The organism is Nocardia ignorata NBRC 108230, from assembly GCF_001612905.1.
Lineage (GTDB): Bacteria > Actinomycetota > Actinomycetes > Mycobacteriales > Mycobacteriaceae > Nocardia > Nocardia ignorata.
In genome coordinates this window covers 1-57,369 of record NZ_BDBI01000011.1, presented here as the reverse complement: position 1 = coordinate 57,369, position 57,369 = coordinate 1, and the positions used below count along the sequence as shown (strand labels likewise).

At 67.2% G+C, this 57,369-nt stretch carries 54 protein-coding genes (1 of these 54 only partly in view); 37 read left to right on the top strand and 17 right to left on the bottom strand.

The genetic code is table 11. The features are described from left to right. From NI2_RS09640 to NI2_RS09610, 7 genes are all read right to left on the bottom strand, one after another. On the bottom strand, nt 1-374 hold the 5' portion of the coding sequence (locus tag NI2_RS09640) for an AIM24 family protein (protein WP_084476338.1). 85 nt of this gene lie to the left of the window's left edge; the window shows 374 of its 459 coding nt (coding positions 1-374); the start codon lies at nt 372-374; the stop codon falls past the left edge of the window. A gap of 192 nt (nt 375-566) precedes the next feature. After that, nucleotides 567-2,507: a flavin-containing monooxygenase gene (locus tag NI2_RS09635; protein WP_067488612.1), complete on the bottom strand. Its 1,941-nt coding sequence runs from the start codon at nt 2,505-2,507 to the stop codon at nt 567-569. 43 nt (nt 2,508-2,550) lie between these two features. Next, nucleotides 2,551-3,567 (bottom strand): acyl-CoA dehydrogenase family protein, encoded by a 1,017-nt coding sequence (locus tag NI2_RS09630; RefSeq protein ID WP_067488610.1) that lies wholly within the window; start codon nt 3,565-3,567, stop codon nt 2,551-2,553. Continuing rightward, the gene (locus tag NI2_RS09625) at nt 3,567-4,715 is read right to left on the bottom strand and encodes an acyl-CoA dehydrogenase family protein (RefSeq protein WP_067488608.1); all 1,149 of its coding nucleotides are present in this window, start codon (nt 4,713-4,715) and stop codon (nt 3,567-3,569) included. Before NI2_RS09625 ends, NI2_RS09630 begins: the two co-directional genes overlap by 1 nt. Further along, nucleotides 4,712-5,434, bottom strand: coding sequence for an SDR family oxidoreductase (locus tag NI2_RS09620; RefSeq protein WP_067488607.1), 723 nt, complete (start codon nt 5,432-5,434; stop codon nt 4,712-4,714). Before NI2_RS09620 ends, NI2_RS09625 begins: the two co-directional genes overlap by 4 nt. After that, complete coding sequence (locus NI2_RS09615; RefSeq protein ID WP_067488606.1) at nt 5,431-5,880, bottom strand: hypothetical protein; 450 nt, start codon at nt 5,878-5,880, stop codon at nt 5,431-5,433. Before NI2_RS09615 ends, NI2_RS09620 begins: the two co-directional genes overlap by 4 nt. Continuing rightward, nucleotides 5,877-6,329 (bottom strand): MaoC/PaaZ C-terminal domain-containing protein, encoded by a 453-nt coding sequence (locus NI2_RS09610; protein WP_084476336.1) that lies wholly within the window; start codon nt 6,327-6,329, stop codon nt 5,877-5,879. The genes NI2_RS09615 and NI2_RS09610 overlap by 4 nt, the downstream gene beginning before the upstream one ends. 227 nt (nt 6,330-6,556) lie before the next feature. Between NI2_RS09610 and NI2_RS09605 the strand changes: the two genes are divergently transcribed. The 4 genes from NI2_RS09605 to NI2_RS09595 all read left to right on the top strand — a co-directional run bounded on the left by NI2_RS09605 (nt 6,557) and on the right by NI2_RS09595 (nt 11,322). Then, nucleotides 6,557-7,453 (top strand): MFS transporter, encoded by an 897-nt coding sequence (locus tag NI2_RS09605; RefSeq protein WP_243749950.1) that lies wholly within the window; start codon nt 6,557-6,559, stop codon nt 7,451-7,453. Then, complete coding sequence (locus tag NI2_RS35070; protein WP_243749949.1) at nt 7,450-7,911, top strand: MFS transporter; 462 nt, start codon at nt 7,450-7,452, stop codon at nt 7,909-7,911. The genes NI2_RS09605 and NI2_RS35070 overlap by 4 nt, the downstream gene beginning before the upstream one ends. A gap of 210 nt (nt 7,912-8,121) precedes the next feature. Next, a complete protein-coding gene (locus NI2_RS09600; RefSeq protein WP_243749948.1) occupies nt 8,122-8,928 on the top strand; it encodes a TetR/AcrR family transcriptional regulator in 807 nt (268 codons plus the stop codon). Between the two features lie 51 nt (nt 8,929-8,979). Then, complete coding sequence (locus NI2_RS09595; protein ID WP_067488605.1) at nt 8,980-11,322, top strand: helix-turn-helix transcriptional regulator; 2,343 nt, start codon at nt 8,980-8,982, stop codon at nt 11,320-11,322. Nucleotides 11,323-11,350: 28 nt separating this feature from the next. On the opposite strand, the gene NI2_RS09590 is transcribed toward NI2_RS09595, so the two are convergent. After that, nucleotides 11,351-11,821, bottom strand: a complete 471-nt coding sequence (locus NI2_RS09590; protein ID WP_133734084.1) for a hypothetical protein — start codon at nt 11,819-11,821, stop codon at nt 11,351-11,353. A gap of 342 nt (nt 11,822-12,163) precedes the next feature. On the opposite strand from NI2_RS09590, the gene NI2_RS09585 reads away from it, so the two are divergent. The 14 genes from NI2_RS09585 to NI2_RS09520 all read left to right on the top strand — a co-directional run bounded on the left by NI2_RS09585 (nt 12,164) and on the right by NI2_RS09520 (nt 26,680). After that, nucleotides 12,164-13,012, top strand: coding sequence for an amidohydrolase family protein (locus NI2_RS09585; protein WP_067488602.1), 849 nt, complete (start codon nt 12,164-12,166; stop codon nt 13,010-13,012). Between the two features lie 28 nt (nt 13,013-13,040). After that, entirely contained in the window at nt 13,041-13,436 is a 396-nt protein-coding gene (locus NI2_RS09580) for a RidA family protein (protein WP_067488600.1), read from the top strand. 5 nt (nt 13,437-13,441) lie between these two features. Continuing rightward, nucleotides 13,442-14,242 (top strand): enoyl-CoA hydratase-related protein, encoded by an 801-nt coding sequence (locus tag NI2_RS09575; protein WP_067489103.1) that lies wholly within the window; start codon nt 13,442-13,444, stop codon nt 14,240-14,242. Beyond that, nucleotides 14,239-14,724 (top strand): flavin reductase family protein, encoded by a 486-nt coding sequence (locus NI2_RS09570; protein ID WP_067488597.1) that lies wholly within the window; start codon nt 14,239-14,241, stop codon nt 14,722-14,724. The genes NI2_RS09575 and NI2_RS09570 overlap by 4 nt, the downstream gene beginning before the upstream one ends. Next, on the top strand, nt 14,721-15,236 hold the full coding sequence (locus NI2_RS09565) for an NAD(P)H-dependent oxidoreductase (protein WP_067488595.1): 516 nt from the start codon (nt 14,721-14,723) through the stop codon (nt 15,234-15,236). The genes NI2_RS09570 and NI2_RS09565 overlap by 4 nt, the downstream gene beginning before the upstream one ends. A 353-nt stretch (nt 15,237-15,589) precedes the next feature. Beyond that, nucleotides 15,590-16,762, top strand: coding sequence for an LLM class flavin-dependent oxidoreductase (locus NI2_RS09560; RefSeq protein WP_067488594.1), 1,173 nt, complete (start codon nt 15,590-15,592; stop codon nt 16,760-16,762). Nucleotides 16,763-16,791: 29 nt separating this feature from the next. Continuing rightward, nucleotides 16,792-17,178, top strand: a complete 387-nt coding sequence (locus NI2_RS09555; RefSeq protein ID WP_067488592.1) for a RidA family protein — start codon at nt 16,792-16,794, stop codon at nt 17,176-17,178. A gap of 31 nt (nt 17,179-17,209) precedes the next feature. Further along, the gene (locus tag NI2_RS09550) at nt 17,210-18,292 is read left to right on the top strand and encodes an LLM class flavin-dependent oxidoreductase (protein WP_084476270.1); all 1,083 of its coding nucleotides are present in this window, start codon (nt 17,210-17,212) and stop codon (nt 18,290-18,292) included. Nucleotides 18,293-18,354: 62 nt separating this feature from the next. Continuing rightward, the gene (locus NI2_RS09545) at nt 18,355-19,845 is read left to right on the top strand and encodes an aldehyde dehydrogenase family protein (protein WP_067488590.1); all 1,491 of its coding nucleotides are present in this window, start codon (nt 18,355-18,357) and stop codon (nt 19,843-19,845) included. 19 nt (nt 19,846-19,864) lie between these two features. Further along, nucleotides 19,865-21,373 carry a GMC family oxidoreductase gene (locus tag NI2_RS09540; RefSeq protein ID WP_067488588.1) on the top strand — a complete coding sequence of 503 codons (1,509 nt, stop codon included), beginning with the start codon at nt 19,865-19,867 and terminating at the stop codon, nt 21,371-21,373. A 34-nt stretch (nt 21,374-21,407) separates the two neighbouring features. Continuing rightward, nucleotides 21,408-22,874 carry an aldehyde dehydrogenase family protein gene (locus tag NI2_RS09535; RefSeq protein WP_243749947.1) on the top strand — a complete coding sequence of 489 codons (1,467 nt, stop codon included), beginning with the start codon at nt 21,408-21,410 and terminating at the stop codon, nt 22,872-22,874. After that, entirely contained in the window at nt 22,871-24,055 is a 1,185-nt protein-coding gene (locus NI2_RS09530; protein ID WP_067489098.1) for a thiolase family protein, read from the top strand. Before NI2_RS09535 ends, NI2_RS09530 begins: the two co-directional genes overlap by 4 nt. A 39-nt stretch (nt 24,056-24,094) precedes the next feature. Next, nucleotides 24,095-25,387: a bifunctional 3,4-dihydroxy-2-butanone-4-phosphate synthase/GTP cyclohydrolase II gene (locus NI2_RS09525; protein WP_084476330.1), complete on the top strand. Its 1,293-nt coding sequence runs from the start codon at nt 24,095-24,097 to the stop codon at nt 25,385-25,387. A gap of 267 nt (nt 25,388-25,654) precedes the next feature. Beyond that, nucleotides 25,655-26,680 (top strand): FAD-dependent monooxygenase, encoded by a 1,026-nt coding sequence (locus NI2_RS09520; RefSeq protein WP_133734083.1) that lies wholly within the window; start codon nt 25,655-25,657, stop codon nt 26,678-26,680. Nucleotides 26,681-26,724: 44 nt separating this feature from the next. On the opposite strand, the gene NI2_RS09515 is transcribed toward NI2_RS09520, so the two are convergent. Further along, nucleotides 26,725-27,933: a CaiB/BaiF CoA transferase family protein gene (locus tag NI2_RS09515; protein WP_067488584.1), complete on the bottom strand. Its 1,209-nt coding sequence runs from the start codon at nt 27,931-27,933 to the stop codon at nt 26,725-26,727. 374 nt (nt 27,934-28,307) lie between these two features. On the opposite strand from NI2_RS09515, the gene NI2_RS09510 reads away from it, so the two are divergent. From NI2_RS09510 to NI2_RS09495, 4 genes are all read left to right on the top strand, one after another. Then, complete coding sequence (locus NI2_RS09510; RefSeq protein ID WP_067488581.1) at nt 28,308-29,861, top strand: aldehyde dehydrogenase family protein; 1,554 nt, start codon at nt 28,308-28,310, stop codon at nt 29,859-29,861. Nucleotides 29,862-29,993: 132 nt separating this feature from the next. Then, complete coding sequence (locus tag NI2_RS09505; RefSeq protein ID WP_371851957.1) at nt 29,994-31,472, top strand: aldehyde dehydrogenase family protein; 1,479 nt, start codon at nt 29,994-29,996, stop codon at nt 31,470-31,472. Between the two features lie 46 nt (nt 31,473-31,518). Then, complete coding sequence (locus NI2_RS09500; RefSeq protein WP_067488577.1) at nt 31,519-31,974, top strand: nuclear transport factor 2 family protein; 456 nt, start codon at nt 31,519-31,521, stop codon at nt 31,972-31,974. A 207-nt stretch (nt 31,975-32,181) separates the two neighbouring features. Continuing rightward, the gene (locus tag NI2_RS09495) at nt 32,182-32,547 is read left to right on the top strand and encodes a nuclear transport factor 2 family protein (protein WP_166655784.1); all 366 of its coding nucleotides are present in this window, start codon (nt 32,182-32,184) and stop codon (nt 32,545-32,547) included. Between the two features lie 43 nt (nt 32,548-32,590). On the opposite strand, the gene NI2_RS09490 is transcribed toward NI2_RS09495, so the two are convergent. Next, nucleotides 32,591-33,688, bottom strand: coding sequence for a PucR family transcriptional regulator (locus NI2_RS09490; protein WP_166655783.1), 1,098 nt, complete (start codon nt 33,686-33,688; stop codon nt 32,591-32,593). A gap of 248 nt (nt 33,689-33,936) precedes the next feature. Between NI2_RS09490 and NI2_RS09485 the strand changes: the two genes are divergently transcribed. The 4 genes from NI2_RS09485 (at nt 33,937) to NI2_RS09470 (ending at nt 38,614) form a co-directional block, all read left to right on the top strand. Further along, nucleotides 33,937-34,650 carry a GntR family transcriptional regulator gene (locus tag NI2_RS09485; RefSeq protein ID WP_067488570.1) on the top strand — a complete coding sequence of 238 codons (714 nt, stop codon included), beginning with the start codon at nt 33,937-33,939 and terminating at the stop codon, nt 34,648-34,650. Nucleotides 34,651-34,755: 105 nt separating this feature from the next. Continuing rightward, the gene (locus NI2_RS09480) at nt 34,756-36,255 is read left to right on the top strand and encodes an aldehyde dehydrogenase (RefSeq protein ID WP_067488568.1); all 1,500 of its coding nucleotides are present in this window, start codon (nt 34,756-34,758) and stop codon (nt 36,253-36,255) included. Nucleotides 36,256-36,530: 275 nt separating this feature from the next. Next, nucleotides 36,531-37,667 carry a beta-propeller fold lactonase family protein gene (locus NI2_RS09475; protein ID WP_133734082.1) on the top strand — a complete coding sequence of 379 codons (1,137 nt, stop codon included), beginning with the start codon at nt 36,531-36,533 and terminating at the stop codon, nt 37,665-37,667. A gap of 53 nt (nt 37,668-37,720) precedes the next feature. Further along, nucleotides 37,721-38,614, top strand: a complete 894-nt coding sequence (locus NI2_RS09470; RefSeq protein WP_067488563.1) for an HpcH/HpaI aldolase/citrate lyase family protein — start codon at nt 37,721-37,723, stop codon at nt 38,612-38,614. 59 nt (nt 38,615-38,673) lie between these two features. Here the strand turns inward: NI2_RS09470 and NI2_RS09465 are convergent, their stop codons facing one another. The 5 genes from NI2_RS09465 to NI2_RS09445 are packed head-to-tail and all read right to left on the bottom strand — an operon-like array spanning nt 38,674 to nt 42,801. After that, nucleotides 38,674-39,126, bottom strand: coding sequence for a MaoC family dehydratase (locus tag NI2_RS09465; protein WP_067488561.1), 453 nt, complete (start codon nt 39,124-39,126; stop codon nt 38,674-38,676). A 12-nt stretch (nt 39,127-39,138) separates the two neighbouring features. Continuing rightward, entirely contained in the window at nt 39,139-40,002 is an 864-nt protein-coding gene (locus tag NI2_RS09460) for an HTD2 family dehydratase (protein ID WP_067488559.1), read from the bottom strand. Beyond that, a complete protein-coding gene (gene fabG, locus NI2_RS09455) occupies nt 39,999-40,745 on the bottom strand; it encodes a 3-oxoacyl-ACP reductase FabG (RefSeq protein WP_067488557.1) in 747 nt (248 codons plus the stop codon). The genes NI2_RS09460 and fabG overlap by 4 nt, the downstream gene beginning before the upstream one ends. Beyond that, nucleotides 40,742-41,641, bottom strand: coding sequence for an HpcH/HpaI aldolase/citrate lyase family protein (locus NI2_RS09450; protein WP_243749944.1), 900 nt, complete (start codon nt 41,639-41,641; stop codon nt 40,742-40,744). The genes fabG and NI2_RS09450 overlap by 4 nt, the downstream gene beginning before the upstream one ends. Beyond that, nucleotides 41,638-42,801 carry an acyl-CoA dehydrogenase family protein gene (locus tag NI2_RS09445; protein ID WP_067488555.1) on the bottom strand — a complete coding sequence of 388 codons (1,164 nt, stop codon included), beginning with the start codon at nt 42,799-42,801 and terminating at the stop codon, nt 41,638-41,640. Before NI2_RS09445 ends, NI2_RS09450 begins: the two co-directional genes overlap by 4 nt. Before the next feature lie 130 nt (nt 42,802-42,931). Here NI2_RS09445 and NI2_RS09440 point away from each other — a divergent pair, with 130 nt between their 5' ends. The 10 genes from NI2_RS09440 to NI2_RS33720 all read left to right on the top strand — a co-directional run bounded on the left by NI2_RS09440 (nt 42,932) and on the right by NI2_RS33720 (nt 53,093). Then, nucleotides 42,932-43,393, top strand: coding sequence for a MaoC family dehydratase (locus NI2_RS09440; RefSeq protein WP_067488553.1), 462 nt, complete (start codon nt 42,932-42,934; stop codon nt 43,391-43,393). A gap of 38 nt (nt 43,394-43,431) precedes the next feature. Continuing rightward, nucleotides 43,432-45,390, top strand: coding sequence for an AMP-binding protein (locus NI2_RS09435; RefSeq protein ID WP_067488550.1), 1,959 nt, complete (start codon nt 43,432-43,434; stop codon nt 45,388-45,390). 2 nt (nt 45,391-45,392) lie between these two features. Continuing rightward, a complete protein-coding gene (locus tag NI2_RS09430; protein WP_067488548.1) occupies nt 45,393-46,562 on the top strand; it encodes an acyl-CoA dehydrogenase family protein in 1,170 nt (389 codons plus the stop codon). A 13-nt stretch (nt 46,563-46,575) separates the two neighbouring features. Then, the gene (locus NI2_RS09425; RefSeq protein WP_067488547.1) at nt 46,576-47,733 is read left to right on the top strand and encodes a CaiB/BaiF CoA transferase family protein; all 1,158 of its coding nucleotides are present in this window, start codon (nt 46,576-46,578) and stop codon (nt 47,731-47,733) included. Between the two features lie 11 nt (nt 47,734-47,744). Beyond that, nucleotides 47,745-48,536 (top strand): enoyl-CoA hydratase/isomerase family protein, encoded by a 792-nt coding sequence (locus tag NI2_RS09420; RefSeq protein ID WP_133734102.1) that lies wholly within the window; start codon nt 47,745-47,747, stop codon nt 48,534-48,536. Next, nucleotides 48,533-49,708, top strand: a complete 1,176-nt coding sequence (locus NI2_RS09415; RefSeq protein ID WP_371851952.1) for a CaiB/BaiF CoA transferase family protein — start codon at nt 48,533-48,535, stop codon at nt 49,706-49,708. The genes NI2_RS09420 and NI2_RS09415 overlap by 4 nt, the downstream gene beginning before the upstream one ends. Continuing rightward, nucleotides 49,708-50,364, top strand: coding sequence for a GntR family transcriptional regulator (locus NI2_RS09410; RefSeq protein WP_067488546.1), 657 nt, complete (start codon nt 49,708-49,710; stop codon nt 50,362-50,364). Before NI2_RS09415 ends, NI2_RS09410 begins: the two co-directional genes overlap by 1 nt. A gap of 36 nt (nt 50,365-50,400) precedes the next feature. Next, nucleotides 50,401-51,549, top strand: a complete 1,149-nt coding sequence (locus NI2_RS09405) for an acyl-CoA dehydrogenase family protein (protein WP_067488544.1) — start codon at nt 50,401-50,403, stop codon at nt 51,547-51,549. Between the two features lie 13 nt (nt 51,550-51,562). Then, nucleotides 51,563-52,780, top strand: coding sequence for an acetyl-CoA C-acetyltransferase (locus tag NI2_RS09400; protein WP_174552193.1), 1,218 nt, complete (start codon nt 51,563-51,565; stop codon nt 52,778-52,780). Nucleotides 52,781-52,874: 94 nt separating this feature from the next. Then, on the top strand, nt 52,875-53,093 hold the full coding sequence (locus NI2_RS33720; RefSeq protein ID WP_157104660.1) for a hypothetical protein: 219 nt from the start codon (nt 52,875-52,877) through the stop codon (nt 53,091-53,093). 57 nt (nt 53,094-53,150) lie between these two features. Here NI2_RS33720 and NI2_RS09395 read toward each other — a convergent pair whose 3' ends face one another. Beyond that, the gene (locus tag NI2_RS09395) at nt 53,151-54,545 is read right to left on the bottom strand and encodes an MmgE/PrpD family protein (protein WP_067488542.1); all 1,395 of its coding nucleotides are present in this window, start codon (nt 54,543-54,545) and stop codon (nt 53,151-53,153) included. Between the two features lie 27 nt (nt 54,546-54,572). Further along, complete coding sequence (locus NI2_RS09390) at nt 54,573-56,054, bottom strand: aldehyde dehydrogenase (RefSeq protein WP_067488540.1); 1,482 nt, start codon at nt 56,052-56,054, stop codon at nt 54,573-54,575. Between the two features lie 280 nt (nt 56,055-56,334). Between NI2_RS09390 and NI2_RS09385 the strand changes: the two genes are divergently transcribed. Beyond that, the coding region (locus NI2_RS09385; protein WP_067488538.1) for a CaiB/BaiF CoA transferase family protein at nt 56,335-57,369 on the top strand (1,035 nt) is incomplete at its 3' end.

Genomic DNA, 57,369 nt, shown 5'->3' with positions numbered 1-57,369 from the left:
TCGCCGGAGCCGCCACGCAACATCGATCCGAAGCTCTGGGTGCGCACGAGGGATGTCTGCAGGCCCGAGGACCAGCCGATCAGTGCATCGGAATCGGCGAACACCGGCTGCTGAGGGCTGACAGGAATGACAAGCGGCTGACCGTGGCTTGTGATCGCCAGTCGGCCCTGTCCCTGGAAAACGCAGTTGAACAGACCACCGCCGACGAAAGCACCTGCGCCGGAGACCATCTGGATGTCATAGCCGAGGCTGGGCTCGTAGACGAGAATGTGTTTGCCGTTGATCGAGAGCGAATCTTCGGGATCGAGGTCGATGAGAAAGCAATTCGACGCATGGTGGGCGAACCAGACCTCGCCCCGCCCTCGGCAGGTCATCAGCGGCACCTCGGTGCTCCTGAGCTCTCGCGGTCGGCGCCTGTTCGAACCCTCGGGGCCGAGCGCCTGCCTCACGATACCGAGCCTGCGGATCGGCGCCGAGATATCCGTCGTGGGTCCGTCCGACTACGGCGGTCCGAACGAAGGGGCTGGGCGGATTTCCGCCCAGCCCCTTCGTTTTCGGCACGGGGTTCAGTGGCGAGCCTCGACTACCGCGCCCTCGGTGTGGAAATCGGCCAGCTCCACCTGATGTGTCATCCGCCAGTAGTCGGCGACCCGCCAGGGCATATTGGTGACCACACGGCCCGCCGCGTTGCGGTACCAGCTGCGCATGCCGCCGTAGCTCCAGATCATCCTGGCGTGGGCCTCGTCGAGTTCCCGGTTGTAGCGGTCGTGCACCTCCTGCTTGCACTCGACGGTGGCCAGGTCGCGTTCGATCATGGTGCACACCAGATCGGCGATATACCGCACCTGGCATTCCGCGATCGTGATGAAGCTGCCGCCGTGACCGATATTGCTGTTCGGGCCGTAGGTCAAGAAGAGATTCGGGAATCCCGGCGTAGTGACGCCGAGGTAGGCTCGCGCATCTTCCTCGCCCCAGATCTCGTGCAGGAGGCGACCGTCGCGGCCGCGTACGGTGATCGGGTACAGCGGGCGCCGCGCTTCGAAACCTGTTGCCATGACGACGATGTCGGCGGGACGTTCTGTCCCGTCACCCGCCCGTACCCCGGTGGCGGTCAGCTCGGCGACACCATCGGTGACGAGCTCCACGTGCGGTTCACGTAGTGCGGCGAACCAGCCGTTGTCCAGCAGCATCCGCTTCCCGTAGGGCGGGTAGTCGGGCAGCGTCTTGGCGATGAGATCCGGTCGGCCGTCGAGTTGTTCGGTGAGGTATCGGGTGAAGTACTGCCGATGCCGGTCGTTCGTCCGGTTGATCGAGCGTCCGCCGCCGTCCCACTCGGGGTCGACGTGCAGTGAGGGGTGAACGCGGTCGTTGAAGGTCCAGGCCAGCCGGAAGCGGTTCCAGCGGCGATAGAACGGCAGATGGCGGTTGAGCCAGTGGATGTCGCCGTCGATGGTCCGGAAGTAGTCGTTGCTCGGTGCGATCCAGTGCGGCGAACGTTGGTACACCGTCAGTGATTCGACGTCGCCGACGATGGCCGGCACGATCTGCATGGCGGTGGCACCGGATCCGACGACGCTGACCCGCCGCCCGGTCAGGTCGAGGCCTTCCGGCCAGCGTGCCGAATGGAACAGCAGCCCACCGAAGTTCTCGGCGCCCGCCACCTTGGGCATCTTCGGCCGATTCAGCTGCCCGGTCGCGGTGATCACCACATCGGCGACGGCGGTGACGCTGTCGCCACCGGGCTCGGTGACCCGCAACTGCCAGAGCCGTTCGAGCTCGTCCCATTCGGCGGCGGTCACCTCGTGCCCGAATCGGATCACCGAACGGTCGACGCACTCGGCTGCCATCTCCCGCAGGTAGGCCTCCACCTCGTCGCGCTTGCCGAAATGCTGGGACCAGTCGCGTGGATAGAACGAGAAGGAGTACAGCTGGCTCGGCGTATCGACGCCGCAACCGGGGTAGTGGTTTTCCAGCCAGGTGCCGCCGACGTCGTCGTTCTTCTCGAACACGACGTGCTCGACCCCGGCGAGGTCCATCGCGCGGGCGGCCAGCAGACCGGACACGCCCGCGCCGATGATCGCCACCCGCATCGGCCGCTTCACCGTGTGTGGGGAGCGTGGCGCGTGCGGGCGGAAGCCGAGTTCGTCGGCCATCATCGGTTCGAAGTCGGCATGGACGGGCTCGCCCGCGACCAGCGACATCAGTCGCAGCAGTAGGTCTCCCGTGGGGGCGGGCACGGCGGGAGGCTGTCCCGCCGCCCACGCCCGGACCGCGGTCGCGGCCGCCGCGTAGATCTGCGCGCGGATCTCGGGCGCGAGTCCGCCGTCGTCGTTGTTGTCGATCTGGGGTGCGCGACGCGGGCGGTAGGGGTCGGCGAGCCAGCGGTCGTCGCCGGTCAGCTGGTAGAGCATCGCGACCAGGCTCGGGATATTGCCCGAGGCGAGTTTCTGCTCGAGCCGATCGTCGAGATCTTCGGTACGTAGGTCGAGCGGGTTCGGTTCGGTCATCGGAATGTCCTTCGTGAGTGGGTGAGTGCGGCGCCGGGGCGGATCAGGTGGTGATCAGCGGCCAGAGTCCGTCGCGGGCCGCCGCCATCGCGGCCGTGGTGAGCTTGTCGTCCCAGGAGCGGACCGAGCCGAATTCCGAGCGCCACGCCAGCGCAGCGCCGGTGAACTCGTGCAGCCGGTGTTCGAGCGTCGCACCCATCGCACCGTGGACCTGATGGGCGTTGCGCACCACCACCGAGGTGGCATGTCCGGCGCACGAACGAGCCACCGCGACAAGGAAATCCAATTCCTCCCCGGACCAATCTGTCCGGACGGCTGCGGCGACGGCGGCTTCGGTCGCGGCCCGGGCCAGCGACGCCTGCGCGGCGATATCGGCCACAAGGGTCTGCACGGCTTGGAACTTCGCGAGCGGGCGGCCGAATTGGACACGTTCGACGGCGTGGGTGACCGACATATCGAGGATGCGGTCGAGCGCCGCGCACACCTGCACCCCGCGGGCGAGCGCGCCGCGCAACCACAGCCGCTCGATCGCGGTGCCGGGCACGGTGATGCCGGTCAGAAGGTGCGGATCGGCCGTCACTGTGTCACGTGGTTCACCCGCGCTGTTGACGCCGTGGGTGATACGCAGTTCCGCGGTGGGCACATCGGCGACGAGGCAAGCGCCGCCGTGGTGCCACACGGTCACGACCCGGTCGACTTCCTCGGCCCAGGGCACCCCGCGGGCTGTGCCGGTGTGATCGAGCAGGCACACGGTGCGCCGTTCGTCGTCGACGGGCAGCCCGGCGTCCTCGAGCAACCGGCAGGCGAGCAGATCGTGTTCGGCGAGGGGAACCCGCACGCCGTGCGTCGCCGCCGCACGCAACAGTTCCGCCGCCTCGGCCCATCCCGCACCGCTGCCGCCGAGGTCCGCACTGCCGGTCAATCTGGTCAGGCCGAGTTCGGAGAGCTGGGCCCACAGGCCGTCGTCCCAGGTGGCAATCTTTTCCGGTGGGTGCTGCTCGCGGTGGCGGGCGAAGACGGCCGCCATCATGTCGGTGAGCTCGCGGTCGACGGCATTCATCAGCGCATCCCCAATCCCCGCGCGATCACACCGCGCAGAATTTCGTTGGTGCCGCCTCGGAGTGTGAAACCGGGACGCTGGACGACGGCATCGCCGGTGAGTGCGCGGTAGTGCGCGGGCGATTCGGCATCGGACAGGAGATCGGCGAAATCGGCGATGTCGCCTTCGGTGGATGTGCCGAGCACCTTCACCACCGCCGCCGCGATATCAGCGCCCGGTTCCGCGCGTTCGAGGGCGCCGGCGACCGCGCTCGACATCTGATGCAGCGCTACCACCCGCGCGGTGAGCCGCCCGAGGTCGCCGTGGCGTGGCAGCGCGCCTGCCGCCATCTGTTCGGCGGTTTCGGCGAGCAGTGCGAAGGTCGACAGGAAGCGTTCGGGACCACTGCGTTCGAAGCCGAGTTCGGAAGTGACCTGCTGCCAACCGTTTCCGATGGTGCCGAAGACCATGTCGTCGGCGACGAACACCGTGTCGAGCAGCACCTCGTTGAAATGGTGTTCGCCGTTCATCGAGATGATCGGCCGAATGTCGACACCGGGTGCGCGCAGGTCGACGAGGAACTGGCTCAGACCGTCGTGCCGGTGAGCGGGGTCGACGGGGGCTGTGCGGGCCAGGCAGATGAACGCGTCGGCCCGGTGTGCCCCGGAGGTCCACACCTTCGTTCCGGTGATCGACCAACCGCCTTCCACCCGAACAGCTCTCGTCGACACACTGGCCAGGTCCGAGCCGGAATCCGGTTCGCTCATCCCGATCGCGAAGAAGCACTCGCCCCGGGCGATCGCGGGCAGGAACCGGTGCTTCTGGGGTTCGGTGCCGTATTTCAGCAAGGAGGGCACGATCTGCCGGTCGGCGATCCAATGCGCGGCGACGGGGGCGCCCGCGGCGAGCAATTCCTCGGTGACGGCGAAGCGTTCGACGAAACTGCGTCCGTGGCCGCCGTATTCGGTGGGCACGGTCATGCCGAGCCAGCCGCGGGCAGCCAGTGCGCGGGTGAAGTCCTCGTCCCAGCCGGTCAACCACGTGTCGACCGCGGGGTGAAAGGTGTTCTGCGCGCGCTGCTCGGTGAGGAAGGCGCGGACCTCGGCACGGAGTTCGTCGGTGGCGTGCGGATCGTCGACGACTGCCGGTACCAGTCGGGTGATGGTCATGTGCGGGTTCCTTCCGTCGACCCGTAGCTGCGTCCGCCGCAGCTGTAGAGGAGCTGCCCGGTGACGTAGCGCGCCTCAGGGGAGGCGAGCCAGGCGACCGCGCTCGCGATGTCCTCGGGTTGTCCCGGTCTGCGCAGCGGAATACGCGACACGATGCGGTCGCGCACCCGTTCGGGCATCGCGTCGGTCATGTCGGTGGCGACGAAGCCGGGTGCGACCGCGTTCACCCGCAGGCGGGGCGCGTAGGCGAGCGCGAGAGTCCGGGTGAGGCCGACAATTCCGGCCTTGGACACCGCGTAGTTGAACTGCCCGACGTTGCCGAGGTGCGCTCGCGAGCCGATATTGACCACCGCGCCGTCGTCGGCCATGTCGCCAGCCAGGGTGCTGGTGAGCTCGTAGGTCGCGCCAAGGTTGATCCGGGTGACCTGCCGGAACATGTCCTCGGTCAGGTCCGCGACGAGCGCGTCACGGGTGATCCCGGCATTGTTGACCAGCACGGCGAGCGGTTCGCCGGTGGCGCGGACGGCGTCGCGGATCGCCGCGCGACCCGGTTCGGTGGCGATGTCGGCTTCCACGGCTACCGCGTTCAGGGCCGCGGCGCGCTCGCGCACCGCCGGATTCAGGTCCACCAGGACCAGCTGGTGACCGGTGGCCGCGAGCCGATGGGCGATGGCGGCACCGATCCCGCGTGCGGCGCCGGTGACGAGTGCGAGGGTCATGGCAGTGCCGCTCCCAGGTGGTCGGTACCGAGCGGGAAGATCTGGCCGTTGGCGCCGCGGGTGGCGACCAGCAGTTCGATCGACTCGGCAACTGTTGTCGGTTCGATGCCCGTGCCGACGGCGAGCACGCTCACATAGCAGTTGTTCTTCCTGCGCTCGAACGTCAGCGCGCGGGCGCCCCCGAGCAGGCCGGTGGCCACCGCTGCGTCCAGCGGTGCGCCGCGGCCGAGGATCGCCTCGGCCCGCACGACATACACGACCGGCGCATCGGCCAGTACGGCTTCCCTGGTGAGTGCGAAAGCCTCGGCGAGTTCGTCTTCGGCCGCGGTCCAGCCGGACAGTCCGGTGCGCGCTTCGAACACCAGACCGCTCGGCGAATCACCGTGTCCGGCAGTTTGTTTCGCGAGAAGCTCGGACAGTTCGAGATCGACGACCCTGGTCCTCATACCGACACCGCCCGCTTGAGAAGGGAGACCATCTCACCCGCCTGCACGACCACATCGTGCTGATTGAAGACTTCGACGCGCTGCACCATCACCCCGCGATCGGGCTTGGACGTCGGGCGCAATTCGATGATCTCGTTGGCGGCCCGGATGGTGTCGCCGATCAGCACCGGCCGCAAAAAACGCCAGCCGCGAATCTCGGCGAACGCCAGCAGCGAGTCGCCGAAGATGTTCAGCCGCCCGCGCAGGCCCGTGACCATCGACAGGATGAGCGCGCCGTGGGCGATCCGCTCGCCGAACTGGCTGTCGCGCATGGCTTGCGCGTCGGTGTGCAGGGCATGGAAGTCGCCGGAGACGCCACAGAAATTGACGATGTCGGCCTCGGTGACGGTGCGCCGCTCGGTGTCGAAGCGCATGCCGAGCTCGGCGTCGTCGAACCACATTCCGGTCATGGAGAACCTTTCGAAGATGCCGGGGAGGAAGTGCAGCGGAACGATCGCCGCTTGCAACGCAACTTAATACCGTCTAGTCGGAACGTCAATATCGATAAAACCCAGTTCAAAGCCTTGGCATGTGCGTAGTATCGCTCCAAGGTACCAACTAGTCGGAACATGAGTGTGCGAATTCGCCAGCACCGCCTGTGTGCCGACGCATCACCCCTCGAGTCCTGGAGCAGCAGATGGACACCTTGCCCACCGGTCGACGACAGACCGATCCGGTACCGACCACGCCGACCGACGACGAGCCGGCACGCCGACGTCGGCGGGTGTACGCCGCGAGCGCCATCGGCAGCGCGATCGAGTACTACGATTTCCTCATCTACGCGACCGCGGCCAGTCTGGTCTTCGGCCCGGTGTTCTTCGCGGGCGCCAGTCCGGCCGTGGGCGTGATCGCCTCCTTCGGCACGCTCGCCGTCGGTTACCTGGCGCGCCCCCTGGGTGGCATCGTCTTCGGGTATTTCGGCGATCGCGTCGGCCGCAAGTCCACCCTGATCTGGACACTCACACTGATGGGCCTCGCGACCGCGGCGATCGGGCTGGTGCCGACGCCGGACCGGATCGGTGTGCTCGCGCCCTGCCTGCTCGTCCTGTTTCGAGTCGTCCAGGGCGTCGCCGTCGGCGGCGAGTGGGCCGGTGCGGTGCTGATGTCGGTGGAACACGCGAAGTCGGAGTCACGCGGGCTGTTCGGCAGCGCCACCCAGACCGGGTCGGCGGTGGGGCTGCTGCTGTCCTTCGCGGCTTACGCCGCGCTCGGTGGACTGAGTGAGGAACAGTTCCTGTCCTGGGGTTGGCGGCTACCGTTCCTTGCGACCCTTGTCCTGCTCGGGATCGGCATGTACGTGCGGTTGGCGGTGGTCGAGAGCCCGGTGATGGCGGCCCAGCGGCAGTCCGCGACGACCGGGAGCGGTCCCGCTCCGCTGGTGGCGCTGCTTCGCGAGCGGCCGATGCGGGTTCTGCTCGGGATCGGCGTGTACGCCGGGCCGTTCATGGCCTACGCGACAGCGACCTCGTTCCTGGTCACCTACGCCACCACGCGGTACGGCGTGCCACGGCACCTGATACTCAATGCCTCATGATCGCTACGGCGGGCATGCTGGTGACAATTCCGTTGTTCGCGACCCTGTCGGACCGGATCGGTCGCAGGCCGGTCTACATCACGGCCACTCTGCTCACCGTCGTGCACGCCTTCACGGTCGTCCCACTGGTGACCTCCGGTTCGTTCCCGCTGATCCTGACGGCCTACGTGATCGGCCTGACGCTGCTCAACGCCGCGGTTCTCGGGCCGGTGGGTGCGCTGCTCGCCGAGCTGTTTCCGACCTCGTCGCGCTACACCGGGGTGTCGCTGTCCTACCAGTCCGCCGGGGTGATCGGCGGCGGGCTGGGGCCGCTGCTGGCGGCCGCGTTCGTCGCACCGGGCGGCCCGGGGATCGTCGCGGTGTCGGTGATGATCGCGGTGTTCTGTGTGGTGAGCGCCGGATGCGTGTGGGTGCTGGGGGAGACACGACGAGCCGACCTGTATCGGATCGGCGACTGAGGATTCGCACACGTGGCGCCGTCGGTTTGTTAGGCTGCCGTACCGACCGGTGTGGTGTACGGAAGGCTGCCCCCGCGCTGGTACTCAAAGCCGCAGGCAGCAGGATAGTTTACTCGCCCCGACTCGGCGAAGGATCGTTCAACCTACCAACCCGTTGGTATACAGGGGTAGCGTCGGAGTGCCGTGGTCCGTCGTGAGAAGAGAGGCGTTGTGGCCAGAGAAGCGAAGTCCACCGGTGCCGGACAAGGCACGCGCAAACGCAGGCCGTCCGAGCGCGATCACCAGGCGCTGCTCGAGAGCGCGCGACGCCTGTTCGAGGAGAAGGGATACGACGCGGCCGAAGTGCAGAGTCTCGTCGAGGCGGTCGCGAACACCACTCCCATGAGCAACGGGCGGACCGACGGCCGCCGCGTGCGTGACCCCGAAGGCGCTCGCCGGGCATTGCTCGAGAGCGCGGTGCGTCTGTTCGAGAACAACGGCTACGCCGCGACCTCGGTACAGAGCATCGTCGAGGGCGCCGAACTGACCAAAGGCGCCTTCTACCACCATTTCGAAAGCAAAGAAGACCTGCTGCGCCGGGTGCACGACGAGTTCATCAACTACCAGCTCGGCCGTGCCCGAAATGTTCTGGCCGACGCCGGGCAATCCACCGAGCAGACCCTGCGCCGGTTGATCGCGGAGGCACTGCTGGAACCGATGTCGCTCTACAAGTCGGAGATCACCGTCTTCCTGCAGGAGCGGCGGTTCCTGTCGGGTGAGGTGTTCGCGGAGATCCAGCGCAAGCGCGACGAATTCGAGCAGTACTTCGTCGATGTGATCGAGCGCGGCATGAACGAAGGTGTCTTCCGTCGACTCGCACCGGCCCGGCTGGTGGCGTTCGGCATCATCGGAATGGGTGCCTGGACGCACGTGTGGCTCGACCTGAACGGGCCGGTTTCCCCGCAGGAGATCGGCAATATCTACGCGGAGATCCTGCTGAAAGGCCTGCTCGAAACCGATGATGTCGATGCGCGATGACGAGTGGGTCGCGACCGACGTAGCCGAACCGAGATAGCCGAGGTTGGTGGCGTGGTGGTGACAGTTCCGGACGACGGTGGTGGCGCCGCCGGTGATCTGCCGGTGGACCTCACCCGATTCATCGGTCGGCGGCGGGAACTCGCGGCCGCGCGGCAATCCTTCGAGCGTGCCCGCCTGGTGACTCTGACCGGCACCGGCGGCGTCGGCAAGACCCGGCTGGCGTTCCAATTGGCCAGGGAAGTGTCGCGGGCATTCGAGGAGGGTGTCCGGGTCGTCGCGCTGGCCGATCTACAGGACCGCACGCTGTTGGGGCACACGGTCAACGCGGCGGTGGGAATCCGGGAGACCTCCGCTCGCTGGCAGCTCGACACTCTCGTCGAATACCTCGGTGACCGGCAGATGCTGATCGTGCTCGACAACTGCGAGCACCTCGTCGACGACGCCGCCGAGCTGGCCGCCGCGCTGCTGCGCTCGTGCCCCCGGCTGCGGATTCTCGCCACCAGCAGGCAAGCACTCAATATCGACGGTGAAACGGTGGTTCCGGTGCCACCGCTGTCGGTCCCCGACGTCGACAACGGGTGGAACCGCAGTGCGGCGGCGGCCGACAGCGAGGCGGTGAGCTTGTTCGTCGACCGTGCGGCGAGCGTGGTCCCCGGTTTCACCCTGAGCGCGAGTACGCAACCACAGGTGGTCGAGCTGTGCCGGCTGCTGGACGGGATCCCGTTGGCGATCGAGCTCGCCGCCGTGCGATTGCGGGTACTGCCGCTGGCCGAGCTGTCGGCCCGCATGGGCGACCGCTACCGGCTGCTCACCCAGGGCAGTCGCACCGCTCCGCCTCGCCACCAGACTTTACGGGCCTGCATCGACTGGACCTTCGAGCTCTGCTCACCCGCCGAACGGCTGCTGTGGAGCCGGTTGTCGGTATTCACCGGCGGGTTCGGGCTCGATGCCGCCGAGGCCGTCGGCTCCGGTGGGGAGATCGAACGCGACGAAGTGCTGGACCTGGTGGCCGGGCTGGTGGACAAGTCGATCCTGACCCGGGTGATGGAGGCCAGGGAGCCGCGCTATCAGATGCTGGAAACGATTCGCCAGTACGGCGCGGGTCGGCTCGCGGCGGAGGAACGCGCCGAACTCGAAGGCCGCCACCGTCGCTGGTATGTCGCCCTCGCCGAGCGCGCCGATCTGGATTGGTCGGGTCCGCGCCAGGTGGAGTGGCTCGAACGGCTGCGCTGGGAGCACGCCAATCTACGCGCGGCCCTGAACTCCGGCCTCGCCGCCGACCCGGTGGCGGGTATGCGCCTGGCGTATTCGATCGAGAACTACTGGCTCGCAAGGGGATTCCTGGCCGAGGCTCGGCAATGGCTGGACCGCTTGGGCCTCGCCGGGCCGGATCCGACGGTCGAGCGTGGTCGGGTCCTGCGGCTCAACGCCTGGCTGGCCATTCTGCAGGGCGATCACGAGGTCGTCTCGCCGTTGCTCGAGCAAGCCGCCGAGATCGCGTCGACGACGGGTGACCCGCTGCTGGCGGCGTTCGTCGACCAGACCTGGGGGTTGCTCGCGCTGTTCCAGGGTGATCTGGCCCTGGCCGTCGAACGGCTCGAGGAAGCGGTGGCGCGGTTCGCCGAACTGGGGCATCGCACCGCCGAGATCCATTCGATGTTCGAGGTCGGGCTCGCACTCAGCCTGGCCGGCGAGGGCGAGCGCGCGGCGGCCTGGCATCGCCGATGCTGTGAGATCACCACCGGCATCGGCGAGTCGTGGTGGCGGTCGTTCTCACTGTGGGCATTCGGCATCGAGAAACTGCGACAGGGCGACGTCACGACGGCGGCGAAGCTGGAGCGCGAAACCCTCGAGCTCAAGCGTCAATTGGATGATCAGCTCGGAACCGCAGTCTGTCTGGAGGCGATGTCGTGGATCGTGGCCTCCGAGGGTGATGCCGAACGGGCGGCCCGGCTGCTCGGCGCTGCGGATGCGATGTTGCGCAAAGTGGGTATGGCGCTGGACGGCATTCCACGATTGTGGGCCTTCCACCTCCGCGGTGAGGACACCATGCGGCGCCGGGCCAGCGAGCGCGGTTTCCGCAGCGCGTATGCGGCGGGGGCGAACCTGCCGACCGACGCGGCCGTGGCGCTCGCGCTCGACGACGGCGCGAATGTCGTTGCGGCGCAACCGCGCCGCGAGAATCCGGCTCCGGTGCAGGACGCGCTGACCAGGCGCGAGCACGAGATCAGCATGTTGGTAGCCAGGGGACTGACCAACCGGGAGATCGCCTCCTCGCTGGTGATCTCGGTTCGCACGGTGGAAAAGCACGTCGACCACATCATGTCCAAACTCGGTCTGGGAAACCGCACTCAGATCGCCGCGTGGGTCGCCGACGCCCGCGGCGAAGGCTGAGACGCAGAAACCCCGGGCACGGTCAGCGTCACGACACTCGCAGCAGGGACGCGTCGTACAGCTGCCATCCGTCGATCGAGAACTCCACGCCGAATCCGCAACGGCGCAAGTGGTTTGCCACATCCTCGAGCAGTTGCCGCCGACAGGCCGGGTCTCCGCATGTCCTGATGAGTGCGCCCCTGGCCACGCCCACCCGGACCGCGTCCGCGATCAACCCCGCGAGCAGGCGCGCCGAGGCGGGGAATGCGATTTCGATCGGGCGCGGCGAGTGGATGTCGGGATCGAGCACGGCATGCCGGGTGGTGTCGATGCGCAGGATCGGCATCGGTGTGCGGCCTTCCTCGACCTCCAGCCTGCCGGCCAGCACCGCGGCGTCGCGCAGGTTGTCGGCGTCGAGCGGACTCGGGTGGACGGCGGCGGGCCCGTCCTCCATGCGACGAAATGCGGGCTCGCTGCCTTCGTCGACGAGCCACAGGGTCACGGCGGGCACTGGCGTCATGGCGTTCACTCCTGGGACAGGCGGGTCTGCGCTGGTCCACCAGATCTTCGGCGCTCACCGCGCCGATGCCATCCGTAATCGTACGTATCTCGGTACGAATACGGCTATCGATGCCCAGGCGCGGGGATACGCTTCCCGAAAGAAGCAGCCGAGACGTCGATACCGCCTGGTCGGCATGTGTCCAAAATCCACCTCGAATCAGTAGAGCCTTGACAAACTGGCCTGATTCACCGCAAGGTACCAACTAGTCGGAATGGTGCCGTGATATCTCCGGCTCCTGCCGATTTCGAGACTTGGAGGAGATCGTGAGAACAGATTCCATCGGCGACAGGAGCGGCACTGATGCCCGACCGCCCGTTCAATGACTGGCACACCCACATCTATCTGCCCGAGCACCTCGGCCCGGTATGGACCGATCGTGGGACCGAGCTCGTCGGCCGACCCGGATTCGGTGCCGCCGATCTCGACGAGCACACCAGGGTGATGGTCGCCTCCGGTGTCGATCGGTTCCTGGTCCTCGGATTGCAGGTGGCCAGAATCGGTATGAAGGTTCCTAACGATTACGTCGGCGAATACCTCGCCGCCCACCGCGATCACGCCATCGGCGTGGGTAGCGTCGACCCGACTCAGCCCGGTGCCGCAGCCGAATTGCGCCGTGCTGTCACTGAATACGGGCTACACGGAGTCAAGCTGTCGCCCCCGTATCAGGGTTTCCACCCTCATTGCGAGGAGGCGTACGAGGTCTACCGCGCGGCCGCGGATCTCGGCATCTTCCTGATGTTTCATCAGGCGAGCGTCTTCGCGCCCGACGGCTGCAACGAGTACGCCTATCCGACACTGCTCGACAAGGTCGCCCGTGAGTTCCGCGATACCAACATCCTCGTCGCCCACTTCGGCAAGCCGTGGATGAACGAGACGGTCGAACTGATGATGAAGAACCGCAACGTCTTCGCCGACATCTCGACCCTGCCGGTGAAAACCTGGCAGCTGTACAACGGGTTGCGTCTCGCCGTCGAAGGCCACGTCACCGACCGGCTCGTCTTCGGCTCGGACTTCCCGTCGTTCGATCCGCGCGAGGCCGCCGACCAATTCCTGGCCGTCGCCGACCTCGAGATGCCGCTGCCCATCGACCGTGACGTCGTCGAGGACATCCTCTACAACCGGCCGTTCGACCTGATCCTGCGCAAATAGCGCGCCCGCTCATCCGAAGGAGACCGTCATGATCGAGTATCTGAACCCGCCCGCGCTCGGCGACTACACCGCAGCGGGTCTGTCGTCGGGCACTGCCAGCGAAAAGTTCGTCTACGCGGCAGGTCTGGCCATGGACCCGGCGACGATGAAGCGGCGCGCCGACGCGGCGACGATCGCGGACGAAACGCGCATCTGCCTCGACAACATCGCCACCATCCTCGCCGAGGCGGGCCTCGGTCTCGGCGACATCGTCAAGACCACCTGCTACCTGCGCGACGACGCGTACCGGGTGGAATTCATCGAGGCGTACAAGGCGATGTTCGGAGCGGGGCCGTACCCGGCGCGCTCGACGTTCGTCCTCGGCATCGCCTCGGATCTCCGCGTGCAGATCGAAGCGGTCGCCGTGCGCGCGGACGCGCGGTGAGCGCCGTGAGCTCGACACCCGAGTTCCAGAAGATCCGGCTCGAACGTCGTGATGACGGCGTGCGGGTGCTCGAACTCGACGATGCGGACAAACGCAACGCCATCGGCCCCGTAATGCGCGAGGAATTGCTCAGCGTGGCAGCGGAATTGGCGAACGACACAGAAGCACGGTCGCTCGTGGTGACCGGAACGGGAACCTCGTTCTGTGCCGGCGCCGACCTGATCGCGCTCTTCGATGCCGAAGACGCGACACCCGCGCAGATCCGCGAGCGTCAACTGTCCTACTACGACAGCTTTCTCTGGCTCCGTGAACTGCCGTATCCGACGGTAGCCGCAGTGCAGGGGCACGCCATCGGCGCGGGGCTGAACTTCGCACTCGCCTGTGACGTCGTGATCGCCGGTCCCGCGGCGAGATTCGGTGCGACCTTCGCCCGGCTCGGTCTGCATCCCGGTGGCGGTTGCACCTGGTTCCTGACCGAACGACTCGGCGGCGGACGGGCGCTGCACACACTGCTGCTGGGAGCCGTCCTCGACGGCGAGGAGGCGTACGCGCGCGGCCTCGCCGACGTCTTCGCGCCCGACGCGAGAGCCGAAGCGCTGACCTTCGCGACCTCGATAGCCGCCTTGGAGCCTTCCTTGGCTCGTGACATCAAACGTGCGGTCGCCATCGCGGCGGACGGTTCGTTCGAGGCGACGCTCGGCTTCGAATCGTGGGCGCAGGCGGCGAGTACATATCAGCCCGGGGTGCGGGAAGGGATCCGGGCGGCGGGTCGCAGTACCGGCGCCGCGACGAAGGAGACGAAGTGATCGATCAGGAGCAGTTCAAGAAGATCATGGCGTGTGCGCCCGGCCCGGCGGCGATCGTCACCGCGACCGGTGCGGACGGCCGCCCGCAGGGGCTCACCGTGTCGGCGGTGTGCTCGGTGTCGCTGGATCCACCACTGTTGTTGGCGTGTCTGGATCTGGGGTCCAACACGCTGGGAGCGGTGCGGGCGAGCAAGGCGTTCACCGTCAACTACATCGCCGCGGGCCGGGAACGTGTCGCGTTGGACTTCGCGGTGAAGTCCGATTCGAAGTTCGACAGCCACGCCTGGTCGGCCCCCGCCACCTCGTATGGTGGTCCGATCCTCGATCAGCACTGCGCGGCCTACGCGGTGTGCCGGGTGGAGCAGTTCATCGAGGCAGGCGATCACGTGATCGTCGTCGGTGCGGTCGTCGAGGGTCGAGCCGGTGAGGATCACGCCCTGGCCTACGCGCGACGGGCCTTCTTCACCGCGGTGAGCGCGTGACAACGCCGGTGGTCGGCGTCGTCGTCGGAAACCCGCGCCAGGGATCGCGCACTACCAAGGTCGCGATGGCCGTCGCCGAACAGCTCGCTGTGTCGATGAGCGGAAAGGTCGGTCCCGTCGTCGAACTGGCCGACCACGGCCCGGCCGTGCTGGACCCGGACAGTGCACAGGTGCGCGCCGACATGGTGACGTTGAGTGGGGTCGACGTGCTCGTCGTCGCCTCGCCGACCTACAAGGCCACCTACACCGGGCTGCTGAAAGCGTTCCTCGACCGCTACGGTCCGCCTGCGCTGGACGGTGTCGTCGCGGTCCCGGTGATGGTCGGCGGCGCGCCTGCCCACGCTATGGCCGTAGAGGTGCATCTGCACCCACTGCTGGTCGAACTCGGGGCTGTCACCCCGACGCGCGGGCTCTTCGTGCTGGAGTCCGACATCGACCGTCTGACCGGGGTCGTAGCCGACTGGCTGACCGGCGCGCGCACGGCGCTACGAATGGTTCGAATCGGCGACTGACAACGAGAACAACTGAGCGGCAGCACGTTCCAGCATGTTCTGTCGAGGCTCTGTGCTGTCCGGGAGACAGCCGAAGCCGAGAAAGGCCCGCCTGACCGGCCGGACCCGCCACGCGCGGGTCCGGCCGTTTTGGTGTGTGCCGCACGTATTCGCTACGTACGTCCGGGAATACGTAGCGAATACGTAATTGCGCGGTCGTGTTGCCGGGCGACCCCGTGGAGTCTGATGTGACGGTTGCCACTCGGCGAACAGGCGCATCGGCGACCTTCCCCTCTGTCCTCGCACAAGCCTCATTCGGTATCCGGTCCAGGACCGCAACCGGTGGGCCACAGCCCGGAACCTCGGAGTAACCCATGGAATTGGATCTTCTGTACGCACTCACCAACCGCTCGGGCGAACAGTCCTGGCACGACGTGATGCTCGAAACACGTCGACACACCGAGATGGCCGATCGGCTCGGATTCGACCGGATCTGGTTGGGGGAGCACCACTTCGACGTCGACGGCACCGACGCCAGTCCCAACCCGATCATGCTCGCCACCGACCTGGCCGCCCGCACCGAACGGCTGCGCTTCGGAATGGCCGCCGTCTCGCTCACCCTGTGGCACCCGCTGCGCGTGGCCGAGGACCTGGCCCTGCTCGACCATTTCAGCAACGGCCGGCTCGATGTGGCCTTCGGCCGGGGCATCCTGCCCATCGAGGTGATGAACCTGAACCCGGCCGCGAATCGCTGGAACGGGTCCGACACCAGCAAAGCGATCTTCGACGAGCACCTGGCCATCGTCCGCAAGATCTGGACCGAGGACGTCTTCAGCTGGGAAGGCGAGCGCTACACCTTCCCGGAGCCGGGCACCAAGTTCATCCACTCACCCGGCGCGCCGATGCCGGAGGGCTGGGTCGGTGAGGACGGCAACCTCGTTGCCTTCGGCATGACCCCGAGGCCGTTGCAGCAGCCGACCCCGCCGCTGTTCGCGGTGACCGAGTCGATGGAGGGCTTCCTCGGTGCGGCTCGCAAGAACTTGCGGCCGATCACCTGGTACCCGACCGGCAAGGTGCTCACCAACCTGTTCGAGAACTACCGCGACGAGGTGGCCGCGACTACCGGCACCATGCCCGCGCTGGGCGAAGGCTGCGGTGTGCTTCGGCTGTGCTGCATCGCCGAGACCGATGCCGAGGCACGTCGCGTCGCCGAACCCGCGATCGTCGAATTCTTCGAATTCCTGTGCCGGGTTCGCGGCATCGGGGTGTGGCTCGACGCCGACGAGGACCCGCATGATCCCCACTTCCGTCAGATGGATCCATGGGACCTGCTGATGGAACGCGACCACCTGATGATCGGCTCGCCCGAGAGCGTGACCGAGCGGATGACGCGGCTCACCGAAACCCACGGCATCCAGCACTGGCTGCTGCAGATGGGTGCGCCCGGCATCGCGGCGGCCGATGTGGACCGCTCACTGGAACTGTTCGCCGCCGAGGTGATGCCACAGCTGCGCAAGCTCGACGCGTCGCTGCGCGTGGCCGGCTGACTTCCCACCGAAAAGAGAAGAGACACAACGTGACCGAGTACCTGAACCCCGACGACCTGCTCTACCCCCGCTATGGCATGACTCCCGGCGTGGCGACGAGGGACTACGTCTTCGTCGGCGGCATGGCGCTGGACCTCGAGACGCTGAACCGCAAGCCGGAAGCCGACACCATCGCCAACGAGACCAAAATCGCGCTGGCCGAGATCGAGGGCCTGCTGAAGGCGGCCGGATGCGAGCTGCGCGACGTGGTCAAGACGACCTGCTACCTCAGCGACGACTCCTATCGCAAGGAGTTCTGGGAGGCCTACACCGAGGTCTTCGCACCGGGACCGTTCCCCGCCCGCACGACGTTCGTGGTCGGCATCGCGGGTGACTGCCGAGTGGAGATCGACGCGATCGCCGTCCGGCCCCGGTAATCACCGTCAACCAGAAAGACAGGAACATTCCATGGAATTCGGCATCTTCATCCCGAGTGCGCGCAACGGCTACATCATGTCCGAGACCGCACCGCAGTACTCGCCCACCTACGAGCACATGAGCGAGATCGTGCGGACCGGTGAGCAGAACGGTTTCTCGTTCGCGCTGTCGCTGTCGTGTCTGCGCGGCCACGGCGGCACCACCGGCTTCTGGGACGACGCGCTCGAGTCGATGACCCAGATGGCCGCGCTGGCCAGGGACACGACCTCGATGAAGCTGATCGGCTCGGTCAACATCCTGGCCATCCACCCCGCGATCGCGGCCAGGATGGCGATGACCATCGACTCCATCAGCGACGGCCGCTTCTCGCTCAATATCGTTCCGGGCGGCTGGCATCCGCGTGAGCTCGAGGTGCTGAAGGTATGGCCCGGCTACGAGTACAACAACTACCGGTGGCGCTATGCCGGTGAGTACTGCCAGGTGGTGCGAGACCTGTGGGAGAACGGCGTCACCAACTTCCAGGGCGAGTACTTCCAGTACGAGGACCTGCGGATGGGCCCGAAACCCCAGCACCACATGAACATCGTGTGCGCGGGCGCCTCCGACGACGCGATCAAGTTCACCACCAAGTACGCCGACTACTCCTTCCGTCTCGCGTGGGGCGGACAGGAGGCGCTGCGCGGGGTGGTCGACCGGTTCGGCGCGCAGATGGAGGAAGCAGGCAGGACGATCAAGCCGTATGTGGCGCTGGGCGTGGTCCTCGGCGACACCGATGAGGAGGCCGAGGCCAAACTGCAGAACTACGTCGACCACGCCGACCTGGCGGCGATCGAGTACATGGTGAGCGGCGCGGTGACCGATACCGCGCAGGGCGGCACCTCCGAGATCCTGGCCAGCATGGACCGCAAGGGCGCTGTCCAGATGTCGACCGATTTCATCACTGGATCACCGGCCGGCATCGCCCGCCAACTCGACGAATGGGCCGAGATCGACGGCGTCGCCGGATACATGCTTATCTTCCCCGACTACGTCGAGGACATCAAACGCATGGGCAGCGAAGTCTTCCCGCTGATGAAGAACTTCACCGCGACCACCACACCCGTCTCCGTCTGACCCGAGTTCCCCGGCCGTCGCGCCCGCGGTGGCCGGGGACCATCGACAAAGGATTTGCAGCTATGACCATGACCCTGCACTCCGACGCCCTGCGCACGCGGGTCGCCGAGGCACAACAGATGTTGATCGGCGGTGAGTGGGTGCAGGCCTGTTCGGGCCGCACGCTCGCGGTCGAGGATCCGGCGACGGGCGCCGTCGTCGCCCAGGTGCCCGCCGGGGACAGCGAGGACGTCGACCGCGCGGTCGCAGCCGCCCGGGCGGCGCTGCGCGGACCGTGGCGCCTGCTCACTCCGCAGGAACGGGGCAAGCTGATCTGGCGGCTCGCCGATCTCCTCGAGGCCCATGCCGGGGAGCTCGCCGAATTGGAAGCGCTGGACGCGGGCATGCCGATCGCGGAGGCGCGGTATGTCGATGTGGCGCTCTCGATCGACATCCTGCGCTACTACGCGGGCTGGCCGACGAAGATCACCGGCGACACCATCCCGGTGTCGTTCCCGATGAACTTCGGCGGCCCGTACCACGCCTACACGGTGCGCGAGCCCCTCGGCGTGGTGGCCGCGATCGTGCCGTGGAACCTGCCGTTGCTGATGACGGTGAAGAAACTCGCGCCCGCCCTGGCCACCGGTAACACCATTGTGGTGAAACCCGCTGAGCAGACACCGCTTTCCATCGCGTTGCTGGCGCGGCTGGTGCTGGAAGCCGGCATTCCCGAGGGCGTCGTCAACTACGTCACCGGCTACGGCGAGACCGTCGGCGCCGCGTTGGTTCGCCACCCGGGCGTGAACAAGGTGACCTTCACGGGCTCGGTGGCGACCGGCAAGCTGATCGCCCGGGCCGCGACGGACACGCTCAAGCGCGTCTCGCTGGAACTGGGTGGCAAGTCACCGAATGTCGTCTTCGACGACGCCGATCTCGACAAGGCGATCCCGTCCGCGGCGCTGGCGATCTTCGCCTGCCAGGGTGAGAGCTGCGTGGCCGGTTCTCGGCTGTACGCGCAGCGCGGCGTGTACGACGAGGTCGTCGCGGGGCTGGCCGAGCGTGCCCGCGCCATCACCCTCGGCCCCGGCCTCGATCCGGCCAGTGAGATGGGTCCGCTGATCTCGGCCGAACATCGGGAGAAGGTACTCGGGTATCTCGAACTCGGCCGGTCCGAGGGCGTGGAGATCGTGGCGGGCGGAAATCGCCACGGCGACAAGGGTTTCTTCGTCGAACCGACCGTGCTCGCCGGTGTCGACCGGCAGTCGCGCCTGCTGCGTGAGGAGATCTTCGGGCCCGTCCTTTCGGTGATCCCCTTCGACACCGAGGACGAGGTGCTCACCCTGGCCAACGACACCGACTTCGGGCTCGGTGCGGGCGTCTGGACGCGCGATGTGAGCCGGGCGCACCGTTTCGCCGGAGCGCTCGAGAGCGGCCAGGTGTGGGTCAACTGCTATCAGGCCGTCGACGCCGCGCTCCCGTTCGGCGGGTACAAGCAGTCCGGGTGGGGTCGCGAGACCTGCCGGGAGAACCTCGACGAGTACCTCGAAGTGAAGACCGTCGTGGTGAACCTGTGACGGGACGCGAGAACCGGCGATGAGTACCTACGACTACATCGTGGCCGGCGGCGGCAGCGCGGGATGCGTCGTCGCCGCCCGGCTCACCGAGGACCCGGCGGTGTCGGTACTGCTGCTCGAGGCGGGCGGCACCGAACAGCGGGCAGACGTCGAGACCGCCGCGGCCTGGCCGAGTCTGATCGGCGGCGACGCCGACTGGGGCTATACAACCACCACGCAAGCGATCACAGGACGCGCCATTCCCGCCACCCGCGGCAAAGTCCTCGGCGGATCCGGATCGATCAATGTGATGGCACACCTGCGCGGGCATCGGCTCGACTTCGACGAGTGGGTACGGGCAGGGGCCGAAGGTTGGAGCTATGACGATATCCTGCCGTACTTCCTGCGCAGCGAGGATGTCCCGAACGGCGACCCACGCCGGCGCGGCCGTGGCGGACCGCTGCGACCGCAGCCGATCCGCTCACCACACCCCCTGACGACGGCGCACCTCGAGGCGGCCCGACGTGCCGGACACCGGGTCGTCGACGACCTCAACACCGGCGAACTGCTCGGCGCCGCCTGCCACGACCTGTTGCTCGAGGACGGACGCCGGCAGAGCACCGCCACGGCTTACTTGCGTCCGGCGATCGGCCGACCCAATTTGACGGTTCGCACCGGTGCCGTGGTGCGTGCGCTGACGATGCGTGGCACACGGTGCACGGGCGTGCGCTACGTGTGGGAAGGGCGTTCGGTCGAGGCGAGTGCCGCCGCCGAAGTGGTACTCTGCGCCGGAGCGGTGGACTCGCCGCGCTTGCTCATGCTGTCGGGAATCGGTCCGGCACAGGAGCTTTCGCGGCTCGGTATCCAACCCGTCGTGGACGTGCCCGAGGTCGGCGAGAACCTGCAGGATCACATCATGCTCGCCGGGGTTCGGGTGCGAACCCAACGCTCGCTGCCGCCGCCGAGCGGGAATTACGCCGAGTCGACCCTGTTCCTCACGACCGACCGTGCGCAGACCCGGCCGGAGTTGCAGATCGTGCAGATCCAGGTCGATTACCACCTGCCCTGGCAGCAGCCTGTCGCGAACAGCTTCACCTTCGGCGTCGGGCACATGCGTCCGCGTAGCCGGGGAACCGTCCGGCTGGCCGCCGCCGATCCCGGCCTGCCCGCGGTGATCGACCCCCGCTATCTCAGTGAACCCGGCGACTTCGAGCAGCTCGTCGCGGGTGTCGAGACCGTCGACCGCCTGGTGCGCACCGGCGCGTTCGACGAGTGGGGCGGTGTATCGGAGGCAGCGATGCTGCTGCAGCTGAGCCCCTCGGGGCTCGAGCGGGCGATTCATGACGCGGTGAGCAGCTTCTTCCATCTGTCCGGTACCTGCCGGATGGGTGCGGACTCGGCCGCGGTCGTCGACTCGCGGCTGCGGGTCAACGGCGTGGAGAACCTCCGCGTCGCCGACGCCTCGGTGATGCCGTCCATCGTCTCGTGCAACACCAACGCCACGGTCGTGATGATCGCCGAAAAGGCCGCCGACCTGTTGCGTGACTGAAGACCACAGATTTCTCGAGAAGGAGACAACCGAAGTGACGTTCACAGAGCTGGATTCGATCGCCGCCAACCTGATCGACGGGAAATGGGGGCCGGGATCGGGCACGGCGACCATCGAGGTCTTCGACCCCGCCACCGGCAACCGCATCGCCGAGGTGGCGCCGGCTTCCGTCGCCGACGCCGACGCCGCCGTTGCGGCCGCCCAGCGGGCTTTCCCCGAGTGGAGCGCCCGCCCGCTGTCGGACCGGGTGCGCTTGCTCTACCGGATGCGTGGGCTGCTCGAGGACAACACCGAGGCGCTGGCCCGGGTGATCACCAGCGACCAGGGCAAGACCCTGGACGAGGCGCGTGGTGAAGTCGCCCGTGCCATGGACTTCCTCGAAACCGCCATCGCCGCGCCGATGCTCTACCACGGTGAGAACATCAACGTCACCACCGGACTCGACGCCCGCCGGGTGCGTGAGGCGCTCGGGGTATGCCTGGCGGTGACGCCGTCGAACTTCCCGGTGATGAACACGGTGCAGTTCTCGGCGTGGGCGCTGGTCACCGGAAACACGTTGATCATCAAGGCATCCGAACAGGATCCGATCGCATCCAGTGCGGCGATCCGGTTGTTGCAGCAGGCCGGGCTGCCCGCGGGTGTGCTCAATCTCGTACACGGCCGCGCCGATGTCGTCCAGCATCTGATCGCCCACCCGGCGGTGCGGGCGGTTTCGTGCATCACCTCCTCTCCGACCGCCAAGGCCATCTACGCCCAGGCCGCCGCGGCGGGTAAGCGGGTGCAGGCCAACGGTGGGGCGAAGAACCCGATCGTCGTCGCCCCCGACGCCGACCTCGACCGGGCCGCCGCGGGCATCCTCTCGTCGTCCTATGGCATGGCCGGGCAGCGCTGCCTGGCCGGTAGCCGCGTCATCGTGATCGGTGAGGTCTACGACGCGCTGATGGCGAAACTCGTCTCGGGCGCCGACCAGATCGTCGTCGGCGCCGGGGCGGACGAAGGCGTCACCATGGGGCCGGTGGTCAGCGCGGCAAGCAAGGAACGCATCCTCGCCGCCCTCGGAGAAGCCGAAAAATTCGGGGCAACAATCGTTCTCGACGGACGCAGGGTCAAGCCGACCGGTGGCGCGGAGACCGAGAAGGGCTACTTCATCGGCCCGACGATCGTCGCCGGACTCGATCCGAGGCAAGCGGTGGAACGGCGCGAACTGTTCGGCCCGGTGATCAATGTGCACCGCGTCGACTCCCTCGCTGCCGCCATCGCACTGTCCAACGACACCGAGTTCGGCAACGCCGCTTCGATTTTCACCACCTCCGGTGCGGTCGCCGCCGAGTTCGAACGTCGCGTGCGTGCGGGCAATGTCGGTGTCAACGCGTTCCCTGCTCCGCCGGCCAATGTGACGATGGGTGGATACGGCGAATCCTTCTACGGGGATTCGCATGTCTGCGGCGCCGCACCGCTGGACTTCTTCACCGACCAGAAGCTGGTGGTGTCGCGGTGGTGAGCCCGGCCTTCGTGATCGACGCGGTGCGCTCCCCCATGGGGCGCGCCCGCGCCGGTGGCGCGCTGGCGGACGTACATCCTGTCGAGCTGCTCGCCCAGGTGATTTCGGCGTTGATCGAGCGAACCGCCGTCGATCCGGGCGAGGTGGAGGACCTGCTGGTCGGCTGTGTGACGCAGTCGGCTGAGCAGTCCGGCAACATCGGCCGGATGGCGTGGCTGGCCGCGGGTCTGCCCGAACACGTGCCTTCGGTGACGATCGAACGCAAATGCGGGTCGGGGCAGCAGGCGCTTCAGTTCGCCGCTCAGGGCGTGATGGCGGGTTCCTACGACATCGTGATCGCGGCCGGTGTCGAATCGATGAGCCGGGTGCCGATCGGCTCGAACCGGCAGGGCGCCGACATCTACGGATCGTCGGTGACCGAGCGGTACGCGCCCGGCCTCGTATCCCAGGGCGTCGCGGCCGAACTCGTCGCGCAGCGCTGGGGAATCAGACGAGAGCGGCTCGACGAATTCGCCGCGCGCTCACACGAACTGGCGCACACCGCGGATTCGGCGGGTGCGTTCGAGCGGGAGATCGTGCCGATTACCGTGCCCGGTACCGGGACGGTGGTTGATCGTGACGAAACGATCCGGCCCGGGACCACCGCCGACAAGATCGGCGCGTTGGCCCCGGTGTTTCGCACCGACGAACTCGCCGCGCGGTTCCCCGAGCTCGACTGGCGGGTCACGGCGGCGAGCTCGTCGCAGCTGACCGACGGCGCGAGTGCGGTGCTGATCGCGAGCGAACGCGCCGCCCGGCGGATGCGGTGGCAGCCTCGCGCCCGGTTCCACGGGTTCCACGCCTGCGGTGACGACCCACTGTTGATGTTGACCGCACCCATCGCGGCCACCAGGACACTGCTCGCGCGCACCGGGCTCGGGCTCGACGACATGGACCATGTCGAGGTCAACGAGGCGTTCGCGTCGGTCCCGCTGGCCTGGGCCGACGAACTCGGCGCCGATCTCGATCGGCTGAACCCGCGCGGCGGCGCGATCGCGCTGGGTCATCCACTCGGCGCCACCGGGTGCAGGCTGCTCACCACGATGCTGCACGCCATGGAGGACAACGGCGGGCGGTACGGCCTGCAAACCGTGTGTGAGGCCGGTGGCATGGCCAATGCGCTGGTACTGCAACGAGATTGACGTGTGCTCGGCCGTGACCGGGCAGTCAGGAGAATGGCGATGAACAGCAGAGTCCAGTGGGACGAGGTGGAGCGGGCGATCGCCGATATCGCCGCAGGCAAACCCGTGGTCGTCGTCGACGACGAGGACCGGGAGAACGAGGGTGACATCATCTTCGCCGCGGCGAAGGCGACCCCCGAGCTGATGGCGTTCACCATCCGGCACTCCAGCGGAGTGATCTGTGTGCCGATGGCGGGGGAGTGGCTCGACCGCCTCGACGTCGGGTTGATGACGCCACACAACCAGGACCCGTTGCGCACCGCCTACACGGTGTCGGTGGACGCGAGTTGCGGTGTCACCACCGGAATCTCGGCCGCCGACCGGGCCCGCACCGCGCAGGTCCTGGCCGAGCCGTCGTCGGCCGCGGCGGACCTTAATCGGCCCGGTCACGTCTTTCCGCTGCGGTGCCGCGAGGGTGGGGTGCTCGTCCGGCGCGGACACACCGAGGCTGCGGTTGACCTGGCCCGACTGGCGGGCCTCCCACCGGTCGGCGTGTTGGTCGAGCTGGTCGAGGACGACGGCACCATGAAGCGCGGCCCGAGCTTGTGTTCCTTCGCCGACGAACACGGGCTGGCGATGATCTCCATCGAGAGCCTGGTGCGCTACCGCCGCAGGCACGAACGTCTCGTGGAACGTGTCGCCGACACCCGGCTACCGACCCGGTCCGGTGACTTCACCGCGGTGGGCTATCGATCCGTCGAGGACGGGGTCGAGCACATCGCCCTCGTCCTCGGCGACGTGTCCGGACCGGAGCCCGTCCTCACCCGTGTGCACTCGGAATGCCTCACCGGCGACGTCTTCGGTTCCCGCCGTTGCGACTGCGGTGCGCAACTGAGCGAGGCGATGGACCGCATCGCCGCGCGCGGGCGCGGCGTCGTGATCTACCTGCGCGGACACGAAGGGCGAGGCATCGGGCTGGCGGACAAGCTACGGGCCTATCGGCTCCAGGATGGAGGCGCCGATACCGTCGACGCGAACATCGCGCTCGGTCTGCCTGTCGATGCCCGGGACTACAGTGCCGCGGCCCAGATGCTGCGCGAGTTGGACGTCACCGCGGTGCGGCTGATGACGAACAACCCCGATAAGGCGATGGCCCTGGCGGACAACGGGATTCGGATATCTGGGCTGTTGCCGCTCACTGTGGAGGCCGACCCTCACTGCGCGGCGTATCTGCTCACAAAACGGGAGCGGATGGGTCATGCGTTGCCGGATCTGGCGGTACAGGTCGACAACGGGGACAGACTGCCTGCGGAGGATTCCGCCTCGGTCACGGGAATTCTCGAGTACTCCTGAGCCAGGGGCTCAACCGTCGACGCGCTACGGGTGGTCACCGGGTTCGCGGTCTTCCTAGGAGCAATTCCTCCCCTGCAACGGGTGATCGGCGGGTGTCACCATCGAGTCGGACAGCAGCACGGCCGAGTGCTGTGGGCCGATCGCACCTACCGCATCGCGGGGAAGGGTCGCGCGGCGTGAATCGAGGAGACCGTCATTTCTACGAACAGTTCCGGGCAGACGTCGCGGCACGCGGCGGCATTGATCGTCGGTGGCTCACTGGGTGGGTTGACAACGGCGCTCGCGTTGGCGGCTCGCGGTACAGCGGTGACCGTGCTCGAGCGGACATCCGGGCGCACCCAACGTGGTGTGGCGATTCTGGTATCGGGTGCCGGTCTGCGCCGGGCGCTCGGTCGGCAAGCGCGCGAGATCGTCGGCACGGCGCTCGGTCCCGCCTCGATGCGCCAGGGCGTGTACCCGCATTCCTGGTGGGACGTCTACTCGGCGCTACGTGCCGCGGCCGATGCGGAACCGCTCGTCACGGTGGTCGAGAACGTGCACATCGTCGAGGTCGGACAGGACGACATCACCGCCTGGGCCAGGGAAGCGGACGGCTCCACGTGGACCGGCGATGTCCTTCTCGGGGCGGACGGGTATCGCAGCGTGGTGCGCCGCTGGGTGGATCGGGCGCGCCCCGTCGCCGACTACGCGGGCTACGTCGTGTGGCTCGGCCAATCGGAACTGCCCGAGTCCTATCTCGACCGGGCAGGCGGCCCCGACTTCTTCTCCGGCGAGGACGACATGCTCGCCGTGTATCCACTGATCGACCGTGACGGGGGCGTCACCCGCTACGGGTGGGGCTGGTTCGACCCGCACCACACCTCGCTGTTCCAGCGGATCGGTGCGATCGAGGGCACGGAGGTCAAACACACGCCGCGCGTGGACGCGATTCCTGCGGAGGTGTACGAGGAGATGATGCGCACCGCCGAGCAGCGGTGGTCCGAACCGTGGCGTACGGGGGTTATCGAAGCGTTCCAGGCGAGGGAGGTGGTGGCCACGCCGATCACCGAGTATTTGCCGCAGCGGGTGGTCAACGGCCGCATCGGTGTGCTCGGTGACGCCGCGCACGCCCAAACACCCATGACCGGTGCGGGATTCGAAGAGGCGGTAGCGGACGCGGCGGCGCTGGCCGAGGCGCTCGACGGCGTCGAGGTCGAAGAAGGCCTGGCGCGCTACGAATCCGCCCGGTTGGTGGAAATGCGCAACCGGGTGTCGGCGGGACAGTCGTTCAGTCGATCTTTCGCGGGCGTCTGAAACTCGCTCGACGCTGTCGTCGATCAGGTCGACAGCTCATTCGGTCAGGTCTGCAGGGTCTCCGGCGTGTATGCCGCACCGGTCGACACCAAATGCTCGATCTCGTCTTCCCCGAACCCGTACTCGCTGAGGACCTGTACCGAATGTTCGCCGAGCCTCGGTGCGGGGTAACGCAATTCAGGGGCGTCTTCGCTCCACTGTTGCGGGATACCCAGCGACCGCAGCAGGCCTTCGGTCGGGTGTTCCTCCTCGATGAAGAACCCGACGTCCTTCATGTGCGGATCGTCGAGAAGCATTTCAGGAGTATTCATCTCGATGGCGGGGATGTCGGCTTCGGCCAGGATCTGCACCCACTCGGCCGTCGTCTTGGTTTCGAGTACTTCGGCGAGGAAACGGTAGAGCAGCCCGATGTTCTCGGTGCGGCCACCGATATCGGCGAAACGGGGATCCTGGGCCATCTCGGGCCTGCCGGCCAGGGCGAAGAACCGGTGCCAGTGCTTGTCGTTGTAGACGTTGACGCCGAGGTAGCCGTCGCGGGTGCGGTACGGGCGGCGGTCGGCGTTCATCATCCGGGCGTAACCGGAGGTGCCGATCGACGGGATGAAGGTGTGACCGTAGAGGTGGTCACCCATGGCGAACTGTGCGAATGTCTCGAACATGGGGACCTGCACCTCCTGGCCGCGTCCCGTGCGTTCGCGGCGGTAGAGGGCGGTGGTGATGGCGTTGGCCGCGGCCATGCCGACGACGCGGTCGGCGATCGCGGTGGCGATATAGGTCGGCTCACCGGTTTTGCGGCTCTGCAGGACCGGCATGCCGACGGCGGCCTGGATCAGGTCGTCGTAGGCGGGCCGGTCGGCGTAGGGGCCGTTCTGCCCGAAACCGAAAGCGCCGCAGTAAATCAGGCGTGGATTGCGTTCACGGACCTGCTCGTAGGCCAAGCCGAGGCGTGCCATCGACTTCGGCCGCAGACTGTAGAGCAGCACATCCGCCGAGGCCGACATACGCTGGAGTGCGGCGTTGCCGTCGGCGGACTTGAGATCGAGCACCAGGCTGCGCTTGTTGCGATTGAGGTGCAAGAAGATCGCGCCCATCCCGGGATTGCGGCGTGGACCGACACCACGGGTGGTGTCGCCGGCGGTCGACTCGATCTTCACGACATCGGCGCCCATGTCGGCCAGCAACAAGGTCGCGAACGGGCCCATGAAGTTCGAGGTGAGGTCGAGGATGCGCACGCCGTCGAGCGGTCCGGTCATGTTCGTCTCTTCTCGTGATGGGGGAACACGGCCGGGGCGGCACACCGGCAGCGATCGTGAATCGTGCCGGGAGAACCCGAGGCCTGGTCACCGGCTGTCCTCATCGTAGGTCGCTGAACTGCTCGAACCCAGTGACATGTTCCGAAGTGGGAATTCGTGATGGTCGAATCACGGTCGACGACTGCTGTGCCAGCAGCGAGGACCGCATCTCGCGCGCATCGAGTGTCCAAGAATTTGGACACTCGTGTGATCTGGATTTCTCTACCTTCGAATCCGGGCCACCGGAGATCGGCCACCTTCGGGTAGCGACCGACCGGCCCGTTCATGCCTTCCGTCCGGCGGAATTGCCCGCAACTCGCAACTAAAGGTGATAAATGACTGCCGCCCTCCCCGAAACCGCAGCCGTCGACCGTGACGGTGTCCCGCACTACCGGTTGTTCATCGATGGTGCGTGGGTCGATACCGAGACTGCCATCCCGGTGATCGACCCGGCCACCGAAGAGGTCCTGGTCACCGTCGCGCAGGCCGACACCAGCCATGTCGACGCAGCGGTCGCCGCCGCGAAGCGCGTCCACGAGTCGGGTGTCTGGCGCAACACCCCGCCCGCCGAACGGGCCGCCGTGATCGACCGGGTGATCGCCGCGCTGAGCGGCAAGATGGACGAACTGACGGTGCTCAGCGCCAAGGAGACCGGTATGCCGCTGCGGCTGGCAGGCGCTATCGGTGTGGGTTTCCCGTTGATGCACCTCGGGCATTACGCGGAGCTGGCCCGCACCTATGAGTGGGAGCGCTCGGGGCCGGTCACCGGCCAGGTGCTCTCGGCAAGCTTCATTCGCAAGGAACCGGTCGGCGTGTGCGCGGGCATCGTCCCGTGGAACTTCCCGGCCACCATCGCGGTGTGGAAGTCGATCCCAGCCCTGGTCGCGGGGAACACGGTGGTCCTCAAGACCGACGAGAAGACCCCGATCTTCGCCCTCGAGCTGGCACAGCTCCTCCAGGAAGCCGGGCTTCCCGACGGCGCGCTCAATATCGTCGTCGGTGACGGCCCTACCGTAGGTGGACACCTGGTCAAGCACCCCGATGTGCGGCTCGTGTCGTTCACCGGCTCCACCGCGACCGGCCGCCAGGTCATGGCAGACGCTTCGGGCACTATCAAGCGCGTCCTGCTCGAACTGGGTGGTAAGGGCCCGAACATCGTGCTCGACGATGCCGATCTGACCGCAGCAGTCGATGGTTCGATCTATGCCTTCTTGCTGCACGCGGGGCAGGCCTGTGATTCCGGCACTCGGCTGCTGCTGCCCGCCTCGATCCACGACGAGTTCGTGGCCCGGCTGGTAGAGCGGTTGAAGACCCTGACGGTCGGCAACCCGCTCGATCCGGCCACCGACATCGGCGCGGTGATGGGCAAAACCCAGCACGAGCGGATTCTTGCCTATATCGAGAAGGGCAAGGCCGAGGGCGCCACAGTCGTCGCCGGTGGTGGTGTGCCGACCGGTGCGGGCTTCGACAAGGGCCACTGGGTGGAACCGACCGTGTTCACCGGTGTCACCAACGACATGACCATCGCGCGCGAAGAGATCTTCGGCCCCGTGCTGGCGGTGCTGAAGTACGAGTCGGAGGACGAGGCGGTCAAGATCGCCAATGACACCGAGTACGGTTTGGCCGCCGCCGTGTGGAGCCGTGACAACCAGCGCGCGCTCGACGTGGCCCGCCGGATCGAGGCCGGTTCGGTGTGGATCAATGACTACCACAACATCTCCCAGTACCTGCCCTTCGGCGGATACAAACAGTCCGGCACAGGTCGCGAGCTCGGCCCGGACGCGCTCGACGAGTTCACCCAGGACAAGAGCATCACCATCGACTTGTCCGGAGATGTCAGCCGTCGTGCCTACGGCCTCGTCCTCGGCACCCCGCCCTCGGCCGAGTAGCCAGGAGTTTCGAAAGCCCCGCGCGAACCCGAAAGTCGGGCTCGTATCCGAAAGATCCGACGGAGACAACCTCATGATCGAAGACCAGTTCACCTACTACATCCACGATCACGCATGAGCTCGATCGTGGCAGTGGAAGCAGTGGTGCGGTCCGCCTTCGGGCCCGACGGCGGCGTCGGGCACTTGCTCATCGATGGAGAGTGGGTGCCCGCGTCGGCGGGTTCGACGTTCGACGTGATCGACCCGGGCACCGAGGAAGTCGTCGGCAAGGTCGCCGAGGCCGGGGCCGCTGATGTCGAGGCCGCGGTCGCGGCGGCCCGGCGTGCGTTCGATGAGGAACGCTGGCTGAGGATGTCGTCGGCCCAGCGCGGTGTGGTGCTGTGGAAGGTGGCCGACCTGCTCGAGGCGAAGTCCGAGGAGATGGCGCGGCTGGAGAGTCTCGACGTCGGAATGCCCGTCTCCCAGGCCAGATTGATGGTGGCCGAGGCGGTCAACCAGTTCCGTTACTACGCGGGGTGGGCGGACAAGATCCAGGGCACCACCGTCGAGATCGGAACCGCCGAACGTCGGCTGCAGGGCGCGACGTACCGCGAACCCGTCGGCGTCGTGGCGATGATCGTGCCGTGGAACGCGCCCTTGATCGCCATGTCGATGAAGCTGGCGCCCGCGCTGGCGGCGGGGTGCACCTGTGTGCTAAAGCCGTCGGAGGAGGCACCCCTCTCAGCGCTTGCCCTCGGCCGGGTTCTGCTCGAGGCGGGCGTTCCGGCGGGTGTCGTCAACGTCGTCACCGGTTTCGGGGCGACGGGCGCGGCGTTGGCCGAGCATGTGGGTGTCGACAAGATCAGCTTCACCGGCTCCACCGAGGTGGGTCGCAAGATCGTCGCCGCGGCCACGGGCAATCTGAAGAAGGTGTCGCTGGAATTGGGCGGCAAGTCGCCGGTGATCGTGCTGCCCGACGCCGACATCGCCGCCGCCGCGGCTGGTATCGCGATCGGTGTGTTCTGGAACTCGGGCCAGATCTGCACTTCGGGCACGCGGTTGTTCGCACACGTCGACGTCTACGACGAGCTGGTCGAGGGCGTCGCGGAGCAGGGCCGGAGTATGAAAGTCGGCTACGGCACCGATCCGGACGCGCTGCTCGGCCCGTTGGTCTCCCAGTGTCAACTCGACCGGGTCGCCGGGTACGTCGAGGATGGCCGCGCAGCGGGCGCACGCGTGGTCAGCGGCGGAAAGCGCCTGGCAGGGCGCGGTTTCTACTACGCGCCGACCGTCATGGCCGACGCGACTGCGGACATGCGGATCGTCCGCGAGGAGATCTTCGGTCCGGTGATCGCGGCGATGTCGTTCACCGATGTCGACGCCGCGATCGCCTCGGCCAACGACACCGAATACGGCCTGGCGGGCAGCGTGTGGACGCGCGATGTCTCGCTGGCTCATCGCGTCGCTCGCCGGTTGCGAGGTGGCCGCATCGGCGTGAACATCCACCGCGCCGGCGGTGTTCAGATGCCGATCGGCGGCTTCAAGCAGTCCGGGTGGGGCAGAGAGAACGGTCCCGACGCGCTCGAGGAATACCTCGAGACCAAATCGGTCGTCACCTTGCTCGACCGCTGATGGCGCGAGAACACTTCGATCCCGACTCTGGAAAGTTCGATCAACTATGGCAGACCTCAACGACGACCTGGCGCAGAAGATCCAGTGGGTCGTCGACCTCGAGCAGATAAAGACTCTGATGGCGAAGTACTGCCACGGAATCGACAAGAAGGACGAGCAGACCTTCATGAGCATCTGGGCCGACGATGCCGACTATCTGCTTCCGCGCGGTGAGGGGCACGGCATCGACGGGGTTCGCGAACTGGTGCGGAAAGTGTGGCGGGAAGTGCCGCAGTGTCATCACCACATCACCAATCCAGTTATCGACGTGCAGGGCGAGGTGGCGACAGCGGCCACCGACGTCTTCTACTTCCGCCTCACCGCCGACGGCACCCGGGTACTGCTTTCGGGGACATACGCGTTCGAGTTCGTCAAACGCGACGAGCGGTGGCAGACCCGAAGCGTGAGATTCGCGAGTTTGTCGCGGACAGCCCGGTCTTCGGATAGCACGGGCTACTCATAACCCCGAGGGGCCCTGCGATAGCAATCGCGGGGCCCCTCTCTTGCACGATCAGATCCAGCGGGGTATTCGGACTGTCCAATTTCTGGACAGATTGCAGCGGTGGGTGACCGTAGTCTCCTGGAATCGCTCTGGGTTCAAGAGATTTGGGCGATATGGACCGGCGATGACGGCTCCCCGTTCCGCCGATGAGAGATGGGTCAGCAGCACATGAGCAAGACTTCTGAAGTAGACGAGATCGCCGCGGCGTCCATGGCGGTCGTCGACCGGCACATCGCCGCGATGAGCACACGCGACATCGACACGATCGCCGCGGACTACTCCGAGGACACGGTCATCATTACGACGCTGGCGCCGGAGCCGCTGATCGGCAAGGCCGCTATGAAAGCATTCCTCGCGACGCTGATGGCGGCCGGGGCCCAAGAACTCGACACCGCGGCAGCCCCCACGTTCACGCGTAAGGAGGCAGTGGGCGAGTACGTGTACCTCGCCTTCGACCTGGGCAACGGCAGGACCGCAACCGAGACGTACCACATCGAGAACGACCGGGTCGTCTTCGAGACCGCGACGTTCTGAGCGTGGTCGCAGCGTCGGCGCCCGACGTGGCGCCGACGCTCGATCAGGCGCGCATGGCGGTGTATTCGGTGTGATGGTCGCGAATGACCAAGGCCGAGCGCAGGTTCCAGAGCCCGGTGGGGTCGGTGGTGTCGAAGCCGGTGAGCCGGAAGATCCGCTTGAGCCGGTAGTCGACGCTGTTGGGGTGCAGGTGCAGTCGGCGGGCCGTGCGACGCCGGTCGAGTCCGGTCTCCACGTAGGTACGCAGAGTCTCGATCAGGTCGGGGTAGTCCTCGAGTGGGTCGAGCAAGGTCGACAGGGCGTCGCGTCCGGGGCCGGGGCGGGTGAGCTGGTACTCCACCGCGATGTCACTGAAGCGATGGAGCCGCTCGGTCATCCCGAGTCGGGTGACCACGTCCAGGGCGGCGTGCACCTGTTCGGCCACCGTCGGCACGTCGGCGGTCGGCGCACACATCATCACCCCGGTCGGGATATTGCCCTCCGCGGTACGGAGAGCTTCGACGAAGCCGGTGAGGGCGGTGAACTCGCCGAACGCTGTGTCGGGAACGAGCACCGTCGCGCCTGCGGCACCGAGCAGGGCGAGAGCGCTCGGGCCGAAGCGGCGACGCAGCTCCGAATACAGCCGCGCCACAATGGGTTCGGCCAGACTGCGCGGCGCGTCGTGTGGTCTGCCGCGCCGTGCGGGCAAATGGACGGCGATGATCGCGTAGGCGGCGGCGACAGCTATCTGGTTGCACTGTCCGAGCACTTTCGACGAATCGCCGCGCAGCAGTGCGGCGGCGACCTCCTGTGCTGCTTCGACGCTGTCGTGGGTCGGGTGGCCCGCTTGCCCGTAGACGCGAGCGACGATCCCGGTGGCCACGCGGACCGTCCGCAGTATCTGCCCGGAACCGGCGGTGAGGGGGGACGTCGCGGGCGCGGCGTCGACGACCAATTCGATGGCTCCGATGACGATCGACAACGTGGTGTCGAGGTCGACGCCCAACCGGACGCACGTGGTCACCGCCCGTTCCAGACCTGCCACCGCCTCACCGTCATCACTGAGCTTGCTGGCCGAGGCGAAAGATCGGGAGGCCAGGACGAGTAGCTGTTCACGCACCTCGCCGGAAGCGCTGTGCGTGGTCACTGCGGAGTCGACCATCCGGGTGATTGTCTGGTTCACCTCGTGAACTCCCATCCTGCGTTCTTCGACCCCGGCACGCTGGAGCTTGCCGGGTGTTCGCCCGGGTAAAGGGCGACGTTCGGCGAGCCTAAGCCGCGCTCGCGTCATCGGGTGTCCAGCAATTTGGACACCCTCAACTGGACAAATGCTCAGAACTTTGGTGTCACGCGTGGGGTTGATGTCACATATGAGGCATAATGCATGAACAGGCGACCGAAAGGACCCCGATGGAAACCACCCTGCAGCGTTTGCCCCGCGGTGCGAACAAGCAGCGTCATCAGCTGTCGGAGGACGTCGCGACCTACGTTCGTGAACTGATCATCTCGGGCCGGGTGCGGCCCGGTGAGTTCCTGCGGATCGAACCGATCGCCGAGGCGGTCGGTGTCAGCAACACCCCGGTGCGCGAAGGTCTGCTGCTGCTCAGTGGCGAAGGCTTCGTCGAGTTGGTCCCGCGACGCGGATTCATGGTGTCGCAGTTCAGCAGACAGGATGTGCGCGACCTGTTCTGGGCGCAGGCGACGATGGCCGGTGAATTGGCGAGCCGGGCCGCGAAGTCGATCTCCCAACGTGAACTGGACCATCTGGCCGATGTTGTCGAAGCGCATGCGCAAGCGGCCGAGAACGGGTCCGACGACGCGCTCGTCACCTACGGTCACGAGTTCCATCGCTCGATCAATCTGGCAGCGGACTCGCGCCGGTTGTCGATGCTGTTGGCGACGGTCGTCAAGCAGTTGCCGAATCGCTTCTACATCACCATCGAGGGACACGGCGAGGACGTGTTGCGGGATCATCCACTGATCCTCGACGCGCTGCAGAAACGTCGCCCCAAGGCCGCCAACACGCTGATGCGCGACCACATCATGTCCAGCGCCGACGAACTGGTCGCCATGCTGGAGAAGCAGGGGCTGTGGGCAGAACCGACCCGTAAGTCCACGGCCTGATCCTGTCCGGGGGCGTTGACGCCGATCATCGCCCTGGCATGCCCGCGTTTAATATAGTATATATTTGACGTCGTTACATGCGTCACAGTGGTGAGAGGACTTTCAATGACGAAGTCGGTTGCGGCGGGCGTGCTGCCCGCGCACCCCGAGGCGTCCTATATCGACGGCAACTGGGTGCCGGTGTCGTCGTCGGAGACCTTCGAGGTCGTCAATTGCAGCACCGAGGAGGTCGTCACCGCCATCGGGGCAGCGACGGTCGAGGACGTGGATGCCGCGGTGGCGGCCGCGCGTAAGGCGTTCGACAACGGTCCGTGGCCGCTGATGTCGCCGACCGAACGCGCCGGTTACCTGCGCGCGATCGCCGCCGAATTGACCAGGCGTGGTGACGATTTCGCCCGGCTCTGGTCGATCGAATCGGGCATCGTCTATTCGCTGGCAAAGACCCGGCTTCCACTGTTCCTGTCCGGTGCTTTCAATGCCTATGCCGATCTGGCCGAAACGTTCCCGTTCCGCGAGGCACACACCCCCGCGGCCGGGGGCGCCGGTCTGCTGGTGCGCGAGCCGGTCGGTGTCGTCGCGGCCATCGTTCCCTGGAACGGCCCTGCAGGCCTGATGGCTTACAAGTGCGCGCCCGCCCTGCTCGCCGGATGTTCGGTCGTGCTGAAGCCGCCGCAAGAGGCACCCACCTCGGCCTATCTGTTCGCCGAGATCTGCGACCAGGTCGGGCTGCCGCCAGGCGTGATCAATGTGGTGACGGCAGACCGGCAGGTTTCGGAGACGCTGGTTCGCCACCCCGGCATCGACAAGGTGACATTCACCGGCTCCACGGTGGCCGGCCGCACGATCGGCGCGATCTGTGCCGACCGTATGGCGCGCTGCACTCTCGAACTCGGCGGCAAGTCGCCCGCTCTGGTGCTCGACGACTACGACATCGGCACGGCGGCGAAGGTGCTCGCCGGTGGCATCAGCTACCTGGCGGGCCAGGTCTGTCACAGCCTGACCCGCGTCATCGTTTCCGAGAAGCGTCACGACGAACTCGCCGACGCGCTCGGTGCCGCGATGAGCGCCGTTCGCGTGGGTGACCCGTTCGAGGAAGGCGTGACCATGGGACCGCTCGCGTCCGCGCGCCAACGCGAACGCGTCGAAAGCTTCATCGCCGCAGGCAAAGCCGATGGCGCGCGCCTGGTGACCGGTGGTGGCCGACCGGCCGGGCTCGAGCGCGGCTTCTTCGTCGAGCCGACGGTCTTCGCCGGTGTCGACAACCGGTCGGTGATCGCGACCGAGGAGATTTTCGGCCCCGTCCTGGCTGTTATCGCGGCCAAGGACGAGGACGACGCCGTCGCGCTGGCCAACGACAACCCGTACGGTCTCAACGCCGCGGTCTTCACCAACGACACCGATCGTGCCTATCGGGTGGCGCGAAAACTGCGTACCGGCACCGTCGGGCAGAACGGTCCGCGAACCGATTTCTCGATCGCCTTCGGAGGCTTCAAGCTGTCGGGCGTGGGTCGTGAAGGCGGTTCGGAAGGTCTGCTGCCCTTCTTGGAAAGCAAAACGCTGGTGCTCGAGAACGAGCCGGCCGATATTCCCGGCCTCGGCAACTGATTCTTCCTGCTGCACCGAAAATTCCACGGCAAAAGGCCTCGTCGACCTCGGTCGGCGGGGCCTTTTGCGCTGTTCGACGGGATCCTGCAATTGTGCTGTCCGGAAATTGTGTGCTGTCCATATTCTTGGACATTGCGCGTACGAAGAATTGCATAGCGTCTATCGGGAAAGGGTGACATACGGACACTGTCGCCCGATTCGTTCCTGGCGCAGATCGCGCGTGTCTATTCGATCGGGGAGCAGCGGTGCTCGCCGATCGGTCGGAGGTTGCACATATGTTCCCCAATCAGCGTTTTCGTCCCCGGCGCGCGGCCGCATGCCTCGCGGTGTCGCTCGCACTCGCGTCGGGAAGCTGGCTGAATTCGTCGGTCGCCCTCGCTGATCCCGAGACCCGTTTTCTGGTGATCGGGGGGACGGCGTCACCGAGTATCAGTGTGCTCGGCCTCGACGACGCGGGCAGATTGTCGACAGTTCCCGGCTCACCGTTCGCATCCGGGACCGGTTCTCTCGCGGTGACGGTCACGCCGGACGGCCGCTACGTCTATTCGACGAACACGGTGTCGGGCACGGTGAACGGATTCCGTCTCGGTGGAGACGGCGTGCTCACCCCGATTCCCGAGGCGAACCTCGAATTGGGGGCTCCCGGTGTCGGCGCCGTGGTCGCGCCCGACGGGAAGCGGCTGTATGTGACGAGCGGTTCGGTGACGAACGAGATCCGCACCTATTCGATCACCGCCACCGGCGGGCTGGTGTTCACCGGCACGGTTCAGGTACCCGGAGTGAGCGGACTCAGTCAGATGGCGATCTCGCCGGACGGCCGTTTCGTTTTCGCCGTCGGCTGGCTGCAGGCGACGACTTTCAGTTTCGCCGTCGGCCCCGATGGCGCGCTGACCCTCGTCGATTCCATCGGGTCGGGGCTGATGTCGACCCTGCCCGGTGTGACGCCGGACGGGAGGTTCCTCTACGTCAGCGATGAGGCGAGCGGCACTATCTCGGGCTATGCGATCGGCACCGACGGACAACTGAGCCCCGTGCCGGGATCGCCCCTCAGCACCGGGCTGATGTCTTTGCCGCACGCCGCGCAGTTCACCGCCGACAGCCGCCGGATGTACATCGCCGAGGCGATGGCCGGAAAGATCGGCGGCTACGAGATCGCGGAGAACGGAGCGTTGATCCCGCTGCCCGGGGCGCCGTATCAGACACCGGCGGGCACCCTGCCCGGCCGCGTCGTGATCGACTCGGAAACGCAGCGGCTCTTCCTCATCGACACCCTCACCGTGGGTATCACCGCGCGTGTGCATCCGTATGCGATGGCGCCCGACGGGCGGCTCACCCCGACGGGCGAGGAGTCCGTCGACACGGGGCTGATCTTCGCCGACGGCGCGAACGCGGTAGTGGCGGTGCAGCGATGATATTACATATATTATATTGAGTAGACTCGCACAGCTGCCAAGGGAGGCACACGATGAAACCGTACCGCTCGATGCTCTTCGTCCCCGGTCACAAGGGGTCCTGGGCCGACAAGGGCGTCGGCTCCGGGGCCGACGCGCTGATCCTCGACCTCGAGGACTCGGTGCCCGCTGCGGACAAGGTCGAGGCGCGCGGCACGGTCGCGGCCACGATCGACCGTCTCACCGCCGAGGGTGTGCGTCCCGACCTGTGGGTGCGAGCCAACCCGGAGGTGAGTGGGCTGCTCGGCGGCGACCTGGAAGCCATCGTGCGGCCAGGCCTGGCCGGGCTGTTCCTGGCGAAGGTGTTCACCGCCGACGAGATCGTGCGCCTGGACGCGGTGCTGAGCCACATCGAGCAGCGTGAGGGCATCGAGGTCGGGACGGTGCAGCTGATCGTGTCCTTCGAGACCGCGGTGTCGATGGCGCACTGCGAGGACATCGCGGGCGCGAGCCCTCGGGTGGCCTCGCTGCTCGGTGCCACCGGCCCGAACGCCGACGTGGGCCGCGAACTCGGCTTCGAGTTCACTCCCGCCGGTCTGGAGACGCTGTACCTGCGCAGCCGGATCATCCTGGCGGCCAAGGCGAACGGACTGCACCACCCGGTGACCGGTGTGTGGCAGGACATCAAGGATCTCGACGGCGCGCGACGCTTCTGCCTGGACAACCGGCAGCTCGGCTACCGCGGGCTGGTGGCGATCCACCCCTCGCACGTGGCGATCGCCAACGAGGTGTTCTCGCCGTCGCCGGAGACCGTCGACTACTGCAGGCGCATGATCGCGGCGTTCGAAGAGGCGGAATCCGCAGGCAGTGCGGCCGTCGACTTCGAAGGCCAGCATATCGATCTCGCGCACGTGAAGACAGCACAGGGTGTGATCGCCCTGGCCGACGCGGTGTCGGCCAACGCGTAGGAGTGACACGAAGAAGGGGGGTGGCCGCGGCCACCCCCCTTCTTCGTGTCTACAGGCGGTCAGTCGACGATCAGCAGAACAGTCTCGGCTACACAGGCGGGCTTGGCCGCCCCGCCGTCGAGGACGTACTTCGCTGTCACCGACGCCCCGGCGCCGGTCTCGGCGACCTCGGTGATCGTCACGGTTGCCCGCAGCTGCGACCCGGCGGGCAACGGTTCGGGAAAGCGAACCTTGTTGACGCCGTAGTTCACCCGCGCCGAGCCGAATCGGAAATCGAGCAGCTCCGGCCGGAAATGCGAGATCAGCGACAGCGTGAGATAGCCATGGGCGATGGTGGTGCCGTACGGTCCGGCGACGGCCCGCTCGGGGTCGACGTGGATCCACTGCTCGTCGTCGGTGACCTCGGCGAACGCCGAGATGCGCGCCTGATCGACCAGGTACGGTTCGCTCGGGCCGATCGGTTCGCCCACGGCGGCGCGGACCTCGTCGAGGGTGGTGAATACGCGGGGCACGGTTTCTCCTGATCAGTCGGTGGTGACGTCGACGGTGGCATTCGGCCCAGCCGATTCCCCCCCGGGACCGAACAATTCGAGTGCCACACCATCGGGCACCTCGGTGGCGAGCAAACGCGCGGGCTGGCCACAGAACAGGGGTGCACGGCCGCGGTGGCGCAGCTCCCGTACCGGTGCCCCGCCCATCAGCCGGTGGATCTCGGCCAGCGCGATGGCCTGCAACGGGCCGTGGACAACCAGGCCCGGGTACCCCTCCACGCCGGTGGCATAGGGCCAGTCGTAGTGGATGCGGTGCGCGTTCGCGGTAGCGGCGGAGAACCGAGCGAGCAGGGACGGATCGGTCCGCAGGTCCCAGGCGTTGTCCGCCGTGCGGCGCAGGGGAGCGCGCGGCAGAGTTTCCTCGGCCGTCGGCGGTTGCGCGGGCTTGTCCGGCGCGGGGGCGGCCTCGCGGTAGATCAGATTCTGAGTTTCCTCGACGGCGAGTTGGTCGGCCTCGGTGAACAACCGGATCCTGACGTCGACCACGACCAGCGCACCGGACCGGCCGTTCTTCTCGGTCACCGAGACCACCTCGGCCTCGCGCCGCACCGTCGATCCGACGAGAAGCGGTGTGTGCACAACGATCTCACCGCCGGCGAACATGCGTCGCGGCAGTTCGACCGGCGGGAGGAACGAGCCACGTCGAGGGTGCCCGTCGGGACCGAGCACGCCGGAGGCCGCCCAGCGCGGCAGCGCCACCCAATGCCACAGCGGCGGCAGCGGATCGCCGGGGCCCGGAACGGGTAGGCCGTCGTCGAGCAGCGCGGCCAATGCGGCCACCGGCGCGGGATCGAGGAGTTCGACGGAGGTTTCCGTGTGCGGTTGCCAGGTGCTCACATGAACCGCCCGCCGGTCACCTCGAGCACCGTGCCCGTCATGTACGAGGACATGTCGGAGGCGAGAAACAATGCCACCGTGGCGATCTCGTCGATCTCACCGGCCCGGCCCAGCGGAATCTCCGCCATCTTCTGATCCCACACCTTCTGCGGCATGGCCTCGGTCATGGCGGTGCGGATCAGGCCGGGCTGGATGGCGTTGACCCGCACACCCAGGTGCGCGAGCTCTTTCGCGGCAGCCTTGGAGAGGCCGACGATGCCCGCCTTGGCGGCGGAGTAGTTGGTCTGACCGGGCAGACCGATCTTGCCCGACAACGACGACATGTTGACGATGGCGCCGCTGCCGCGTTCGCGCATCACCGCTCCGGCCAGCCGGGTGCCGTTCCAGGTGCCCTTGAGATGGACGGCGATGACCTGGTCGAACTGGTCCTCGGTCATCTTGCGCATGGTCGCGTCGCGGGTGATGCCCGCGTTGTTGACCATCACGTCGACGGGGGAGAAGGATTCGGCGGCCGCGTCGATGAGGGCCTGGACGTCGTCGGCGACGGTGACATCGCAGCGAACACCGCGGGCGACGGTCGCGCCGCCGAGCTTGTCCGCGGCGGCCTGGGCAGCGTCGCCATCGATGTCACCGATGACCACGCGCGCGCCCTCGGCGACGAAGCGTTCGGCGATGGCGTAGCCGATGCCCTGGGCGGCGCCGGTGACGACGGCGGTCTTGTCGGCCAGAAGTGGTCCGGTCATGGCTGTTCCTCACTGTCGGTGGTGGCGTCGAGCTGCGCCAGGATGCGGCGGGCACGGTCGAGTACGGGCTTGTCGACCATGGCACCGTCGACCACGGCGACACCCGAGGTGTCGGTGATCGCGGCGGAAATCTTGCGTGCCCAGGCCTGTTCGGCATCGGTCGGGCGAAACGCGGTCGCTACCGGGTGGAGCTGGCGCGGATGGATGCACAGCTTGCCGGTGAACCCGAGCCGTTTGCCGTAGCGGGCATCGTCTTGCACCAGGTCGGCATCGTCGACGACACCGGTGACGCCGTCGATCGGGCCGGGCAGGCCGGCGGCGGCGGAAGCCAGGACCAGTGCGTGCCTGGTCCCGGCGAGTGCTTCACGGTCGGTGGGATCGACACCGAGTTCGGCGGCCAGATCGAAGGTACCGACCGCGAGCCGGTCCACGCCCGGCGTGGCCGCGACGGCCGCGGAATGCGATACCCCTGCGGCCGTCTCGATCAATGCGATCAGCAGCGGTCGGCTGCTGGCGGCTTTCGGGCGGTAGGGCGCGCTGGCCCGAGCCTGGGTGAGGGCATCGATGACGCCGTCGAGGTTGCCGATGTCGGCTTTGGGCAGCACGACCGCGCAGCGCAGCGGTGCCAGCGCGGCGAGATCGTCCGCGTGCCACGCGGTTCCGACAGCGTTGATACGGACCGCGCACTCGTTGCCTGCTTCGATCCAGGCGACGGCGTGTTCACGGGCGGCCTCCTTGGCATCGGATGCCACGGCGTCTTCGAGATCGAGGACGACCAGGCCCGGATTCGCCGCGGCGGCCTTGGCGAAGCGTTCGGGCCGGTCGGCCGGGACGAACAGCAGGGTGGACGCGACGCGGATCCGGGTCGCCAGATCCGTTGTGGTTCCGGCGCTCACGCGCGCTTCTTCGCTTCGCGCACGAGCCCGCCGCCGATGATCAGGCGCTGGATCTCGCTGGTGCCCTCGTACAGACGCAGCAGGCGCACGTCGCGGTAGATGTGCTCGACGGTCACCTCACGCATGTACCCGCTGCCGCCGTGGATCTGCACCGCGTTGTCGGCGACCCGGCCGACCATCTCGGTGCAGAACAGCTTGGCCACCGAGGGAGAGATGCGGCGGTCCTCGCCGGAGACGTACTTGGCGGCGGCGTCGCGCACGAGCGCGCGGCCTGCCATCACGCCGGTCTGCATGTCGGCGATCATCGCCTGGACCAGCTGGAAGTCGCCGATGGGCGTACCACCCTGGGTGACAGTGGCGGCGTAGGCGACGGATTCGTCGAGGGCGCGCTGCGCGGTACCGACCGACAGTGCGGCGATGTGCACGCGACCACGCGAGAGCGAGGCCATCGCGGCCTTGTAACCGACATCCTCCGAGCCACCGACCAGTGCGTCGGCGGGCACTCGGACGTCGGTGAACGTGACGTCGGCGGTCCAGGCACCTTCCTGACCCATCTTCGCGTCCTTGGGTCCGACGATGACACCCGGTGTATCGGCGGGTACCAGGAACACCGCGATCCCGGGCCCGTCGGGACCTGGCTCGGCGGTGCGGGCGAAGGTGACGAAAAGGTCGGCCAGCGGTGCGTTGGTGATGAACCGCTTCTGGCCGTCGATCACCCAGTCGTCACCGTCGCGGCGGGCGCGGGTGCGCAGACCGGCGGGATTGGAACCCGCGCCGGGCTCGGTGAGCGCGAAGGAGGCCAGTACCTCGCCCGAGGCGATCCGCTCGAGCCACTGCTTCTTCTGCTCGTCGGTGCCGTAGTTGACCAGCACCTGACCGGCGATGCCGTTGTTGGTGCCGAACAGCGACCGCAGCGCCAGCGAGGTGTAGCCGAACTCCATGGCCAGCTCGACATCCTGGGTGAGATCGACGCCGAGGCCGCCCCACTGCTGCGGGATGGCGTACCCGAACAAGCCCATCTCCGCGGCGGCTTGCCGGATGTCGTCGGGAATCGCGTTGGTCTCCAGGATCTCCTGCTCGCGCGGGACGACCTTGGTACGGATGAACGTGCGGACGTGAGCCAGGATCGGCTCGAAGTCCTCGGCACTGAGTTCGGACACTCTCGGCTCCTCTGTGGTTGAGGCTGATACTAGATATAATATACAATGATATAATATACGATGAGCCGAACGGTGAGGTAGCATCCGTTCGACACCGTCTAGTACATAATATATTCCGAGAGGACGCGACATGGCTGGCCTGTATTTCGAGGAGTTCGAGCCGGGAATGGTCATCGACCACCCCACCCGCCGCACGGTGACCGAGGCCGACAACACCCTCTTCAGTGTGATGACGCTGAACCTGGCCCCGCTGCACCTGGACGCGGAGTACAGCAAGAACTCGATCTACGGGCAGCGCCTGGTGAACAGCCTGTTCATCCTCGGGCTGGTCTCGGGTATCACTGTGCCGGAGACCACGCAGGGCACCACCCTGGGCAACCTGGGTTTCGAGCAGATCAAGTTCCCCAAGCCGGTGTTCCACGGTGACACCATCCACGTGCAGACCAAGATCGAGAACAAGCGGGAATCCAAGAGCCGCAACGACTCCGGCATCGTGACCTTCCGCCACCTCGGGATCAACCAGCGCGACGAGGTCGTCTGCGACGCCTTGCGTGTCGGGCTGATGATGAAGCGTCCGGCCGAGCAGGCCTGATCCGCCACACGACGAACCAGCAACGAGGAGGACACGTCATGGTGGACGTTCAGCCTGCCGAGCAGCCGGCCTGGGTGCCCGACGAACAGATCCGTGAGCGCAGCCGTCTGCTCGCGGCGATGCGAGCCTGGGGATTCGGTGACGACGCGGCAGCGGTCGCCGCGCTCAACGAGCGAGCCATCGCCGAGCCCGAATGGTTCTGGCGGGCCGCGACAACCGACCTGGGCGTGGACTTCTCGGTCCCGTTCGACCGCGTCGTCGACGAGTCGGCCGGGAAGCCGTTCCCCCGGTGGTTCACCGGCGGCGGCGTCAATATCGCGCAGCTGGCCGCGCACCGGCATGCGCGAGGCTCCGCCGCCGATCATCTCGCGGTGGTCTACGAGGGCGACGAGGGTGCACGGCGCACGCTGACCTTCGCCGAACTCGACGACCAGGTGCGGCGTTTCGCCGCCAACCTCACCCAGCTGGGTGTCCGGCGCGGTGACCGGGTGGTGCTGTTCATGCCGGTGGTGCCCGAAGCCGCGGTGGCCTTCCTCGCGATCGCGATGATCGGGGCCGTGTCGGTGCCCACCTTCAGCGGCTACGCACCGGACGCGCTCGCCACCCGCCTGCAGGATTCCGAAGCGGTGCTGCTGGTGACCGCCGACGGGACCACGCGGCGCGGCAAGCGGGTCGAACTGAAAGCGACCGCCGACGCGGCCCTGGAGTCGGCGCCCACCGTGGCCAAGGTCGTGGTCGTGCGGCATCTGGGCACCGAGGTGCCGATGCGCGCGGGCCGCGACGTGTATTTCGACGAGCTCGATGCCGATCCGGCGCCGGTGCCGACCGCGGACACCGAGTCCAACGACCCGCTCACCATCGTCTACACCTCGGGTACCACCGGTCGCCCCAAGGGCATCGTGCACTCCCACGGTGGTTTCGCGGTGAAGACGGCGGTCGACTTCGGCTACGGCTTCGACGTGCACGAAGGCGATGTCGTCTCGTGGATCACCGATCTCGGCTGGCTCGTCGGCCCCATGCTGATGGCCGGTCCGCTGCAGCTCGGCGCGACGATCGTGATGATCGAGGGGCTGCCGACGCACCCCACCGCGCACCGGATGTGGGAGATCATCGAGCGCAACGGTGTCACCGTGGCCGGTATCGCGCCCACCGCGGCGCGTGCGCTGAAGGCGGCGGGGGAGGAGGAGGTGACCCATGCGATGCCGAGCTTGCGCACCTTCGTGTCCACCGGCGAGGCCTGGGACGAACCCACCTGGTGGTGGCTGTTCTCCGAGGTCGGCGGCGGCACCCGGCCGATCGTCAACTACAGCGGTGGCACCGAGGTCGGTGGCGGCATCCTGATCGGGTACCCGTTCCTGCCCGCCGACCCGGCGGCCTTCACCGGCGCACTGCCCGGCGTGGACGCCTCGGTGTTCGGTGAGGACGGCAATCCGGTCGTCGGTGAGATCGGTGAACTCGTGGTCCGCAACACCTTCCCCGGCATGACCCATGCCTTCTGGCAGGACCGCGACCGCTATCTCGACACCTACTGGAACCAGTGGGACGGCGTGTGGGTCCACGGCGACCTGGCCAGCATCGACGACCAGGGCATGTGGCGCATCCACGGCCGCTCCGACGACACCATCAAACTGTCGGGCCGCCGGGTCGGTCCCGCGGAGATCGAGGCGGCGCTGCTGCGCGACAACCGGATCGCCGAGGTCGCCGTGATCGGCGTGCCCGACGAGCTGCGTGGCCAGCGTGCGGTCGCTTTCGCCGTCCTGCGTTCCACCGGTAAGGCCCCGGAAGACCTGCAGGACACCGCGATCGGGAACGCGGGACGCTCGTTCGCCCCCTCGGTCGTCGTCGTGGAGAGCCTGCCCAAGACCAAGAACGGAAAAATCATGCGCCGGGCCATTCGGTCCCGGTATCTCGGGGCACCGACCGGAGACATGTCCTCCCTCGACCCCGCCACCCCACTCGAAGCGATCCCCGTGTCCACGGGCGACGAAAAGGAGTAGCAATGACTGCCGCTACAGCGACCGACGACAACGTCGAAGTCGTCCGACAGGCCACGCGCGAGCTCGCGCGCAAGTTCGACAACAACTACTGGCTCGACAAGGACAACAAACACGAATACCCCTGGGACTTCGTGAAAGCCTTCGCCGCCGGTGGTTGGCTCGGTGCGATGATCCCCGAGGAGTACGGCGGCATCGGCCTGGGTCTGAAGGAGACCGCCGTGATGCTCGGCGAGATCTCGGCCTCCGGCGCCGGGATGAGCGGTGGCTCGGCGATCCACTTCTATGCCTTCCCGCCCGCGCCGATCGTGAAGTACGGCTCGGAGGAGATGAAACGCGAGTACCTGCCCAAGCTTGCCTCGGGTGAGCTGCTGATGGCGTTCGGTGTCACCGAACCCACTGCGGGCGTGGACACTTCGCGTATCAAGACCAAGGCGACCAAGGTCGACGGCGGCTGGGTGATCAACGGGCAGAAGGTGTTCATCACCAACGCCCAGAACGCGCACAAGATCCTGCTGCTGGCCCGCACCTCGCCGCGGCGGGAGGACAAGCCGCTGTGGGGCATGTCGCTGTTCCTCGCCGATATGGACCGCTCGAGGGTCACGGTCCGTGAGATCGACAAGCTCGGCCGCGCCGCCATCGACACCAACGAACTGTTCATCGACAACCTCGAGGTTTCCGACGACCGGCTCGTCGGCGAGGTCGACAAGGGCTTCTACTACCTGCTCGACGGACTGAACCCCGAGCGCATCGTGGTCGGTATGGAAGGCGTCGGCCTGGGTCGCGCCGCGCTGGAGATCGGCGCCGAATACGCCAAGAACCGCGTGGTCTTCGACCGCCCGATCGGCCAGAACCAGGCCGTGGCGCATCCGCTGGCCGATTCCTGGATCCGCCTGGAAGCCGCCGAGGGCATGATCATGCGCGCGGCGGAACTGTTCGACGCCGGCCTGCCGTGTGGTCCAGAGGCCGCAGCGGCCAAGTACCTCGGGGCCGAAGCCGGCTTCGAGGCGTGTGATCGCGCGTTCTCCACGCTCGGCGGGTACGCCTACGCGAAGGAGTACCACATCGAGCGGCTGTGGCGGGAGGTGCGTCTGCTGCGTAATGCGCCGTTCTCCCAGGAGATGGTGCGCAACTACATCTCCCAGCAGGTGCTCGGCCTACCGCGTTCCTACTAGGAGGGAAATACCGATGACGGGACCGTTGGCGGGTGTGCGTGTCGTCGTGCTGGCAGGCATGGGGCCGGTGCCCTATGTGTCGATGCTGCTGGCCGACATGGGCGCCGACGTGGTCCGGGTGGTGCGGCCACCGCACCGTTCGGCGCGTGAATTGAGCCAGACCGTCGGCCTGACCGAGGAGACCGATGTGGTCAACCGCGGCGTCGGGTCGGTGGCGGTGGACCTCAAGGACCCCGGTGGGCGCGAAGCTGTTTTGCGCCTTGCCGATTCGGCCGACGTGTTCATCGAGGGCTATCGCCCCGGTGTCACCGAACGGCTGGGGCTGGGACCCGAGGTCGCCACCGCGCGCAACCCCCGCCTGGTCTACGTCCGGCTCACCGGGTACGGCCAGACCGGTCCGCGCGCCAAGGACGCCGGACACGACATCAACTATGTCGCCCAGTCCGGCGCCCTGCACGCCCTCGCCTCCGAGGGCGGGGCGCCACGGCCGCCGATCAACCTGCTCGGTGACTACGCCGGCGGTGGGGCGATCGGCGCGTTCGGCATCGCCTGCGCGCTGGTGGAAGCCGGGCGCACGGGGCGTGGACAGGTCATCGATGCGGCGATGGTAGACGGTGTCGCCGTGTTGACGGCCAAGTTGCAGGGCTTGCGCGCCGCCGGGCTGTACTCCGACGAGCCGGGAACCAACTTCCTCGACTCCGGCGCCCCGTTCTACGACACCTACCGGTGTGCGGACGGGCGGTATCTGGCGGTCGGTGCGCTCGAACCCGACTTCTACCGTGAGTTCCTGAACCGCCTCGATGTCGACACCACCAGCTGGCCGGGCCAGGACGACCGCGAACAGTGGCCGAGACTGCGCGAACTCATCGCCGCAGCGGTGTCGAAGCGGACGCGCGACGAGTGGTGGCAGGTATACCGGGGCACCGATGCCTGCGTGTCGCCGGTACTCACCTTCGACGAGGCCGCCGAAGATCCCCATAACGTGGAACGTGGTGTGTTCCAGAGGGTTTCGGGAGTGCTGCACCCCGCCCCCGCGCCGCGCTTCGACCGGACCCCGGCCCGCACTCCATCGTGTCCGCCCACCGGACTCGGCGACCTCGACGACATCCTGACCCGGTGGACGACCGCCGCGGTCACCACCGGCGCCGACGCGGTGTCGATCAGCGAATGAAAGGACAACAAGTGCCCGGTTACGAGGAGTTCTCGTCGTTGACGATCGACCGCCCCGCCGAGGGCGTGCTGCGGATCGTGCTCGACGGCCCGAACCTGAATTCCGTCGGCGCCGAGGCACATCGGCACCTCGCCGACATCTGGCCGGTGATCGCCCTCGACGAATCGGTCCGCGCCGTCGTCATCCGAGGTGCGGGGGAGCGGGCCTTCTCCGCAGGCGGCAGCTTCGACCTGGTCGAGGCCATGATCGGTGACTACACCTCGCGGACACGGGTGATGCGGGAGGCACGGGACCTGGTGCGCAACATCATCGAGGTGCCCCAGCCGATCATTTCCGCCATCAACGGTCCCGCCGCGGGCGCCGGTCTGGTGGCGGCTCTGCTCGCCGACATCTCGGTGGCGGGCCGCCGCGCCAAGATCGTCGACGGCCATGTGCGCCTCGGCGTGGCCGCGGGCGATCACGCCGCGATCTGCTGGCCGCTGCTCACCTCGATGGCCAAGGCCAAGTACCACCTGCTGACCAACGAGGTCCTCACCGGCGAGGAGGCCGAGCGCATCGGCATGGTGTCGCTGTGCGTCGACGACGACCAGGTGCAGGACCGTGCCATGGAGATCGCGCAGAAGCTGGCCGCCGGTTCGCGGGCAGGCATCCAGGGCACCAAGATGGCACTCAACGGCTGGTACCGGCAGGCCATGCCGATCTTCGACGCCTCTCTGGGCCTCGAGTTCTACCACTTCGGCGGCCCCGATGTCGTCGAGGGCGTCGGCTCACACCGTGAGAAGCGGGAGCCCAAGTTCTCATGAGCACCGAACCCATGCGCGCTCCGCTGTCCGGGGTGACGGTGATCGGCCTCGAACAGGCCATCGCCGCCCCGCTGTGTACCCGGCACCTCGCCGACCTCGGCGCCAGGGTGATCAAGGTCGAGCAGCCGGGATACGGCGACTCGACCCGGCATTACGACACGGTTGTCGGTGGCCTGTCGGCGCATTTCACCTGGCTCAACCACGGCAAGGAATCGGCGGCGCTGGATCTGCGCGCCGCCGATGACCTGGCGGTCCTCGAAGCGATGCTGGCGGGGGCCGATGTGCTGGTCAGCAATCTGGGCCCGGGCGCGCTGGATCGGCTCGGGCTCGGTGTCGAGGAGCTGACGCGCCGGTTTCCGCGGCTGATCATCGTCGACATCTCCGGCTACGGCCGTGGCGGTCCGCTCGACCACAAACGTGCCTACGACCTGCTGATCCAGGCCGAGGCGGGTTCGTGTGCGATCACCGGCGTTCCCGGACAGCCGGCCAAGCCCGGCATCCCCGTGGCCGATATCGGTACCGCGCTGTACTCGTATTCGGCGGTCCTGGCCGCGCTCTACGACCGTGAGCGCACAGGCCGCGGCGCGGTCGTGCCGGTCGCGATGCTCGATGTGGTCTCGGAGATGATGGGCTTCGCGCTCAACCAGGTGCTGCACGCGGGCACGGAGCCGGTGCCGGTCGGTATGGGTTCGCCGATGATCGCCCCGTACGGCGCGTATCCGACCTCGGACGGGCAGACCGCGGTTCTCGGCACGACCAGCGATCGGGAGTGGCGGCGGATGACCGTGCTCATGGGCTGCCCCGAACTCGCCGAAGATCCGCGCTATCTACACAACGACGACCGGGTCGCGCGTCGCGGCGAAGTCGACGCCATTGTCGAAAAGTGGTGCGCAGCAAAGAGTCTCGCCGAGGTTCAGGACGCCGCCGACAAAGCGGGTATCGGAAACGCGCGGCTCAACGGCGTGCGCGAGCTCGCCGAGCATCCCCAGCTGCGAGAACGCGGCCGGTGGCGCGAGATCGGCACCCCGTCCGGCCCGGTACCGGCCTTGCTGCCGCCGGGCACGGCAAGGGACTGGCCGGTGACCAACGGTTCGGTGCCCGAACTCGGCGCGCACACCGACGCGATCCGGGCCGAGTTCGCTCCCCGGGTCCCTCAGCCGAGCGAGACCTGATGGACCTGCCGCGCGTCACGCCGCCGACCAGCCTGAAAACCAGCGCCGTACAGGAGATCCGGCGGCGGATCTTCGCGGGCGAGCTGCGTCCGGGCGACAAGATCGACCAGGACGAGATCGCGGATTCGCTCGGTATCAGCAAGCTGCCGGTGCGCGAGGCGCTGATCGCCCTGGAACTGGAGAGCATCGTCGACATGCCGCCCCGGCGTGGCGCGTTCGTCGCTCCGATGACGCGCGATGATGTCCGCGACCACTACTGGTTGCTCGGCGTGGTGTCCGGGCTGGCCGCCGCTCGCGCGGCCGAGCGGATCGGCATCTCCTCGCTCGACGCGCTCGGCGTGATCCTGGATCGGATGCCGACCGCGTCGAGCCGGGACCGCGAGTCGCTGAACTTCGAATTCCACCGGATGATCAACCGCGCGAGTGGATCCCGGCGACTGCTCACCGAACTCAAGGTGCTCGGCAGCGCCGGTCCGCACGGTTTCTACGAGACGCACGACGACTGGTCCGACACCGCCGACCGCGATCACCGCGAGATCCTCGCCGCGCTGCGCGCGCGGGACGCGGACACGGCTCGGGCAGTCACTGAGGAGCACTTCCTGCACGGTGGTGACCGGGCGGTGCACATGCTTGAATCGCGCGGCTTCTGGAAATGATATAATATTTTATGCGTGAACTAGGGAAGGGTAGGCATGAGCCTCACAGCCGATGAGCAGCAGATGGTCGATCTGGTCGCCGACTTCGTCGACCAGCGGGTCAAGAACCGCGTGCGCGAGTTCGAGGAAGACGATGTCTATCCCGAGGAGTTCATCGAGGAGATGAAGAAGCTCGGCTTCTTCGGCCTGCTCGCGCCCGCCGAATTCGGTGGTGTGGACGTGAGCACCGCCTGCTTCGCCGGTGTCACCGAGCAACTGGCGCGCGGCTGGATGAGCCTGGCGGGCGCTATCGGTGGCCACTCGGTGATCACCTACCTCATCAAGACCTTCGGCACACCGGAGCAGAAGTCGAAGTACCTGCCGAAGATGGCCGAGGGTGCGATCCGGGCCACGATGGCCCTCACCGAGCCCGCGGGCGGCAGTGACCTGCAGGCCATGCGCACCGTCGCCGTGCGCGACGGCGACCAGTGGTCCATCACCGGCTCCAAGACCTGGATCTCCAACGCCGCGCACTCGGGGCTGATCGGTCTGCTGTGTATCACCGATCGCGACGCCACGCCCGCCCACAAGGGCATGAGCGTGATCCTGGTGGAACCCGGTGACGGGATGATCATCTCCAAGAAGCTGCCCAAGCTCGGCTACCGCGGCGTGGAGGCCTGCGAGTTGGTGTTCGACGGTCGCAAGGTCGGTGACGACGCCATCCTCGGCGGCGTGCCGAACCTGGGCTGGAGCCACATGATGCGCGGCCTCGAGGTCGGGCGTATCCAGGTCGCCTCACGCGCGCTCGGTGTCGGGCAGGCCGCACTCGACGCCGCGGTGCGCTACGCGCAGGAACGCGAGTCCTTCGGCAAGCCGATCTGGAAGCACCAGTCCGTCGGCAATCTGCTGGCCGACATGGCGACCAAGCAACGCGCCGCCCGCCTGCTGACCCTCGACGCCGCCCAGAAACTGGACGCCGGCGTGCGTGCCGATATGGAAGCGGGCATGGCCAAGCTGTTCGCGTCCGAGACCGCGATGCAGATCGCGCTCGATGCGATCCGCGTGCACGGTGGCTATGGCTACTCCAAGGAATACGACGTGGAGCGCTACTTCCGCGACGCGCCGCTGATGATCGTCGGTGAGGGCACCAACGAGATCCAGCGCAATGTCATTGCCGCACAGCTCATCGCGCGCAACGCGATCTGATCGGAGTCGATGGATGTCAACCCTGCGCCGGGCCGCGATCGTCGCGCCCACCCGCACCCCCGTCGGTACTTTCGGTGGTTCCCTGCGTGACGTACCAGTCGAGGACCTGGGCGCCACCGTGGTGAACGCGGTGATCGAGCGTTCCGGGATCGACCCCGAACGCATCGACGATGTCGTGTTCGCCCAGTCCTACGCCAACTCCGAAGTGCCGTGCGTGGGTCGCTGGCTGGCGCTGCACGCCGGACTGCCGATCACCGTGCCCGGCATGCAGCTCGACCGCCGCTGCGGCGGTGGCCTGCAGGCCCTGGCCACCTCGGCGATGATGGTGCAGACCGGCGCCGCCGATGTGGTGCTCGCCGGTGGTGTCGAGTCGATGAGCCGCATCGAGTACTACTCGACCAGCACGCGCTGGGGTGCCCGCGCGGGCACCGTGCAGCTGTTCGACCGGCTCGACCGCGGCCGCGAGCGCTCCCAGCCGGTGGCCCGGTTCGGCGAGATCTCCGGAATGATCGAGACGGCCGAAAACCTCGCAAAGGACTACGGTCTGATGCGCGAGGAGGCCGACTCCTTCGCCGCGCGAAGCCACCAGCGGGCGGCCGCCGCTTGGGCGGAGGGACGATTCGCCGACGAGGTGGTTCCGGTGACCGTGCCGCAGCGCAAGGGTGACCCGGTGGTGTTCGGCGCCGACGAGGGGATCCGCCCGGATTCCACGCCGCAGACCCTGTCGAAGCTGCGCACGATCATGCCCGACGGCACCGTCACCGCGGGCAACTCCAGCCAGCAGAACGATGCTGCCGCAGGGCTTCTCGTCGTCGCCGAAGACCAGCTCGACGCGCTCGGCCTCGAGCCGATCGGCTACCTGACCGGGTGGGCCGCCGCGGGTTGCGAGCCCTCCCGCATGGGTATCGGGCCGGTGCCCGCCGTAGCGAAACTTGCCGCCCGCCAGGGCACCGACACCGTCCCGCTGCTCGACTCGATGGATCTGGTCGAAGTCAACGAGGCGTTCGCGGTGCAGGTCCTCGGTGTCCTCGAGGGCTGGGGCTGGCGCGATCACGACCGGCTCAATGTCAACGGTTCCGGCATTTCACTCGGCCACCCCATCGGCGCCACGGGCGTGCGCATGGTCACCACCTTGCTGCACGAACTGCGCCGACGTGGTGGTGGCCGTGGTCTTGCCACCATGTGCATCGGTGGCGGCCAAGGTATGGCCGCCACTTTCGAGACCGCCTGATCACCGTTCAGGCACCGACTGTGCCCCGGCGCACCGAACAGGCCCGCCGGGGCACAGTCATTCGGAACGACGAGTACAAGCAGGTCGACACCCGATGAAATCTGACAAGCGATCACCATGTCCCCACGAACCCGATATTCGATTGATGGTCCAATTCGCCACCATCCGAATGGAATTCGTGGCGTGTCTGACGGCAGCGCTGGTTTTCGTCCAGGATGTGGCCGGCCGCCATCTCTGTGACATCACGGTCGCAGCCGCGCACTACGCAGACCTGCCACGTCTGCCGAACGAACGCTTGTACTTGATGCCCTGATATGTGAAAAGCCTGGCCCGACTCGAATCCGAGTCGGGCCAGGCTTTTTGCGGTGGGTCAGACGCGCAACAGCGCGGCGAACTCAACGACCGGGGTGGCCGGATCCCCGGAGTTGATCGCAGTCAGCAAGGCCTCGCTGCGTTCGGCACCCAGATCGGCGACGGTGAGGTCGCGGAACTTGGCGTCCAGGTCGGTCTGCGTCATCGGGTTCTCGGCGGTGCCGCGTGGGTTGTCGACGAAGACGTGCTCGGTGGATCCGTCGCGGTAGGTGACCGTGATATCGGCGATCCAGCGTCCCGCGTATTCGGCGTCGAGCTCGGGGTCGACCTCGATCTTCACCCGGCGTGCCATCTCGGCGACCTCACTGCCTTCGCTGAGGTCCAGGCGCCCGGCCATGTAGTCGTGATGTGCGCGGAAACCGTTGCCACGGCCCAGGATCGCCAAGGCGAACTGGAAAGGCAGGCTGTATTGCAGGTGCTCGATGATCTGCGGGGCGTAGGCGTTGGCGTTCTGGTTGCCGATGATCACGTCGCCGCCGGACTGGATGCCGAGCCGAACGGACTCGACCTCGGCGGCCCGCGCGGTGAGCTGCTGGGCGCCGTCGATGTAGGCGTGGTTGATGCCGCAGCAGCAGTAGGGCTTGATCCACACCCGGGTGATCTCGAAAGAGGCTGTCGGGTCGAGCAATTCGGCGGCGTCCTCGGCGACCGGGCGTCCGACGAAGGTGCGGTAGAAACCCTTGCCGCCGCTGAGGAAGGTGGTCGGACCGGTGATGCCCGCCGCCGCCATCTCCGCGGCGCGAATCCCGTTGCGGGTACCGATCCCCGAATGCAGCCGTTTCACCGAGCCGCCGGTCGAGGTGTACTCGGTGGTTCCCGAGCTGTGGCTCATCGCGATCGACAGCGCGTGGATCGTGCGCTCGGCATCGAATCCACGCATCTTCGCGACGACGGCGGCGGCACCGAACGCCGACAACACCCCGTGCGGATGGAACCCGCGCTCGAGCAGCTGCGGCGCGGCCAGCATGCCGATCCGGGTGTAGGCCTCGTATCCGGCGACGATGCCGGTGATGACCTCCGACATCGAGGCACCGAGCTCCTCGCCGACGGCGACAGCCGCGGAGACCACCGCACTGCCGGGGTGGCTGGAGCTGGATCGGTGAGCGTCGTCGTACTCGAAGCCGTGACCGTACGTCGCGTTGACGAAAGCGGCATCGGCGGCGCTCATTTCGTCACCTGACGCCGTGACGTGGGCCGAGCCGGGTGCGTGCGAGGCCTTGGTCAGCTCGAGCACCGCCCGGCTCCATGGCAGGGATGCGCAGCCGATCTGCACCGCCAGCTGGTCTTGCATGAGTCGACGGGCGCCGGCCAGCGCGTCGGCCGGGATCGAGTCGTACTCCAGATCGGTGACCAGCCGGGCGACGGCGGCTTCCAACGGGGGTAGGGAAGGCATGGAGAACCTTTCGGAAAGTGAGGGGCGTCAGGCCAGCGTGTCGAGCAGGGGCTGCGGCAGGCCGTAGGACTTGCATTCGATGTAGGCGTCGAAGCCTTCGAGTCCGGCTTCGCGGCCGATGCCGCTGTTCTTGAAGCCACCGAGTGGGGCGAAGAAGCCGGCGGGGGTTCCGTTGACTTCGACAGTGCCGGTGCGGATGTGGCGTGCGACCGCCAGCGCGTGGGCGGGATCGGCAGCGAAGACCGAACCGTTGAGGCCGTAGTCGGAGTTGTTGGCGATATCGATCGCCTCGGCTTCGGTATCGAAGGTGTGCACGGTCAGTACCGGACCGAACACCTCCTCCTGTGCGATCCGCGCGTTGGGATCGACGTCGCCGAAGATCGTCGGCTCGACGTACCAACCTCGGTCCAAACCTTCGGGCCTGCCACCGCCGACGAGCACCTGGGTGCCCTCGGACCGGGCCTGCGCGATATAGCTCTCCACGCGTTCGCGCTGGGCGCTGGTCACCAGCGGGCCGACCTCGGTCGCCGGATCGAACGGGTCACCGATCGGCATCGACCCGACCATGTCGCGCAACCGGTCGTAGAGCTCGTCGCGCAGCGAACGGGCCACCACGATGCGAGTCTTGTTGCTGCACACCTGGCCGGTGTTGCGCAGCGACAGCGCCCGGATCACCGGCACCACCGCGTCGAGGTCGGCGTCGTCCAGCAGTACCGCGGCCGACTTCCCACCGAGCTCGAGGGTGACGCGGCGCAGGTCCTGCCCGCAGATGGCGGCGATTCGGCGGCCCGCGGCCGTCGAGCCGGTGAACGAGACCTTGTCGACACCGGGATGGCGGACCAGGTGCTCACTGACCTCGCGCCCGGCGACGACGATGTTCACCACGCCGTCGGGCAGACCGGCCTGTTCGAAGATCTCGGCGAGCAGATACGCCGACATCGCGGTCTCCGGTGACGGCTTCAGCACAGCGGTGCATCCGGCCAGCAGCGCGGGCGCCAACTTGATGATCGCGATCTGCAGCGGCGCGTTCCACGGCACCACCGCGGCCACGACCCCGACAGGTTCGCGCGTGACGAGTGCGTTGCCGGTGACCGAGCGGCGGATATCGGACCACTGGTATCGCGGAGCCAGCTCGATGAACGCGTCGAGCAGCATCCGGGTCCCCATCGACTGCATCCGCGTCGACAGCGTGATCGGACACCCCATCTCGGCGCTGATCAGGCGAGCGACCTCGTCCTGCCGGTCCGCGAGAATCTCGCTCACCCGGGTGAGCACCGCGATCCGCTCGGCGAGTTCCATCCGAGGCCACGGGCCGCGATCGAAGGCGGCGCGGGCGGCAGCGACAGCAGCGTCGATGTCGGCCTCGCTGCCCTCGGCTATGCGGGCGAGGGGTTCCTCGGTGGCGGGGGAGACCACCTCGAACGTGCGCTGCGTTGCCGGATTCACCCACCCCCCGCCGATGAACAGCTTGTCGAACTGTCCCTGCCACAACTCTGTCTGAACACTCATGGGGTAGACCTATCGTCCTCGTCGGCGATTGTGTCCGGGTGGGAAAATCCCTGGTCAGCGGTGGTTTAGCGCGCGGCGCTCCGTCGGTGCCATGTGACCCGGCTCATGTAAAGTATATGATATAACTTAGCGCACAGGCCAGGGCTGCTGTGCTCACCGCCACTGTGTCTATTCTGTCGGTTGCCGTCGTGCGCCGATCGACCTTCGCCGGATGTGACCCATGACACCGCGATGCAGCGATAATATATAATATGAGCACGTGACTAGAGGGAGACAGGCTATGCAGCACAGGCCGCTCGACGGAATCCGGATCCTGGAGATCGGGGGCTACATCTCGCTCCCGTTCGCCACCTCCATGTTGTGCGCCCTCGGTGCCGAAGTCGTGAAGGTGGAGCGGCCCGTCGTGGGCGAGGACTTCCGCCGTCACCAGAACGACGCCAGCCCGTACTTCCGTCAGTACAACACCGGCAAGCGCAGCCTGGCCGTCGACCTCAAGCAGCCCGAGGGCATCGCCCTGGTGAAGGCGCTGATCCCGCGTTTCGACGTGGTGCTCGAGAACATGCGCCCCGGCAAGGTGGCTGCGATGGGCCTTGGCCCCGAGGTCTGTCGCGAGCTACGCCCGGACATCGTCTACGGCTCGGTCACCGGTTTCGGTGCGGGCGGCCCGCTCGCAGCCCGGCCGGCCTACGACACCATCGGGCAAGCCTTCGGCGGCCTGTATTCGCTGCTCGGCGACGAGGGCCGTCCCCAGCTCACCGGCGGGTTGAGCGCCGACCTGGTCACCGGGCTGAGCACGGCCGCGGGCGTGCTCGCCGCGCTGGTCGGCCGGTACCGCACCGGGGAACCGCAGCACGTGGAGACCTCGATCATGGAGGCCGTCAGTGTGCTCGTCACCGACGGCATCACCCAGGCTTTCGAACTCGGCGCCGACCCGACTCGGCGCAGCAGGCACCCGCAGGCGCAGAATTTCTGCGCGCCGACCGCCACAGGCGAGTACATCGCTGTGCATCTCTCCTCGTCGCAGAAGTTCTGGCAGTCCCTGTGCCGGGCGATGGATCGCGCCGATCTGGCCGTCGACCCGCGCTTCGCCGAATATCGCCCGCGTGAGGCGAACTATTTCGAGCTCGCCCAGATCGTCGAGGCCGAGTTCGAACAGCGCTCGTTCGCGGAGTGGGAGAAGCGGCTCACCGCCGAAGACGTGCCCTTCGCGCCGGTGTTGTCGATGACCGGTTACGTCGAGCACGAGCAGGTCGGGTGGCTGCGCATGATCGAGCCGCAGGACGACGGGCTCGCGCTGGTGCGTCCGCCGTGGCGC

What these genes read in the sequence shown, in the direction of transcription:
- NI2_RS09515 (WP_067488584.1), bottom strand. Translation starts at nt 27,933, where the DNA reads ATGACCGGACCGCTCGACGGCGTGCGCATCCTCGACCTCACCTCGAAC.
- NI2_RS09430 (WP_067488548.1), top strand. Translation starts at nt 45,393, where the DNA reads ATGACTGCCGCTACAGCGACCGACGACAACGTCGAAGTCGTCCGACAG.
- NI2_RS09635 (WP_067488612.1), bottom strand. Translation starts at nt 2,507, where the DNA reads ATGACCGAACCGAACCCGCTCGACCTACGTACCGAAGATCTCGACGAT.
- NI2_RS09410 (WP_067488546.1), top strand. Translation starts at nt 49,708, where the DNA reads ATGGACCTGCCGCGCGTCACGCCGCCGACCAGCCTGAAAACCAGCGCC.
- NI2_RS09550 (WP_084476270.1), top strand. Translation starts at nt 17,210, where the DNA reads ATGGAATTCGGCATCTTCATCCCGAGTGCGCGCAACGGCTACATCATG.
- NI2_RS09495 (WP_166655784.1), top strand. Translation starts at nt 32,182, where the DNA reads ATGAGCAAGACTTCTGAAGTAGACGAGATCGCCGCGGCGTCCATGGCG.
- NI2_RS09415 (WP_371851952.1), top strand. Translation starts at nt 48,533, where the DNA reads ATGAGCACCGAACCCATGCGCGCTCCGCTGTCCGGGGTGACGGTGATC.
- NI2_RS09605 (WP_243749950.1), top strand. Translation starts at nt 6,557, where the DNA reads ATGGACACCTTGCCCACCGGTCGACGACAGACCGATCCGGTACCGACC.
- NI2_RS09435 (WP_067488550.1), top strand. Translation starts at nt 43,432, where the DNA reads ATGGTGGACGTTCAGCCTGCCGAGCAGCCGGCCTGGGTGCCCGACGAA.
- NI2_RS09610 (WP_084476336.1), bottom strand. Translation starts at nt 6,329, where the DNA reads ATGACCGGAATGTGGTTCGACGACGCCGAGCTCGGCATGCGCTTCGAC.
- NI2_RS09510 (WP_067488581.1), top strand. Translation starts at nt 28,308, where the DNA reads ATGACTGCCGCCCTCCCCGAAACCGCAGCCGTCGACCGTGACGGTGTC.
- NI2_RS09400 (WP_174552193.1), top strand. Translation starts at nt 51,563, where the DNA reads ATGTCAACCCTGCGCCGGGCCGCGATCGTCGCGCCCACCCGCACCCCC.
- NI2_RS09620 (WP_067488607.1), bottom strand. Translation starts at nt 5,434, where the DNA reads ATGACCCTCGCACTCGTCACCGGCGCCGCACGCGGGATCGGTGCCGCC.
- NI2_RS09405 (WP_067488544.1), top strand. Translation starts at nt 50,401, where the DNA reads ATGAGCCTCACAGCCGATGAGCAGCAGATGGTCGATCTGGTCGCCGAC.
- NI2_RS09480 (WP_067488568.1), top strand. Translation starts at nt 34,756, where the DNA reads ATGACGAAGTCGGTTGCGGCGGGCGTGCTGCCCGCGCACCCCGAGGCG.
- NI2_RS09490 (WP_166655783.1), bottom strand. Translation starts at nt 33,688, where the DNA reads ATGGTCGACTCCGCAGTGACCACGCACAGCGCTTCCGGCGAGGTGCGT.
- fabG (WP_067488557.1), bottom strand. Translation starts at nt 40,745, where the DNA reads ATGACCGGACCACTTCTGGCCGACAAGACCGCCGTCGTCACCGGCGCC.
- NI2_RS09625 (WP_067488608.1), bottom strand. Translation starts at nt 4,715, where the DNA reads ATGACCATCACCCGACTGGTACCGGCAGTCGTCGACGATCCGCACGCC.
- NI2_RS09395 (WP_067488542.1), bottom strand. Translation starts at nt 54,545, where the DNA reads ATGCCTTCCCTACCCCCGTTGGAAGCCGCCGTCGCCCGGCTGGTCACC.
- NI2_RS09475 (WP_133734082.1), top strand. Translation starts at nt 36,531, where the DNA reads ATGTTCCCCAATCAGCGTTTTCGTCCCCGGCGCGCGGCCGCATGCCTC.
- NI2_RS09540 (WP_067488588.1), top strand. Translation starts at nt 19,865, where the DNA reads ATGAGTACCTACGACTACATCGTGGCCGGCGGCGGCAGCGCGGGATGC.
- NI2_RS09525 (WP_084476330.1), top strand. Translation starts at nt 24,095, where the DNA reads ATGAACAGCAGAGTCCAGTGGGACGAGGTGGAGCGGGCGATCGCCGAT.
- NI2_RS09500 (WP_067488577.1), top strand. Translation starts at nt 31,519, where the DNA reads ATGGCAGACCTCAACGACGACCTGGCGCAGAAGATCCAGTGGGTCGTC.
- NI2_RS09390 (WP_067488540.1), bottom strand. Translation starts at nt 56,054, where the DNA reads ATGAGTGTTCAGACAGAGTTGTGGCAGGGACAGTTCGACAAGCTGTTC.
- NI2_RS09485 (WP_067488570.1), top strand. Translation starts at nt 33,937, where the DNA reads ATGGAAACCACCCTGCAGCGTTTGCCCCGCGGTGCGAACAAGCAGCGT.
- NI2_RS09545 (WP_067488590.1), top strand. Translation starts at nt 18,355, where the DNA reads ATGACCATGACCCTGCACTCCGACGCCCTGCGCACGCGGGTCGCCGAG.
- NI2_RS09615 (WP_067488606.1), bottom strand. Translation starts at nt 5,880, where the DNA reads ATGAGGACCAGGGTCGTCGATCTCGAACTGTCCGAGCTTCTCGCGAAA.
- NI2_RS35070 (WP_243749949.1), top strand. Translation starts at nt 7,450, where the DNA reads ATGATCGCTACGGCGGGCATGCTGGTGACAATTCCGTTGTTCGCGACC.
- NI2_RS33720 (WP_157104660.1), top strand. Translation starts at nt 52,875, where the DNA reads ATGAAATCTGACAAGCGATCACCATGTCCCCACGAACCCGATATTCGA.
- NI2_RS09630 (WP_067488610.1), bottom strand. Translation starts at nt 3,567, where the DNA reads ATGAATGCCGTCGACCGCGAGCTCACCGACATGATGGCGGCCGTCTTC.
- NI2_RS09590 (WP_133734084.1), bottom strand. Translation starts at nt 11,821, where the DNA reads ATGACGCCAGTGCCCGCCGTGACCCTGTGGCTCGTCGACGAAGGCAGC.
- NI2_RS09425 (WP_067488547.1), top strand. Translation starts at nt 46,576, where the DNA reads ATGACGGGACCGTTGGCGGGTGTGCGTGTCGTCGTGCTGGCAGGCATG.
- NI2_RS09470 (WP_067488563.1), top strand. Translation starts at nt 37,721, where the DNA reads ATGAAACCGTACCGCTCGATGCTCTTCGTCCCCGGTCACAAGGGGTCC.
- NI2_RS09560 (WP_067488594.1), top strand. Translation starts at nt 15,590, where the DNA reads ATGGAATTGGATCTTCTGTACGCACTCACCAACCGCTCGGGCGAACAG.
- NI2_RS09440 (WP_067488553.1), top strand. Translation starts at nt 42,932, where the DNA reads ATGGCTGGCCTGTATTTCGAGGAGTTCGAGCCGGGAATGGTCATCGAC.
- NI2_RS09585 (WP_067488602.1), top strand. Translation starts at nt 12,164, where the DNA reads ATGCCCGACCGCCCGTTCAATGACTGGCACACCCACATCTATCTGCCC.
- NI2_RS09580 (WP_067488600.1), top strand. Translation starts at nt 13,041, where the DNA reads ATGATCGAGTATCTGAACCCGCCCGCGCTCGGCGACTACACCGCAGCG.